Source organism: Mucilaginibacter rubeus (assembly GCF_014643835.1).
Taxonomy (GTDB): domain Bacteria; phylum Bacteroidota; class Bacteroidia; order Sphingobacteriales; family Sphingobacteriaceae; genus Mucilaginibacter; species Mucilaginibacter rubeus.
Window position 1 is genome coordinate 1384116 of record NZ_BMKD01000001.1, and the last position, 57671, is coordinate 1441786.

A 57671-nucleotide genomic window follows, 5' to 3' on the forward strand; every position below is an offset into this window, starting at 1 on the left:
TGCAGGAATTAAGTTCAATGTTTTTCCCGTCCTCACAAATGAAAGCCGGTCTGAGGTCATTGCTACCTAATGTGAGTTTTATATTATCGAGTTTTAACCAGTCAACATGCCTGGCCCATATGCCATAAGCAGGAACAAGCGGACCAAATGTTTTTACTTCGGGATATTTATCGATGGCTTCCGGAACAACCTGCCGGGCGTTTTCTTCGCTGCCGCCACCGGCCAGATTTATCTCGATGTTTTTTAAAGTGAGCCCTTTAATATTATGCCCGGGAATCCCTGTTATCAGAATGCCTGACGGCGGCATGAGCTGTGCATTATCTGCTGCCTTTGCCTTAACATTTTGAATGGTTACATTTTCAAGTGTTCCTATTGGTTGCTGTGTATCCTGATCTTTGCGGAATACGCTTAACCTTGCCCCCAAACGGATCAGGATAGGCGTTTTCACTTCCACCATGGTAATATCAGCTATTTCAATATTCCTGATATTCGCCCCATCTACAGAAAGCAGCTTGATACCTCCGTTAGCCGTGTCATAAATATAACACTCTGAAATCCTGATATTTTCAAATGGCGCCATCGATTCTGTACCGATCTTGATGGCACCCTGCCCGCTTTTTAAGCGCAAGCCCGAAATCACAATATTTTTACAGGCCATTTTGCTTGATGTTGTTTTGAAACACAAGGCATCATCGCCGCTTACCACATCGCAATTTTTGATAGTTACATCCTGGCAGCCGTCTATATCCATGCCGTCGTTATGGGCAACTCCCCTGCTTTCAATTTTTACGTTTTGAATATTTACCTGCCTGCATTGAAAGTAGTGGGAGGTCCAGGCAGCTGAGTAATTTAAAGTAACGCCACTTATTGAAACATTTTGGCAACGTACAACCCGCAATAAAAAAGGGCGTCGTCCCCAGCGTTGTGATTCGGCACGGGTATCGGTTAAGATCTGCTGTGCTTTTAGCTTTGCTCCCTGCCCATCAATAATTCCTTCGCCTTCAATGCTGATGTTCTTTTTGTCGACGGCTACAACCAGCGCCCAGCCTACGCTTATCCCAAGCCCTTCAACAAAGGGATCAAGGTTTTTATAATCATTAACATCGGTACTTCCTAATAAAACAGCCCCCTTATTCAAATGCAGGGTAATATTATTATTCAATGCAATTGTGCCGGTTAAAAAAACACCCGATGGAACAACCACCTTGCCGCCGCCACTTTTATGGCACGCATCAATGGCATTTTGAATTGCCATTGTATTTAGTGTAGTACCATTACCGGTAGCACCAAAAGCGGTAATATCCACCTCGGCAGCGAACAACCTAAAATCAGATGTCAAAACGATAAAAGCTATACAAAACAACAACCTCATTACCCTGCACATATCTATTTTTTCTTTTCGGCTTTAATCATTTCAGTTCCGGCCAGTAATAACGCGCCTAAACCATGGGTATCGTTCAATTCGGTTGGGCGGGTATAATAAAATTTGATGTCAGTATCCATATTGGTGCCGATACAAACATCCTGTAGCTGGCCATCAGCAGTTATTTTTGAGGCTAAGCCTTTCCATCCTTCACGGGCAATGGCTATATATTTTTCATTTATCCAGCCCTGGTTTACTGCCCTTGCTACCGCATAAGTGTACATAGCGGTAACTGATGTTTCGAGGTATGAATCAGGCTTATCCAATAGCTGATGCCACAACCCGGTTTGATCCTGGTAACGGGCATAACCCACTATTTGCCTCAACAGCAATTTGATCAGTTCGGCACGTTTGGGATGGTTTGCAGGTAAATTGTTTAACAGCTCAACCTGTGCCATAGCTATCCATCCGTTACTGCGGCCCCAATGTCCTACCCCATTGGTTTGATCATCGCTGTAATAATTATGAAAAAACAAACCGGTGGCAGGATCATAAAGGTATTTGTTGAAATTCTCCACCTGTTTGATAGCATCATCAAAGTATTTATTATCGCCGGTAAGTTTGCCCATACGTGCCAAAAACGGAATGCTCATGAACATATCGTCGGCCCAAAGCGTGCCAAAGCGGGGCTGCGGGCGGGCAAGTGTACCATCGGGCAAGCGCATTTGTTTAGTTAGGATATAGGCAGCAGACCTTTCCAGATAGGCCTCATAATCCTTCCTTTGTGCAAGGGCATCCACATCAAACAAACCAGCCGACATTGCGCCACAAGCATCGAGATTAGTAATATTGAATACAGAACCGTATTCTACCTTACCTGCTTTTGCTTTGTAAAGCGTTTCGAAATAACTAAGGTTATCAAAAATAAAAGCAAAATTATGCTGTGAATAGTCTGAATATTTTTTGTCGCCAAGCACATCCGCAGTTTGCATCATGCCTATAGTTAAAACACCATTTACATATGCCCATTTGTTGTATTTATTATCAACCTTGACATCTATGGATGAAGCCAATCCCTTGGTAGAATTATATTTTTCGTTTGTTTTAGCATTAACAAACTGAAAGGAAGTTTCCTTAATAATGTTATCGGCAACACGGCGCACAATATTTTCAGTATTAACGTCCTGCCCAAACGCTGCCGAAGCATAGGCAATAAGCAACAAGTATAAAAATGATTTCATTTTAGCTGTTTTTAATTTGATTGTTATATATTTTTAATAGCTGCCTTCTTTATATTCTTCGCGCGGACCGCCTTAACCTGAGCTGCTGTAATTGCCCCGCCTTTATTACCAAAACTTTTCCGCACATAAGTCAACACATCTGCTATTTCCCGGTCCTTCAAAAAATCATGAGCGGGCATCACATTTGAATATGATTCTCCATCAATATCAATGTTCTCCGAAAACCCGTTAAGTACCACTTTAATTAATTGTGTATGATCACCTGTTACATAGGATGTTTTGATTAATGGCGGGTTCATATTTGGAACCCCTCCGCCATCGGCCTGGTGGCAGGTTAAGCAATGATTTATATAGATAGCTTTGCCATTCGCCATAGAAACAGCCAAACCTGCAACCGGCTTCGCTTTTGACTTTGCCCTGTTTTTAACCTGTGCCATTAGCTGGAAACAGCTAAAAGCAAAAAGAAGGGTCAATAAATATTTAGCCATTTGTTTATTATTTTTTAAGATAGATAATACGGTATATGGTACCTTTTGAATCATCTGTAACATATAATGAACCATCCGCACCCTGGGCAAGTCCGCAAGGACGATGGTCTGCGCGCCCGGCCGCAGTTTTCTCTGGCGAGCCTGAAAAGCCATCAGCAAATACTTCCCAGGCACCATCAGGTTTACCATTTTTAAATGGCTGAAAAACAACGAAGTACCCGGCCTGCGGTTCAGGTGCCCTGTTCCAGGAGCCATGAAAAGCGATAAAAGCACCGTTTTTATATTTCGCCGGGAATTGGTTTCCGGTATAAAACAACAAACCATTAGGGGCCATATGGCCGGGATAGGCGACGGCAGGGTCAAGAAACTTAGCATCGGCCTCTTTTTTTCCGTCGCCGCCATATTCCGGGGCCAGGATCTTTTTATGTTGGATCTGATCGTAATACATGTATGGCCAGCCTGCGTTATCGCCTTTTTTAAGGGCATACATACACTCGGCAGGTAACTCGGCTGATTGTTTGGTGGTATACAGTTCGGGCCATGAGCTATTCAGGTTATCCCTGCCATGCTGCATTACAAAAAGCTGATTATTCTGCTGATTCCAGTCCATACCTACCATATTTCTTAAGCCGGTAGCATACCGTACACCATCGCCATAGGTTTGATTTAATTTATCAGTTTTAAACTGCCATACCCCTCCCATCGAATCCAGTATCGGGCATCCCGCTATGCCGGGTGAATGCAGGCCGCGGTCCTTTTCCTGGCAGGAGTTGAACCAGGCGCCTATGTTTACATAAATATTGCCGTCGTTATCCAGCGCAAATGATTTGGTTTCATGCTGACGGCCTGCCTTTAACCCGGTAATTATTTTTTCGGGCTGATCGGGGTTGATCACTTCATTTTTATCATTCACCTTATACCTGAACACCTCGGTATTTGATGATGCATACAGGTACCCGTTCTTTAAATAAACCTCGGTGCCGCCATAAGTACCGAAACCTGATTTAAGTTCGGCCTTACCATTGGGCGCTTCATGCAACACCAAAATCCCCTTCCCTTCCTTATTCGGTTTAGCCAGCTTTACATAAATATCGCCCTGTGGCGTAACTACTAAATGCCGGGCCCTTGCACCGGTTTCGGCAACTTTCAGGGCACCGAAACCGGCAGGTAATTTTAAACCTCCATTATCAGTATCGGGTACCACTTCTGATCCTGGCTTCAGGGCATAAAGCATTAGGCTTACCGGCAGGATCGTAAGAATCATTACCCATTTAAATAGTGTACTTTTCATGCTGTTTATTTGATTATAATTCTTTTTTATTCGCGTTAGCCAGCTTAGTGTCATTCACCGGACGGCTGTTATAAATGTTAAAATCCTTTACCTCGTTTAAAACAAACGTTGACGAGCCCGCTGCTTTCTGTGCCTTAACATGTTGAAAATCTGCACCTGAAACATGATCAAGAATAAACGCGGGGCGGAAATCATCTGCGATATAGCTAACTTCCACATCGTTCATTTTTAAATCTTTAACATTGCGGATAAAGAAGCCGTAAGAAGGCATAGTGCCAAAGCGATAGGGTTCTGGATATTCTTTTTCTAAACCGGGTACCTCACGCATGGATTGCTCTTTGGTGCCCCCGCCTTTATAATAGATCCTGATATTACTCAACCGCAGGTCTTCTATATCATGCCCTGGGATCCCGCTTATAATTGCCCCATGCTTATTATCGGCATTATAGCATACCACATTACTAATGATCACGCGCCTGAGCGCCCCTACAGGCGCACTTTCCGGCCCGCGCATGCGTGCACCAAGCCTTACAAAAATTGGCGCGTTAACAATATCACGCATGGTTATATTGGAGATGGTAACATCCTCTAAAAGTGCACCATCAACAGTTTCAAGAGCCAGGCCACGGCAGTAATCAAACACGCAGTTGGAGATGGTAACATTCTTAAAACCACCGTTTGATTCGGTACCTATTTTTATGCGGCCGGTGGGATTACCGTCAGAATATTTTTTTTCATTGCGGGTAAAAGTGCCGGCCAAAAATGAACCTTCATCGTAGCCACTCACCTGGCAGTTGGTAATAGTAACATTTTCGGTAGCCCTGGCAAATCCAAGCCCATAGGTACTTTTAAGACAGATACCATCGTCATAAGGCGAGTTGATACTGCAGTTTGAGATACGTACGTTGCGGCAGCAGTCAATATCCATACCGTCGCGGTTAGTATCCATCTTAACATTATCAATAGTAAAATTGTCGATCCCCGTTGCGAGGATCCCAAACCAGCCGCCATGCAGAATCGAAATATCCCTGATAATTACGTTACGGCACAAATAAAGACTGATCGTTTTGTTCGGGCGCTTATCATCTTCACCCTTATTGCTCCGCACCAGGTCTTTACCCCAAATGGTACCGGGACCCAGTATTGAAATATCATGCAGGTTTTCGCCCCAGATCAGGCTGTTATGCCAGTGCCTGTGTCCAAAGTCCTGGTAGTTATTATCTATTTTAGCTTCTGGCTCATCATAACCTGAACCGGCTTCAATAGGCGCTGCAATTATGGTAGCCCCCTGATCGATATATAGGCTGATGCCACTTTTAAGATGCATAGAACCGCTTAAATAATTCCCTGCCGGAAAATAAACTGTTCCGCCGCCAGCCGCTGCTGCAGCCTCAATTGCTTTATTGATATTTTGAGTATCAATTGATTTACCGTCGCCCTTCGCCCCATATAACTTTACATTATATGGGGATGTTTCAGGCGATGTACTATCATTTGCCTGAGCTTGAATGAAGCAGAATGGCAAAAGAAAAATCAAAAGAATACGAAGTATAGTATAGTGGTTTTTCATAGTATTTTTTGTCGCTTTACGTTATGTACGCCTTACCTACTTCCGGTTTACCAACCCGGATTTTGCGGATATGGAGTACCTGTAATTGTTGCATCGATTTGTGTTTGCGGGATTGGGCGAAGCACATGAAATGGTTTAATATTAGCTTTGCCATCCGTATTATGCAGTTTTACCCTTTCCAGCAGCTTCCCTGTCCTTGCAAGGTCAAGCCAGCGTACAAGTTCACCGCACAATTCTCTTGAGCGCTCATCCAAAATGAAATCCAGCGAAAGTTTATCTACAGTGATATCCATTGCTGCTGCGTTGCCTGAAGGGTAAGCAGCCCTTTCACGAATGGCATTAATATATGGCACTGCGTCACCGGCACGGCCATCCATAAATAATGCTTCGGCAGCAATTAAATACGTTTCGGCCAGGCGATATATGATTATCGGCCTGCTTGAGGGCGAATTTTGATCGGGCCGTTTAGTATCAAAATACTTAATCATAGCTGGCGACAACGCAATGCTGTATTTGGCAGGCGGAATAACCTGGTAACGATAACCGGCAATCTGTGCCGAAGTCATAGCTTTACCAGGCATCCAGATAGCGGTGTCACCTACTGTAAATTTAGGTGCTCCGGGCTGAGCACCAACAGGCGCACCGGCTGGCAACGGATTAGACCACGTAGGTATTGAAGCTGCATTGTTGCATAACCACATGGTTTGAAACGTTTTATTATAACGCTGATCATTAACCCTTTCGCTAAATACAGTATCAGTAAGCCAATGTGTAGGCACCACTCGGATATATGGGCGCCCGTAAAGGGTACTGCGCTGCATGCCGGGCTGCACTTCATACTTAGGTACAAATAAGTGGCACAGCAAGTTATCAGGGCCACTGTTGTTTTGGGTAGCGGAACCGTTGTAGGCCAATGTAGTAGTGTGTTGTACAGTCCAAAGTATTTCACTGTTAGTTTCATTGCCCTCAGCAAATACTTTCCCGAAATCCTGCTGCAATTTAATACCTCCGGCCGGTGCAACGTTTGTTATAAGATCGATTGCTGTTGCATAGGCATTTTTATAGTCATCTGCCTGTTTAGCCGATGAGCCCGCCCTTGTTAAATATACTTTTGCAAGCATGTGCATTGCGGCAGCTTTTGTAGCTCTGCCGGGTTGCACTCCATTGGTTAAAGGGCTTGCAGGAAGAACCGCTATCGCATCTTTCAGGTCCTGAACAATGAAGTTATATACATCGGCCATTTTGTCCCTATTAGCCGAAGTAGTAGGTACTGACTGAAATGTTTTATTTAAGGTAACGTCGCCCCAAAACTGAACTAATATAAAGTAATAATTTGCCCGTAAAAACTTGGCCTCACCAACCATGCTCGCTGCCGTTGTAGCGTCAATATCAGCAGGAACATTACCGATCAAGCCATTACATGTGTTAATATAAGTGTAGCAGTTTTTCCAGATGGTAGCAACGGTACCATCTGCAGTATTAAAGTTGCTGTTATATTTTACCAGGCCGTTGTTTCCATCGTTACCGGCAATAAATTCGTCGGTGCCGGGTACGGTTAATTCAAAATAGGTATCCGGCCCCCAAATGGTTCTGAAACCTGCATAGGCTGCAGTGAGACCTGCCTGAAAGCCCTGGCTTGTTGTAAAAAAAGCAGGGGTAAGCGTTGATTTCGGGTCTTCTATCAGTGTTTTTTTACAAGCTGTAGTTGCAAGACCTAAAAACAAACAGGTGTATAAATATATAGATATCCTTTTCATCTTATTTAAATTTAAAGTGTCATGTTAATACCGAATGTAAATGACTTTGTAGGAGGCGTATCAACGTTTAAGCTTCCGGCTGTTTCCGGGTCCAAACCATGATAAGTATTACGATACGGAGAAAAAAGAATAAATGGATTTTGCGCCGTAGCATATATTCTTAGCGACCGTGCACTGATACGCCTGGTTATCGATTCGGGCATATTATAGCCTAAGGTCAGGCTCCTGATTTTTAAAAAGGTACCGTCAAAATAACTTAAAGTGGATGAATAAGGCGTATTGGTTGAAGCAGAATTGGGTTTAGGATAGTAATTCTGATGATTGGTTGGTGTCCAGTAATCCTCATTCAGGTTATTATAATTACCCTGGAAGGTGTTAATGAAACTTCCGCTCTGGAACATTTTGGAAGTGATTAGTCCCCCCACCCTATAAGCGGCCACTACCGTAAAATCAAATCCTTTATACCCTATGCGGTTGGTAAAACCGCCGGTATAAGTTGGCTGATCTGACCCAAGTACAATCCTGTCGGCGGCGCTGATCTTTCCATCTTTATTTACATCCTCTACCCTGATAGTGCCAATCACAGAACCTGTACCGGTGGTTGTAAGACCTAAGCTTTTAGCCTGGGCAGTATCGGCAGCTGTATTTTGCCAGATGCCAATTTTTTTATAATCAAATATGGCATTGATAGGCTGCCCCACAAACAAACCGTTTGTGATATCCTGGGTAACCCCGCTCGCTAATTTGGTTACTTTACCCCTGTTAAATGCGATGTTAAAATTGGTGCTCCAGCTAACGCTGTTCCTGCCGTTACCGGGTAAATTGATGGTGCTTATGCTTACTTCAATCCCTTTATTTTGCGTTTGGCCCACATTAGTTAAAATACTGTTTGGTATACCCGAGGTTGGCGGCAATGATAATGGTAACAGTAACGACCTGGTATACTGATGGTAGGCTTCAACCGTACCCGCAACCCGTCCCTGGAAAAGTCCGAAATCAACGCCCGCATTTAATGTAGAAGTATACTCCCATGTTAGATTTGGATTAGGAACATTGGTTGGATAAGCACCTGTAAGGTTGGTAGAACCAAAGTTATAGTTAACAGATGATAAAGCGCCCAAAGTTTGGTAAGGATTGATAGCTGTATTACCAACTGTACCATAGCTCGCTCTTAATTTAAGGTTTGACAGTACGTTTGAGTTCATCAAAAACGGCTCCTTGGTAACATTCCATGCAAGTGCTGCCGATGGGAATACATGATATTTATTACCCGGCGCCAGGCGCGATGACCCGTCTGAACGCATGGTTAAGGTAAGCAGGTATTTATTGGCATAACCATAGTTTACCCTAGCCATGTACGAGATGATATCCCACTTAGAATATGATCCGGAGCCGCTTAAATTTGCGCCGTACTGTGGATTAAAATACTGGATACCATCCGACAGGATATTGTTGTAGCTAAATGAATTTGACTGCGACTGGCTTTCCTGTAAACTGTAAAGGCCTGTAAAATTCACATGGTGCTTTTGCGCAAATACTTTATCGTAAGTCAATATATTTTCAAGCGTATAATTATAGCTGTAAGTACTTTGGTTATTTGCTGTTGATGCGCCACCCAGGTTATTGGTAGTAGCGCTGGCGTAGTAGTTGCCGTAAATATCAGGCCTTATTTCAGCGCCGCCGTTAAACCTGTATTTTAATCCGGGTGCAAGGGTTGCTTCGAGGTAGGCCGTTGTAAAAGTTCCGAATCTTTTTCGTGTTTCAACAGCTGCGCCAGGAACAAAATTTGCAAGCGGGTTCCATACCTGGTTAGCGCTTCCGGCTGTAAAGCCTACTAATTTACCTGTGGCATCATCATATGGAGTTGAAAGCGGGCTGGCCCTTAAAGCCTGACCAAGCGGGTTAGCATTTTCACCATTGGTGTAGCTTAGGGTATTCAGGCTGCTTAAACCAACCCTTACATATTTACCCAGTTGCTGATCAACACTCAGCTTAACAGAATAACGAACAAATGACTGACCGAAATAGATGCCTGTTTCATTATAGTACCCACCAGATATAGCATATTGGGTAAGCTCATTACCGCCTGCAACACCTAATTGATGGTCTGTTACAAAACCATTTTTATAGATCAGCTTTTGCCAGTCGGTACTACGACCACTTTTTATCGAAGCCACCTCTTGCGGGGCAAAAGAGCCATCGGTTAAAAATGCAGGATCATCAATGCCGGTATATTTGCCGGGATTACCATTATATAGGCCCCATTTTTTGAGGTCTTCAAACTGAGGGCCGTTCATAATGTTATACTGCCCCAGCGGCTTATTGAAACCAGCATAAGCACTATAAGTTATTGCTGTACCACCCTTTTTACCACGGCGTGTAGAAACCAATAAAACACCATTTGCACCTCTTGAACCATAAATAGCAGTAGAAGAAGCATCTTTTAATACTTCTAATGAAGTTATGTCATCAGGATTGATGTCATTCAAACTTCCGTTAAAGGGGATCCCATCAACTACGATAAGTGGTGAGTTTGAGGCATTTATAGATCTGTTTCCACGGATTAAAATAGAGGGGGACGCACCAGGGTGGCTGTTACCACCGCTTTTCTGGATATCCACACCAGCGGCCTGCCCCTGTAAAGCCTGGCCAAGGTTAGCGGCCGGAACATCACGCAACGATTGCTCACTAACTGAAACGATTGAACCTGTTACGTCGGACTTTTTCTGAACCCCATAGCCAACCACAATAACATCACTTAACGACTTCAGATCGCCCGTCATGGTTACGTTGATGCTTGTTTGATTGTTTACGGCAACCTTTTGCGTTTTGTATCCAACGGAAGAAAATATCAGCGTAGCATTGGCAGGCACCTTAATGGTATACTCACCCTTGGGGTCGGTGATCACCCCTCTTCCACCGCCTTCTATACTCACCGAAACACCCGGCAGGGCGCCATTTGAATCGGTTACTTTACCTGTTACTGTAATATCGGCAGCTTCAATATTTTGCTCATTGGTTTTGTTGGTTAGTACACTTGGTTTGGCGGAAGCTGATTTATCGTAAATTACAATTCCGGTATTTATCTCTTTAAATGACAAACGGGTTTTAGCGAATAAATAATTCAGGATTTTACCCAACGCTTCATCTTTGAATTTACGCGGTGCAATTTTGTAACCGCTTAGTTCAACCGGGTTATAAGAAAATTTAATATTGGTTTGCTTTTCGAGCTTATCAATTGAGCTTTGTAACGTTTCATTACCAAATACGATTTTCACGGGGGAATCCGAGATCTGGCTCGTTGCATGTTTGGCAAGCAAAACATGGCAAAATACCAGTGAGCTGACCATAACAATCGTCGATACCTTCATGAAAAAATTAAAAAATTTAGTTGATTTTTTTTTCATCTTTACGAGGTTTTTATTCTAAAAAACTATATGAATTATTGGATTAGCTTGGAACCTGCCAATAATTTATATCTGCACTCTCTGCCAATGCCCCTGCAGCCCGGCTTCGGGGGTACTGGCTTTTTGGGTTTAACTGTTTTCGTTTTTTGCCAGATAAACCTCCTTTCCTTTCAAAACATAATCTAAATGGTGGATGGTTTTAATGATGTCAAGAACATAGGATAGTGTATTATTATTTGAAAAATGAATAGTTGTTATCAAATGATCATTCTCTTTATGACTATAGTTAATGTGAACACCATAAGTGTTTTCCAGCCGCATTACCAGTTCATTAAATGAAACACCGTACAAATTGACCTCGCTTGATTTCCAGGCTGCTACCTTTTCGGCATCAATTGTCCTGATTTGGTGGGTGGCCTTTTCCTGGTTGTAAACCATTTCTTTATCTGGTGTAAGTAAACCAAAGCTTTCAGTTTTGTTACCGACAGCAACAAGCCCCCTGGTAACTGTTAGCCTTATGTCACTGATGTTTTTGTAAAACTTTATATTGAATGCAGTACCTAATACCTGGACGTGCAAGTGGCCATAATGAACAATAAAAGGTGAAGTGCTATCGTGCTTTACATCAAAGTAAGCTTCGCCGTTAATAAGCTGTACCTCTCTCGTTTTTCCAAAGCGTTCGGGGAATTTTATGGTTGAACCCGAGTTTAACCATACGGTTGATCCATCGGGAAGGGTTATTGTTTTGAGATTGCCTTTTTTTGCGGTTACGGCCATCATAGCTGCTTTATCTTTAACCGATAATTTAAAGTAAAAAAGCACTGAACTACACATCAAAACCAATGAGGCGGCAATGGCATATTTGGCGGCCGATGTTTTTATAAAATGCCATTTCCCATAAATTTCTTTATGGATGTTATGAAGCATTTCCTTCTCTATAGCCCGCATAGTTTTTTCGTCCTGAAGATGATCATCTCCGGGCCCAAAACCTGGACCGGGCTTGCGCCATTTTATCATTATGAATGTTTTTTAAGTTTATCTCAACCGCTTATAGCAGTCTTTTTGGCTTTGTACTATATATACAAGGTCAGTTGGTTTTGGTACCAGATGTATTTTGCATTTTTTATTAAATGCTGCTATTCATGATCAATAGAAAACAACCATGTTATTAAAGGACATTTCAAAAGATCCCCAGCTTTGTCCGTAATATTTTTAATGCGTTGGAGAGTTGATTCTTGACCGTACGAGGGGTAATATTAAGGGTTTCCGAAATTTCATTGACGGATAAGTTTTGCTGCCGCGATAAAATAAAAACCTCCTGCATTTTTTTGGGCAATTCCCTGATCCCTCCTTCAATCGTTGCTGAAAGTTCTTTTGCTATTAAGCTATCCTCGTGGTTATATTGATCTGTATCTTCCAGGTACAGCAAGCTATCCATGCCTCTTTTTCTGACCGAATCCTTTTTATGAAAATTGATGATGCTGTTTCTTAAACTTCTGAAAAGATAAGAGGCATTATACCTTTCTGGCTGCAGGCTATACCTGCAATTCCATAAACTAATAAAAACAGTTTGCACAAGGTCTTTTGCATCGTCCGATGAACCCGTTGAACGATAAGCACTATGATACAAAGCCCTCCAATTACGTTTATAAAACTCATCAAAGGCATTTATATCTCCGGCCTTAATTAACATGATTAATTCAATTTCTGAAAGCATTACTTAAAACTCAAAGTGACTTAAATTATTGATGTGTATAATCGGTTTAGGATTATAAAACCGGAATTCAATCCGGATAAACTGGTTTCCTTTATTTCTTTGCCGGTATTTGATTTATCAGCCATTTGCTCAGATCATCGGCCGCTTTATCGTTATCAAAATCCATGGCTGCGGGTAGCCGTCCGTTGGTATATTCGTTATACAGCCAGGGATCGCCGACAGCAATTACTGTACCTGCCCCGTATTTGGCCATACCTATAATTACACGGGAGCTATCAGTTAATAATGGCGCCGCCGGGGGCGATAATTTTAGTGTGGAAATATCTTTGAGATAAATTTTTTTTGCCGTTTTAAATAAGGGATCATTTGCCGGAATTGTGATAGCGCCCATTTCAAACTGAGTACCAATAACGTGCTTGTACAAATCATCATTAAAGTGAATTCCAAATTTTTCGGCCAGCTTGTTGAGGTGTGGCAATTCGGCGTTTGCACTGTCATTCGCCATTAATACCAGTATCCCACCGCGTTTAACCCAGTCGGTAATAGCTTTAATATGCCTGGCTTCAATATAATTAGGGTTAGCCGTTTCCTTTTTTGTATCAGGGTCAACTATTATATAAATATCTGTCCCAGTCAAATTTTGAGCGTCCGGTTCACTTTCAAGGCTCTTAAGAAGGGCTCCATTCTTTTTAAAAACATATCCCCAAATAGAGTAACCGCTGCTCCTCTGATCCTCCCAGGTATAATGATACCGTTCTAAAGTACCTGCGGAATTCTTACGGTATTCATTATTAAAAAAATAGTCTAAAGTAACGGTCTTAGTCTGCGCCATTATAGTAGGCCTTCCCAGTAAATTAAATACCAGTAGTATAATGTATCCTTTAATCCTTCTCATATAATTTTGTATCGGCTTTTATTGAATGCTATTATTTGTTAAACCTCGCCACATATCCGCCGCCCACACCTAAACTTAATGACAGTACATCGGTTGGCTTTGCAACGGAGCGCTCTATTTTCAATGTTGCAGAACTCTCCGGATTATCATGAATATCGGTGCATTTAGCAGGCGAGCTGAGGAAGCTAAGCGGTATTTTTATGTTTCTGGGCTGAGTTCCGTTCATGACGGCCAAAAACCAGGTATTGCCTTTTCGCCGGGCAAAAACTGCCAGCTCACCAATGGCCGATGACGGCAACACAATCGTTTCGTCCCATGTCGAAGGGATACTTTTGATAATGTCAGCGCCGGGATTTGCCAGCAGATTTTTAGGATTGGCAGCATAGGTTAATAGAGGTGCACTTAAAATAACCGCGCTGGCTATCTGATTAGTCCAGGTAGTATTTTTACGGCGGTCGCCAAAATGTACCGGTGTATATTCTGCCGGGCCTGCTAAAAAACGGGTAAATGGCAGCGTTGTGCTGTGTGTTGCCCTGTCTTCCAGCTTGCTTGATTCCATACCTTTAACAGCTTCCCGGGTAAGCTCATTGGGCCAGGTACGCGATTGCCCGGTAGGCTTATTTGATCCGTGAAAGTCGACCAGTAAATGCAGCTGTGCAGTCTCTGTTAAAATTGCCTGATATAAATCAACTGTCTCTTTTGCTTCATTATCAAAAAAGTCAATCTTTAAACCCGCTATTCCCAGATCATGGCAACGCTTAAAACGCGCGTGCCTGATGCTTGAATCGCGCAAATCCTTAGAGTGCATCCAAACCCAGATACTCACCCCCTTTTGCTGCGAATAATTAACCAGGTCCCTGATCTCGTCGTCACTCCATTTTTCCCAAAACCCTTCCAGTATATTGTGCTCAAAACCTAACCCGGCTGCCAGACTCGAATACTCTTTCATGCCGGCCACCGATTTGTCGGCAGCGCCATCCAAATATTGCCATACTGCCCGTCCCGGCTTTACCCACGAAGTATTGACTCCTTCAGGAAAATATTTTTTATCGGGCGGAGGGCATAAATCGTGTACGGCATCACAATTAACCATTGCATTTAGATCCGCACCGATCATGATCACACGCCAGGGTGTGGTGATGGTTCCGCTAATTGCCGCAGGCTTTAAAACCCTATCAATATCTTCTTTACTATATCTTAGCTCATAAGGATGAGATATGGGATGATGATGAGCTAATTGCAATATCAATTGACTTTGCCCATTAGCCAGCAAGGCCATCCCGGAGTAGTTTTTAAGGTCGGCCTCGGTAATAGAAGCATATCCTGCGTTATCGGGTAACTTAATTGTGGCAGGCGGAGCTATCCATTGACCATTTTTTACAGAGTCAATTAGTTTATGGGTATGCACGCCTTCATAATGCCCGTTAAGGTCATGATACCAAATGGTGCTGCCGGCGGGAATATTAAACGCGGTGGCTTCATCTGGTACGTGGATAACACCTTTATCTCCGGGTATTGTAAAGCTAAAAGCAGCCGCGTCGTTAAATACCCTTACATCAAGTACAAAAGCGGTTTCGCCATGTAATAACTTAATTTTTGCACCGTTAAAATGATTAACAGCTTTTGAATGCACGCCATACCATGGATAGGTTTCATTTATGCTGTAAGTTGTGCTTCCTGTAATAGTGGCCCGGTTGGTTAATGCCGTTTGATCAATACTGACCGACATGGCTGATGTATTGACAACCGGCTGGCTCTTATAAGTGACTGCATAAAATATGGTTCCCTGTTTGTTGAATACTTCCATTCGGACCTGCTTATCCGGGCTGTAAATAACTACATTAACGGCAGCAAACAAGCGTGATGAACAAGCCATCAAAGAGAGCGCTATACTTATAGCCACTCTCATTTTTTTAATAATTTTCATCGTTTACAGCTTGATTAATAGCCCGGTGTTTGTTTAAATGCGGTGTTGCCCACTGCTTTGGCAATATCAATTTCTGTTTGCGGAACCGGCCAGATAGTATCCTTCAGCGGAAACGTTCGCTGTGTTGCGTTCGGGTCTTTGATGGTTGGTATAATTACCCTATCCAAAGCCCATCTTTTTAAATCAAAATATCGTTGTCCTTCAAGTGCCAGCTCAATCCGCCTTTCATGGCGGATCCTTATGCGCATATCATCCTGCAAAAGTCCGGCGGGTATTGGCGGCATATTTACTCCAGGGCGGGTACGAACTGCGTTAATTGCAGCATACACACTGGCATCAGGGCCGGAAACCTCGTTCTGTGCCTCGGCATACATCAGCAAAACATCTGCATAGCGTAAATAAACCCAGTCCTGATCGCTTTGTGTGCCTATAACTGTTGCACGGGTGGAATCAACTCCCTTTTTGTTAAGGAAACCGGCAGAAGCGCCAATAGCCGCCGGGACAAAAGGGATCCCTCCTTTATACAACACGCCGGGCGTTAATATTGTAGCCAATAACCTTGGATCGCGGTTAGCATATGGTGTTGCGGAATTATATAAAGGCGATGTACTGATTGGTTGCCCGTCGGTACATTCATAATCATTAACCAGGTAACTTAAAGGCTGGAAACTTGAGCTGTAGGTATATAAATAATCTGCCGGGCTAAAAGCCGTGGGAACCTGGTAACGCCCCGAGAACATGATCTCGGGGTTGCCGTTTTGTCCCGGTTTTAAAAATAAATTCCTGTACCCGCCGGTATAAATACGAAACTTGCCGTCGGTTATAATGGTATTAGCGGTAGCAGCAGCCTGCTGGTACTGATGCCTGGCCAGGTATACTTTTACCATATAGCCCATAGCAGTGCCCTTAACGACATGGCCGGAATAAGCAGTATTGGGTAAATTATTTGCGGCAAAGGTAAGGTCGTTTAAAATGGTATCAATCACCACAGATTTTGGTGCCCTTCCCATCTGGGTATTCGCCGGATCTATGGTGATCTGATGAAGCGATAAAACAACATCGCCATACAATTGGGTAAGCGTAAAATACCAGTACGCCCTTACAAATCTTACCTCGGCCAAATATTGGTTTAAAGTTGCAGATGGCAGATTGATTTTACGCACGTTATCTAAAAAAGTATTACATGCCTGGATAGCCCTGTAGGCAGTTGAATATGCGTCTGTTTGCAGGCCGCCAACAGTCGGCGTTATGGCTCCCTGCGCTATATTTGAATAGGCACTGCTGTACGCGTTATCACTAAGGCTATCCCAATAAGGCGTACCAGCGCCAAAGCCCTGCCCGGTATTTCCGGACGCGGTATAGTTAAAACCCTGGATAAAAAAGCTATAGATCCCCGCTAAAGCAAGGTCGGCATCATTTTGTGTTTTCCAGTAAACGGAGCTGGCAATATCTGCCGGAGGGTTCTGATTTAAAAGGTCTTTTTTACAGCTACTCACCATTAAAACGGCTGTCAAAAAAAGCATCAAATATTTTATCGTTGTTTTCATGATCGTTTCAAATAATAAATGTTAAAATGTAGCCCTTACCCCAAAGGAGTAAACCTGGTTTTGGGGGTGTGTAACATACCTTGTGTTGGAAACTATCCTTTCGGGATCAAGACCGGGAAACTTGGTGAATGTAACCAGGTTATCTCCGGCAAAATAGATCCGCAGGCCCGACATAAATAGATGCTTAACCCAATCTTTAGGTAAATTATAACCAAGCTGCACGTTTTTCAACCTTAAAAAAGAAGCATCTCTTAAATAATATGTGGAAGCTGTGTTGGCATTACTGCTGATGTTTCCCTGGCCCAAAACATAAACCATAGGCATGGTTGTACTTGGGTTAGATGCTGTCCAGGCGTTTAACCACTCTTTGGGCGGAGGAGATCCCTGGTTAAATGGTTGTATCCCCCAACCGTTAACATATAATTTTTGCCCATACGAGCCGTAAAAGAACACCGTAAGATCAAAATTATTCCAGTTAACACTTGTGTTAAAAGCGTAATTAAATTTAGGATAGGCACCCGGCACTATTACTCGGTCGCTGTCATCAACCTTTCCGTCGCCATTAGTATCCGCATACTTCATATAACCCGGCTGCGGATTATATTGCTGCGTTGGCGAGGCTGCTATTTCTGCTGCCGATTGAAAAATCCCCACATACTTAAGCATATAAAAGCTGCCATAAGGTTGTCCCTCCTGATTAATGGTATTTGTTCCTGTACTTATGGCCGGAGCCCCATAGGAAACTAAAGTGTTTTTATTGGCCTGAATGTTTCCGCCGAATGAAAATCCAACATTACCAAAGCGGTCGTTATATTCAAAAGACGCTTCGATACCGGTATTTTTCATTTTACCATAGTTTATAACGGGTGCATTAAGGCCAAAGTAAAGCGGCGTAAGTGTGGTGGCCGTTTCGAGAATGCCCGATGTTAATTTATCATACCAATCGAACGAGAAGCTGAGTTTGTTGTTCAACACCGTAATATCAGTACCGATATCAAATACCCTTGTAGTTTCCCATTTGATATTGGGGTTGGTTAATGAATTATTGATAACGCCACTTGTTACGGTGGAGCCTACAAATGGATAAGCATAGCTTGTTTTATTATTATAATAGCTTTTGAAATTATAGGTTTCCTGGTATGGATAGTTGCCGATATTCTGGTTCCCCAAATTACCTAATGACGCGCGTAGCTTTAAATTATTTAACCAGCTTACATTTTGCAGGAATTTTTCTTTGGTGGCGGCCCAACCTAACGATACCGATGGGAAAAATGCCCACCTGTTGTTTGCCGGAAAACGGGAAGATGCATCATACCGGGCATTGGCCTCCAACAGGTATTTCTCCTGGTAATCATAATTTAAACGCCCGTAGTACGAATGCAAGGAGTAAATATTGCTTGTGCCGTTGGTAAGCTGCGAAGCAATGGGCCCGGCATCAACCTCCTGTAATGTATTGGATGCAAATGGTAAATTACGGAGCCCTTCCAGGTTTTGCGACTTGTTATATTCAACCTGCGTGCCGGCCAGTAATTTAAAGTTATGATTGTTATTAATTGATCGTGAATAGGTAAACTGTGTATAAGCAACCGGGTAAAATGAATTATTATCGGTTACATCAATGCCTTGTCCATTTACATCCAGGGTACGTTCAGGTGCATCGCCGGGCTTTGCAAACCAGTTGTATTGATTAATTACCGGCTTAAAATCGATAGTTTTATTGTAATCGAAGTTAAAGCCGCCGTTAGTTCGCCATTCCAGGCCTTTTAACAAATGAATGTTTAAATAAAAACTGCTTTGTAAATAATAATCGTTTTGTTTGTTGATGGCGTTTTTGGCAATTGCAATTGGGTTTTTGTTGGGTGTTTGAACACTGGGGAATACTGAATTAGTATACCTGCCGCTGCCATCGGGTAATATGGGGCCATACATAGGCTGTTGTGACAGAGCAGATAAAAACTGATCCTGACTCCCCCTTGAGGTATAACCTCTCTCGCTGCTGTTTAAAGTAATGGCTGAACCAAATGTTGCCCACTTGTTCAATTTTGAAGTGAGGTTGAGTTGAATATTGTATTTTTTATAGTAATATCCCAGCATAACATCAGGCTGATCAACATAGCCTAAACCAACGTTATAAGTGGTGCCATTGCTACCTCCGGTGATACCCAGATGATGAGTTTGCACCTTAACTGTATTAAAAATGGCATCTAACCAGTTATAATCGGGATATAATGTATGATCTGTTGGGTTAGTATAAAGTGCGATTTGCGCATCGCTATATTTATTGGGATAATTTGAATTGGTTGCGGCCTGGTTCCAGAGTGTCATGTACTGGGCCGAATTGTAGATCATGTTGTTGGGCAATGCAGAAGCTCTTGTGATACCAAGATTATAATCATAAGAGAGCTGCATTTTGCCCTCCTTGCCTTGCTTGGTGGTTATTAATATAACTCCGTTTGCAGCACGCGTACCATATATTGATGCCGAAGCTGCATCTTTTAGTACAGTTACCGATTCAATATTTTGCGGATCGAGGGCTGTAATACTCCCCGGCAAACCATCAACAATGATGAATGGCGAATTGCCTGCGCTGCTGAAAGTACCCGTACCCCTTATGCGTAAAGAAGTTCCTTCGTTACCGGCTTCGCCCGAACCTTGTACAACGGATAAGCCGGGTAGTTTTCCCTGTAGTAATTGAGTGGGATCTGTAGCCACTCGTTTATTCAGTTCCGATCCCGTTACAGTAACAACGGCACCTGTCAAATCAACTTTCTTTTGGGTTCCATAACCTACAACTATCACTTCACTAAGCCTGTTTGAAGCTTCTTTCATCGTGATATTGATCGCCCTCTTATCGCCTACTACTACTTCCTGTGTTTCAAAGCTCACATAGGAGAAAACTAATACCGCCTGCCCATCGGGCACTTTTATGGTATACTCACCTTGCGCGCCTGTAATGCTTCCTACCGTAGCCCCTTTTACCTTTACATTAACACCAGGCAGCGGCTGTCCTTTTTCGTCAATTACCTTACCATGAATGTCAATGCTTTCCTTTACTTCCGCTGCTAACTCATCCTCCTTTTTTTTTATAATAATAGTTCCCTGAATAATGGTGTAAGTAATAGGTTTATTGCGAAAACACTCATTTAGTGTCTCTTCAACCGTTGCATGTTCAAGATTGATATTTATTGTCCCGGCAAGGGTTGTTTCGGGGTTCACATTTATCAGTATTACATGATAGCCGCTTTGTTTTTCAATATATTTGAGAATTTTTTTGACAGATACATTTTTTTCATGAAGTGTAACTGTTTGACTAAAGCTTTTGGCACTAACGCTGCTAAAAACAGTAATCATTATAATGGCAATCAGTTTCATAACCAATAAAACTTTAGTTATAGCAGGCCGCATGCCCGCTACAGACTTAGAAATGAATTTCATACTTTTGTACGGTTTGGGTTAGACGTTGAATTTCAATTATGCTTTCCAGGGATAATTGGTTTACCCAGATACTACCGGGCAGTGTTACGAGCACTCCCGGTTACTATCTTCGTTTTTCGTAAAATCGTATTTATAAACATCTGTGGCTATAAATACGAGCGGAGTGAATTCCTTTTAGGGAGAGATAAGTATTTGTTTTCTCATCATTTTTAATTTAGGTGAACAATTGGTTGTAGTGGTTATATATTAAGCGCTAATCTTCTCACACATTAGCCCTGTCGTTACTTTGCTACAATTACCGTTTTACCCTTAATAGTGAAGTTTAACCCGGCGTATTTTAATATATTGGTAAAGCCTGAAAAATCAACCTTGCGCGATAGCTGACCGGAGAACTGCAGATCTGGCACCTTCCCTTTGTACACCACTTCAATATCATACCATCGGGATACCTGTTGCATAACGTCTTTGATATCGGCCTTAGTAAACATGAATAGTCCGTTTTTCCAGGCTACCTCTTCTTCAACATTAATGTTGCTCGTGATTTTTTGCTGGCCCTGACCATTAATTATTACCTGCTGCCCCGGTTTAATCTCATTTATCATAGCAGATGACTGTACGCTAACTGCTCCTTCTAAAAGCGTAGTTTTGTAAAGCTCTTCATCGTTATAAGCTTTCACATTAAAGTGAGTTCCAAGCACCTTTACTTCTGCTTTGTCAGTTTTCACTATGAAAGGCATTCTGGCATTTTTAGCTACTTCAAAATACGCCTCCCCACTTAAGTAAACTTTGCGTTCGCTGCCCGAAAATGAAGTTGGGTAACGTAATGAAGAAGAAGAGTTCATCCAGATCTTTGAACCATCGGCTAATACCAGTTGGTACTCACCTCCGCGTGGAACGACAATGGTGTTATATATTACCTGCTGTCCGGCATTTGCTTTTCCGGCATGTTTGTAAGCTAATATTTCGTTTTTGTTAGATACTGCAGTTCCATCATCCTCGTTGATAGATACCTGTGTATGATTTTTAAGCGCTAACTTTTGGCCATTGCCTAAAATTAAGATAGCTTTGTTACTGCCGGGTTTGATCATGGTGGCTTGAGCTATCTGCGATTTATCATTCCCTTTTACCCGGTTTTCATTCCGAAGATATAATAAAATTGAGATACTTAAGGTCAAGATGACTATGGCTGCATACTTCAATAACGATGTATAATTAAAACGGCGAACTGACTCTGATTCCGGTTCAGGTAATTTCCGCAGCAGCTCATTCCATGCTTTATCGTTATCAATGTTATCCCAGAAAGCCAGCTTTTTTTCAAGGAAGCCGGCATCTGTCAGCTTTTCAAATTGCACTTTGTTTTCGGCACTTTCATTAACCCATTCTTTTAACCATAGGTATTCTTCCTGCGAAATATCACCGTTTAAAAGTTTGCCGATTAGTTCAGCTACGTAAAAGTCCCGCTCGTTTTTTTCCATTTAATAACATACAAACAACTAAAGGAAGCAAACGGGTGACAATGGTATGATCTTTTTTATTTTTTTATGGGGGCAGAAAATGCCCGGGAATGGAGTTATAGAGAAGAAGGGACTTAAACTTTATGTATAAGTAATAACAAAGCGGTTGGAGAATGCTTTAAAATTTCGCGAAGGATACGCAGGCTCCGTACTTTTTGTGTTTTTACCGTATTGATAGAAATATTTAAATAATCGGCAGTCTCCTGGTTACTTAAGCCTTCAAAATAGCTAAGGTATATTACTTTACGATAGCTTTGTGGTAATTGCTGCACAGCCTGCTGAACTTCCTCTAATACTTCGGCTTCAATAAGGCGGTAAATTATGTTTGGTTCGTCAAGGCTTTCAGTTTGACGACTTTCAAATTTTCCAACAACCTTTTGGTGCTTATAACTGTTGATGCAGCTGTTTTTGGTAGTTAAGTATAAAAAGGCCTTTATTGAATTTAAACTATCAAAACTTAAACGACGTTCCCATAGCTTTACAAAGGCATCCTGCACAAGATCTTCAGCAGCATCTTCATTAACAATTCCTGCAGCAAAAAAACACACCCGCTTATAAAACATATTAAAAATATGATTGAAAGCTTCCTTATCCCCATTTTGAAATGCCACCATTGAAATTGCTTCAGGCATAAACATCAAACTTTAAGTTTACTAAAATTAAACACAGTAAATAACACTGTAACTACCTTTGTGTATCGAATACACTTTATAACAGACCGATTTATTGTTTTTAGACGTCTAACCTATCGAAAAAAAAACGAAGCCCAAACGTTATTTATCTTATTAATACCCTTATCAATGTCAAACTGTAACAACCATATTGTAAAAGTCACGATTACGCACTGTCGGGCTATAATTGGTAAAACTAAAGTAGAGATAAAATTTAATAGTAAAATGATAATTTACTACAAAGTACGCAAACGTTTGCGCTACTGTTATTACGGGTGTTGCATTAACTTGTACGTACCCTGTTTAACCAACAGGCAACAGCTTAGTGTTACGAAATGTTTCTAATTTGAGGCGTTTATTTCGATTATCATACTGCTTAAGGGTATTAATTTCCCGGGAGTTAAACTAAGCCCTACCTTCATCAGGTAGTCCCCGCTAAATGTACCGCCGTTTTCGGCAAGGTTTGATTTGACGCCAGGCATCAGGTTTATCTCTTCTACCCGGTATAATTTGTGGCTGTCCAACCCTTGCAAACGCACCCGGTTAAACACTTCTTTATAACGTGCGTTAAGGTTATAATTAAACACTACAGATTTTGATTTTTCATCATTTACATACATTGCCACCATACGGTTCTCCTCGTACGGCGAAATAAGGCGGTACAGATCGCCAAACCAAATGATATTGCTCAGGCGATTATAGTTTTTAACTGCCTGTTTGCTAAACTCCAGTTCGTCATCTGTCATTTTACTAACCTTAATGTCATAGCCCAACTTATCCATCATGGCAACATCTGTTTTAAATTTTATGGATTGTTTGCCCCATGAAGTAACATGGCTTGATATGGTTAAAGAAGGGAAAAAGTTACTATATCCCCATTGTATATAAACTCGCTCTAATGGGTCCGTATTGTCGCTAGGCCAAAACTCCGTGAAGTATTTTAAAGCCCCATAATCTGTGCGACCGCCGCCGCCGGCACACAACATAATTGGAAAATGCGGGTATTTTTGGCGCAAGCGGTCAAGGATTTTATACAAGCTTAAAGTATAATCAACATATAACGCAGATTGCTTGTCTTTTAAATATGGAGACCATGCATTGGTCATGTTGCGGTTGCAATCCCATTTAATATAAGCCAGACCTGGATTTTTGGTTAGCATATCATCCACAACATGGTACACATAATCTGCCACTTTAGGATTGGTAAGATCGAGTACCAATTGATTCCGCTGATAATTTTCGTCGCGGTTTGGTAATTTCAAGATCCAGTCGGGATGCTGCTCATATAATTCGCTTTTGGGATTCACCATTTCGGGTTCAAGCCAGATCCCGAACTTCAGGTCTTTAGCTTCGGCTTGTTTTACGAGATAAGCGATGCCGTTGGGTAATTTTGATTTATCTTCCTGCCAATCGCCCAAGCCGGCTTTGTCATTATTTCGGGGATATTTGTTCCCGAACCATCCGTCATCCAATAAAAACAGGTCGACACCCAGCTTTTTGGCATCATCAAATAAATTAACCAGTTCTTTTTCATCAAAATTAACGTGTGTAGCCTCCCAATTATTGAGCAAAGTAAGACGTGGTTTATTACCATCAAGTACACCATAATTGCGGGCCCATCTATGTAAATTACGACTGGCCTGCCCCTTTCCGCTGGCCGAATAAGTAAAAATAAAGGCCGGAGTTGTAAAAGTTTCACCGTTCTTTAGTTCATATGCCGATGCATAAGTGTTAATTCCCGGTATAATCCTTAAGGCATTACGCTCGTCTATCTCAAAATGAAACTTAAAATTACCTGTCCAGGCCAGCGTTCCGGCTATCAGTTCGCCGGTTGTTTCATCTGCCGGTTTATTCATCGCAAGAAAAAACGCGGGAGTTTGATACATATCAGCCCTTGTACCTAATTTACTGTCAATCTCCTTTACGCCACTGGTCAGTTTGCTTTCCTGCATTCTCATTTCAGATGCCCAATCGCCATGGAATTGAGTAAGCCAATAATCCTTAGCTTCCAGATGAAGCATACACGAGGCATAATCTTCAAGGGTTATTGTTCCTTTTTCATTGTTCTTGATTTCTGTCCATGCTTTTATAATATCCTCCCTGTTAAAGGCCTGGTAATGCAAAACTACATGTACAGGATATTTAGGGTCCTTTAACTGAATGGATGTTTCGCTGACGTTGTTGTCAATGCTTTTTGTAGTATGGCTAACGTACCTCAACTCAAGCGAAGGATTACGATCATTATGGATTAAACGGATGGCAGGCTGCAGCAAATCTTCCATTCCCCCTGTAATATAGGCTTCATGTTTCCCGGCAGGAATCAGGGCGGTTTCTTCGTTATTTAAAAGCCGTTTACCAAGGTATGACTGATAGATCCTGTTATTTGCGCCTATTGTAAGCACCATGTTTACATTATTTGTACTTATCAATATTGCTTTACCAGTTTGCGCGTTTACAATTGCCGAACGGCAAAAAAGAACTAAAAAAAAAATCCGTATAAAATTATTCATATTATAAGTTTGACTTTAATCCTGGTATCAACTCTTTGATAATTTAAAAAGCCATACATGCATAAGCTTAAAGTGCTCTAAAAACTACGTGTTAAAAAACTGTCAGTTTTGTTCCCCGATAGAAATGTCGGCAAACATTACATCTTCGTCCCTAATGTAAGCAGGGCTTTTCAAGCTCCGGTATACGCCCCATTTCGGCCTGCAAAATGAAGTCTCTTTTCGCCACAGGTCAATATTGGTATTGACATAGCTGAGCAGTACCTTATTATCTGCAATCCGTTTGATCTCAACATTGTAAGTTCCAACGCTATCATAATGAAGCGTCTCTGTTACTTCAACCCAGTTGCCTTTAAAATCGACCAGGTTAACGCCGGCTAAAACCCCTTGCGAAGTTCCTTTTGCCGAACCTGTATGAATTATTTCAAACTTATCAGGCTCACCAAACCGGGGTGTAAAAGTTATAATGGGAGCTCCGGCATCTCCATCACCCGCTTTTATCTGGTGGATATGCGTAAACGTTGGCTGCGCTTTAAAACCGCTGTCTATTTTAAACTTCCATTTGTAAATAACCGTTTCACCCCGCTCTCCCTTTAATTTAGCTGCGGATGGGCCATATGTTTTGATTTCTACCCGCACCCTGTCGTAATTCCGGCAGCGATCATTATCTTCTTTAGCATGGCTGTGAAAAACAAAAACATATTCACCTAAATGCTTATCAAACGCTTCTGTAATATGTTTAACATGATGGGCACAATCAGAAACTTCACAGGCATCGCCACCCAATACACGAGATATTTGCTGATATGCATCGTCACTTCCGTCTGCTTTTAAAACAACCTGTGCTTTAAGCAGGTTGCTCGTAAATAGCAATCCGATAATCAAAGATTTTTTTAAAAACATAGTTGATCCTTGTTTCAATTGTTAATCAAGCGCACCTGTTTTCATTGTACCGGTTGGGTTAGCAGCCTGCCTGCTTATCTCCCCTTTTACTTCTACCTTTATTACGGTAGCAATGCTATCCCTGGCTTTATCGGGGACATTTATAATCAGGCCTTCACTTGATAGCGCAGCTTTTAATGCTGTATTCCCGGCCAGCATTTTAGCGCTTAAAACTTCATTTTTGAGACCGGGAATAACCAGCTTTCCGCCGGAAGGCCAGTTAAACACAGAGAAATACAAGGTGGTATTTTTGACGTTTGGTTTAAGGGTACATCTGCCCCAGCTTAAGGGCTGAAGTGGACTTGACTGGGTAGCGTATATTGCTTCGCTGTTTACCTTCATCCATTCACCCATCTTTCTCAAGGTGGTTATACTTTCCTGCGGAAATTCGCCTTCGGCATTGGGGCCAATATTTAACAGGTAATTACCCCCTTTTGATGCAATATCAATGAGGTTGTGAATTAACGTTTCAGGAGTTTTCCATTTATGATCATAGCTTTTATACCCCCAGGTACCATTCATAGTCATGCAGGTTTCCCAATCTTTTCCATCAACCTCGCTCAGGTTGGGTATTTTTTGCTCTGGTGTTTTGTAATCACCCGCGAAGTTTGGACGCTTAAGCCGGTCGTTAGTGATAATGTTGGGCTGTAATTTTAACAGGTCATGCAATTTTTGGGCAAACTCATCAGTCATGTTTGTAGGTGTATCCCACCAAAATACGGCGATATCACCATAATTGGTTAACAGCTCTTTTACCTGCGGAACAGCAACCCGATCAATATAATCAGCCATTGTTGCCGAAGTTTGAGCAGGATCCCAATGGCCATTATGTTCAAGGGTATAAGCATCAATCTTGGCTGAGTCGGGGTTCGGCCAACCTTCGCTGCTTAATTTACGCGCTGCCGCACCACCCGGGTTATTCCAGTCTTGTGCTTGCGAATAGTAAAACCCTAATTTAATGCCATACTTTTTGCACGCCGCCGCTAAGGGCTTTAAAACATCCTTACCATAAGAGGTGGCATCTGCAATATTCCATTTGCTGGCATTTGATTTAAACATGGCAAAGCCGTCGTGGTGTTTAGCTGTAATTACAATATACTTCATACCGGCTTCCTTGGCCAGTTTTACCCAGGCATCCGGGTTGTATTTTACGGGGTTAAATTTTTTTGCAAACTGCTGGTACTCGGCTATCGGAATCTTGCCCCTGTTCATGATCCACTCACCACCGTGCCCTATCTCGTATCCTTTATACATACCGGCCAGCCCGGCATAATCGCCCCAATGTATAAACATGCCGAAACGAGCCTCCCGCCACCATTTCATACGTTCATTGCGGGACAGCTCTTTTTGTGCAAAAACATTATGCGCAACAAAAATGAACAGCCAACAAGCTATAAAAAGTTTTTTCATAAGGATTTAATTTTAGCGGTTATAATCGCAATGATTTATAATAATGTTCGTATTAAAGCAATATGTATGCATAAGTAACTATATTGCTTTACGATATAATACAAGTACCATGAGGTTTGGTACCAGAACGCTACGTAATAATTTCAGGTTGATCTCATAATAGCATTTGTATCATGACCACTCACCGTTCAAAGCTGCCGCTTACAATTGTATTGTCAATTATATTGAACCGTAAGCCGGATTGGCCTGGCTTACGGTTTTTCAGTTTTCCTACAGAATTTATTAGTTAATTTACGCTCATGCTCAAAAGAATCGCGGCTTTTTGGACGATCGGGTATTTGCTCTTTGGCAGCATTGCTTTGCCATTGGGTGATTTCTCGCTGCTTAACGAATTGCCGCGTATGTATCAGGCTTATGAAAAGGTGGTCACACCGGACGAAAAAGGTGTGCTGGATTTCATCGGAGATTATCTGCTAAACGGTAAAGACCTGTTAAACCATAACCAGCATGATCAGCCATCAAAACCCGGTGCGCTGCAATTCCAGGGCACGCCATCCTTTGCGGCCATTATTCAACCGGTTAGCCCGTTTTTGGCTGAACCTGTATCACTAGATTTCATCACCCCAGCTTCGTTACATCATAGCTCCGGTGCTTTGAGCTATTACCATCCTTCTTTATTTCGTCCGCCTTTAGCGTAAGAAAACCCTCATTTTCTTAATCATCAATTTTTACGTTTTAAGCTATTTCATGCGCTATTTACTTTTAGGCGCTGTGCTGCTGGCTTCAGTGGCCGCACGTGCACAGCATACTTTATCTATTTTGGTCAAAGATGACCAAACCAAACAGTCCATAGCCGGTGTTACGGCTTATATCAACGAATTAAAAAGAGGCGCTGCTGCGGATAGCAGCGGGCACATTCAGTTCAACCTGCCCACCGGCAAATACGAGATCAAATTCAGTATGGTGGGTTATCTGCCGCAGGAAAAAACTTTCGTGTTGCCACTCAAAAATATTGAGCCCGTTATAGAAGTTTACCTGGAGCCGATGGCAGGTGAATTGGCAGAGGTGGTGGTGCAAACCAACCGCACCAATCAGAACCGCAGTGATGTGCCCACCCGTATCGAAGCATTGCCTGCTGAGGAACTGGACGAAAAAAGCACCATGCGCCCCGGCGATATCAAAATGCTGCTAGGGGAGATCACGGGTGTACACGTACAAGCGGCTTCGGCGGTAAGCGGCACAGCGAGTTTTCGCATCCAGGGGCTGGATAGCCGTTATACGCAGCTATTGCAGGATGGATTGCCAATGTACGATGGCTTTTCGGGTGGGTTAAGCCTGGTGCAGGTTTCGCCGCTTAACCTGAAGCAGGCCGAGATTATTAAAGGTTCGGCATCGACACTTTATGGTGGTGGGGCTATTGCCGGTTTAGTTAACCTGATCACCAAAACGCCAGCGGCTAAACCCGAATTGACCTTATTGCTTAACCAGAATTCAGCCAGAGGCACCGATGCCAGTGGTTTTTACAGCCAGCAATGGACACACGCAGGAACAACAATTTTTAGTTCTTATAACTATAATGGTGCTTACGATCCGGCTAATACAGGGCTTTCCGCGGTGCCTAAAACCAATCGCTTCACGCTTGCGCCAAAAGTATTCTTAAAGCCAGGCAACCGCGACCAACTTTGGTTTGGTGTTAACCTCATGCACGAAGATCGTTTAGGTGGCGATATGCAGGTCATCAACGGCCATGCCGATAATCAGCACCAATATTTCGAGCGTAACCTAAGCGACCGTCTTTCCACGCAGTTTTCCTACACGCATAAGCTTGACTCGAACAACCAACTGAACTTTAAAAATACGATTGGCTACTTTTACAGGACAATCGGTGAGCCGCAGTTTCTATTTAAGGGCGATCAATTATCATCTTATACCGAAGCTAACTATGTCCGTAATGGCAAAATTGCAAGCTGGGTAGCCGGTGCGGATGTTTGGACAGATCATTTGTCGCAACCAAACGGAAGTGTAGATTTAAGCTATAGCCGCAACACTTACGGAATTTTTGCTCAAAATACCTTCAAACCCACAAAATGGTTAGCTGTAGAAAGTGGCATTCGGCTTGACGAAAACTCGCCGTCATCTGCAAGCTCAAACGGGTTATTCCTGTTGCCACGCGTTAACACGCTATTTACGCTCGATGAACATTGGAGTAGCCGCGTAGGCGGCGGCCTGGGCTATAAGATGCCGGATATTTTTAATGACGATGCCGAAGAACAGGGCTATCGGTATTTGCAGCCATTAAATATTGGCGCAACCAAAGCCGAACGTTCGGCCGGTGCCAACGCAGATGTAAATTATAAAGGCGCAGTAGGCGATGCTTTTTTGCAGGTTAATCACCTATTCTTCCTCACCAAAGTGAATGACCCATTAGTATTACAAAACAATGCATTTATAAACGCCCCGGGTTACCTGATCAGCAAAGGGGCCGAAACCAATATTAAGCTGCTGATGGATGAGTTAGGGATTTACCTTGGTTATACCTATACAGATGTACAACGCCATTTTAACGGGTTAAGCAGTGCTCAGACATTAACACCCAAACACCAGTTAAACGCAGACCTGACCTACGAAGTGGAAAACAGTTTCAGGGCAGGCGTTGAGGGATTTTATACAGGTTCACAAATATTGGACAGTGGTACAACAGGTCGTGATTATTGGACTTTTGGACTACTTGTGCAAAAGATGTGGAAGCATTTTTTTATTTTCATTAACGCCGAGAATCTTACTGATCAACGACAAAGTAAATGGGGAACGATTTATACCGGATCCGTTTCTAATCCCGTGTTCAAAAATATTTACGCGCCGTTGGACGGCAGAGTTATTAATGCCGGAGTTATAATAAAGCTGCTTAACAATAAATAAAAACCGCCTTACTTTCTAATGCGACTTTATACCCCGTAATAGGGCTGCCCCCTTTGGTAAGGCTACCCTAATAAACTTAACTAACCGCATGAAAATTTGCAGTGAGAATAGGAATGCCTTTGTATTTTTCCATTAGACGGGCTGCCCGTTAAAGTTCGGACATATTTCGGGTAACTAAAACGACACGTAACCGCAATTACTTAACCGAAACGATGTGGAATTCAGATCCCTTTCCACTCATAGCTTTTACTTTCCAGCCCTATTAAATCAATAACCCGGTTTACTACTGTCATAGCCAGCTCTTCTATAGTTTGGGGCTTGCTGTAATATGATGGAATCGCCGGACATATGATCCCACCTGCTTCTGTAACAGTCGCCATGTTTCGTATATGGATCAGGTTGAACGGCGTGTCACGGGCTACCAATACCAGTTTACGGCGCTCTTTAAGGATCACGTCGGCCGCACGGGTGATCAGGTCGTCAGAGATTCCTCCTGCTATCCTTCCAAGCGTCCCCATAGAGCATGGAACAATTATCATGGTATCAAACTTTGCCGAACCCGAAGCGAAGGGTGCCATGAAATCATTTTTAGCGTAAAATTTAAAAGGGAACCGGCTGTATTCTTCGTTGTCGAGTTCAAACTTCCAAACATCTTTGGCATTATCTGACATAACAACGCCCACTTCGGCAATTTGATCCTGTAATTGGGTTAGTTTTTTTAGCAGCAGACTGGCATATATTGAACCACTGGCACCCGTAATAGCAACAACTATCTTTTTCTTCATAATTACTCCTTCAACAACCCAAACACACAAAAAGTTAGGGGCACAAAAAAGGGTCGAATAACTTGTACCCGACCCTACATCTACCTATGAAAAACATGCCCTTGAGAGGGCACTACAAATATAATAACACTTTTTAAATTATTAAACAATTTGTTAAAATAATTTTAACCTGTTTATTGAATATTTTTTTCGATTAAAGTTTGGATAATTCCATCAACCATACCTACCCTGGGTACATATATATTTTTGATGTTAGCATTTTTCATTACCGTAAGGTAAATTTCACAGGCTGGAATAATTACATCGGCCCTATCCTGGTTTAGGCCAAGCACGTTGATCCTGTCTTTTAATGAAAACGAGCTCAGGTAGGTATATAATGATCTTAGTTTAGCAAAAGTTAGCGGCATATCTTCTTTTTCTTCGGATAGCCTGAACAGTTTATTAATGTTGCCGCCGGTACCTATGCCTGATAATTGCTTAAAGTTACGGGTATTGTCGCGCACAAAATCCTTCATTTCGTTCCAGGTTTCTTCAGTGTCCTGATTATCCAGAATGCGGATGGTGCCAATGTTAAACGAACGCGAAACGATCAGCTCCCCTGCCGAAAACAGCGAAAGCTCTGTACTGCCGCCGCCTACATCAATATAAAGGTAGTTTTTGCTTTTATCAATATTTTGCTCGGCATGACTGGCATAAATGATACTGGCTTCTTTAGATCCATGTACAATTTCAATATCGATATTAGCCTCATCCTTAATCAGCTTCACAACATCTTCCCCGTTTTTAGCTTCGCGCATGGCCGAAGTTGCACAGGCTAAATAATCGGTAACCTTATATACATCCATCAGGTTACGAAAAGCAACCATTGATTTAACCAGCTCTGTCGTTTTTTTCTCAGATATATGCTGCTGTATAAAAGCATCGTCTCCCAAACGCAACGGAACACGGATCAGGGTATTTTTTTTGAACGACACCGATCCGGTGTTTTGAATTATGTCGGCAATTAACAGCCTCACGGCGTTTGAACCTATATCAATGGCGGCGTATCTCAATGTTATTTCGTTTTATTTTTTAAATAATTATATATTTCAATTTGCGCCCGGTGGCTTTCGGGCGAGTTTGTTTTGTGGTATTTGTTGGTGTTCTGGCTGTTGATCTCACGGGCTTTGGTGTTATCCTCAAGCTGGATATCAATAATATCCCTTATCTCCTGCTGTAGTTTTTCATCATATATCGGGAAGCCAACTTCAACGCGATTGTCGATATTTCGGGTCATGAAATCGGCCGATGTAAGGTAGATGAGCTCCTTGCCGCCATTGCAATAAATATGCACCCGCGCGTGCTCAAGATATTTATCTACAATACTAATCACCTCTATATTTTCGCTATAGCCTTTCACCCCGGCAATTAAGCAGCACATCCCCCTGATGATCATCTTAATTTTCACGCCTGCATTACTCGCCTGGTAAAGCTTGCTGATCATTTCCTCATCGGCCAGGCTGTTCATCTTCAGGATCATATACGCCTGCTTGCCGGCTTTCGCGTTTTTGATCTCGTTATCTATCAGCCTGTAAATTGCAGGCCTTGAGTCAATTGGCGACACGATCAGGCTTTTGAGCCCCTTAGGCAATAATCCCTTATTAATTGCTTTAAAAACATTTACCAGGTCATCGGTGATTCTTTTGTTAGCTGTAAAAAGGGTATGATCGGCATAGATCTGCGCTGTTTTTTCATTAAAATTACCAGTTGAAAGGCAGGCATAATAAGCCAGCTTACCTTTTTCGGTACGGCTAACCAAACATATTTTTGAGTGCACCTTGTAACCGGGCACACCGTACAATACTGTTACGCCCTCCTCTTCAAGCCTGTTACTCCAGTGAATATTGTTTTGCTCATCAAAGCGGGCCCTTAACTCTACAAGGCAGTTTACCTTTTTGCCGTTTTTAGCGGCATTGATCAAAGCATGGACCACTCTTGAGTTTTCGGCCAAACGATATACAGCAATGCTAATCTCTTTTACCTTAGGGTCTATAGCGGCCTCGCGCAAAAAATGGATCACGTAATCATACGATTGATAAGGTGTACTTACCAGGTAATCCTTTTTGGCGATGAGCCCTATAAGGCTTTTACCGAATGAAAGGTCGGCCACAGGGAGTGCTATATATTTGCTATACTCAAGCTCCGGCCCACCAACGTTGGGGAACGCAATAAAGTTCTTGAAATTATGGTACCTGTTACCCGGGATAAGACTTTCGCCATGCAGGCCCATTTTGCCTACCAGGTATTTCAGCATATCCATAGGCATCTCTGAGTCATACAACAAACGCATCGGTTTACCTTTTTTTCGCTTTTGAAGGCTCTTGGCCAGTGAATCGACAAATTTTTCACTCACCTCTTTATCCAGGTCAAGCTCCGCGTCGCGGGTAAGCTGGATGGAGTAAGCCTCAATACTATCATGTTCAAAAATGAAAAAGATATCCTCCAAACTGTACCTGATAATATCATCAAGCAAAATAATGAACTTCAGGTTATTGGTATCGGGCAGTTTAACAAAACGCGAAAGGTTATCCGGGAACTCAATAAGGGCAAACCTCGTTTTTTTATTGGTGGTAAGCTTTACAAAAAAGTAAACGGCCCTATCCCTAAGCTCAGGCAGCGGTAAGGTATCATTGAGCATGATCGGCACCAATGTAGCCAGCAGCTTTTCCCTGAAATAATTTTTAACGAAGGTACCACGGGTTACGTTAAGCTGTTTATCATTAAGGATAAAGATCTTTTCTTCGGCCAGTTGTTTAACAATGATGTTTTCGTACAGGTTATTGAATTTACGTTCCTGCCTTACTACAATATTCTTGATCTGGTTAAGGATCTTTTTAGGGTTATAACCAAGTATCTCTTTCGATTTTTCATTAAGTGCAGCTAAACGGCTTAGTGTGGCAACCCTCACCCTGTAAAACTCGTCGAGGTTAGATGAAAATATAGCTAAGAACCTAATCCGGTCTATCAGGGGAACGGTCGGGTCGGCCGCTTCCTGCAAAACCCTATCGTTAAAATATAGCCAGCTTATTTCTCTGTTAATTAAGGGAACCTGTTTATCCATAAAAATTTCTCGCTTTACAGCCAGATGTTACAAATCTGCTTATTTATTTGTTAACTTAATATTAACTCATGAGGAATTAACCTGTTTTCATTCATCATTATTTATTGCAGAAATTAAACAATTTGTTGCAATATTGCGCTGTATGTTAACAATACATTAGTTTTGCAAAACATTTATAACCAACACACTACTTATGCCAACATTTGATATAGTTAGTAAAATAGACGGGCAAACGCTTGATAACGCGATAAATACCGCCAAAAAAGAGATCCTGAACCGTTACGACTTTAACGATTCAAAAAGCACTATTGACCTTGATAAAAAAACAAACCAGGTTACCATAGTTACTGAAAACGATATGCGCCTTAAAGCCATACAAGACAGCATCATAAGCCGGATGGTTAAACAACATCTTGATCCCAAAGCGCTGGATTTTGGCAAAGAGCAATATGCATCGGGCAACATGATCCGCAAGGAAATCAAGATCAGGGAAGGTATAGATAAGGAAGCTGCTAAAAAGATAGTAAAGAAAATTAAAGATAGCGGCCTTAAAGTGCAAGCCTCCATCATGGACGATCAGGTGCGGGTGCAAGGAAAAAAGATTGACGACCTGCAATCTGTTATCAGCCTTTGCCGCGCGGAGGATTTTGGCCAGCCATTGCAATATATTAATATGAGAGACTAATAGAAATCTCTGATATTAATGTAAAAAATCCTATTAAAACAAAAGGAGCCATGCATTTTGCTACGGCTCCTTTTGTTTTATCTGAAAGCGCTATTAGCCCGCAACTTCAACTTCTTCTTTATTAACTTCATTAGGCCGGCCATTTTTGAAAGCTTTACGCGGCGATAAACCAAGCAATTCAAACATAGCCATATCGGTATCAAATGATGGGTTTGGCGTGGTAAGCAGCTTTTCGCCGGCAAAAATTGAATTAGCTCCTGCCATAAAACAGAAAGCCTGTTCAACCGTACTCATCTCCGTACGACCGGCAGATAAACGCACTACGGTTTTAGGCATAATGATCCTTGTTGTAGCCACCATCCTAACCATGTCCCAAACAGAAACACGGGGCTGATCGGCTAACGGAGTTCCTGCTACCGGAACTAAAGCATTAATAGGCACTGATTCGGGGTGTTTGGGCAGGTTCGACAATGTTTTGAGCATGGATACCCTGTCCTCCACCGTTTCACCCAGGCCAATGATGCCGCCGCTGCATACAGTGATCTTCGCTTTGCGCACATGTTCAAGCGTTTTAAGACGCTCATCATAGGTACGGGTGGTGATGATCCGTTTGTAATCTTCTTCGGATGTATCAAGATTATGATTGTAGGCATATAAACCGGCATCGGCCAAACGTTGCGCCTGGCTTTCTGTAAGCATGCCAAGGGTACAGCACACTTCCATATCAAGGCTGTTCACCGCTTTAACCATATCAATTACCTTATCAAAATCGCGGTTATCGCGAACCTCACGCCATGCTGCACCCATGCATAAACGTGATGCGCCACCGGCTTTTGCCTTTTCGGCAGCAGCGATTACTTCATCTTTCGGCATTATGGCATGTACATTTACACCTGTATTATAACGGGCAGCTTGCGGGCAGTAAGCACAATCTTCAGAACATCCACCTGTTTTTATCGATATCAATGAACTGATCTGCACTTCTGCATAATCTTTATTCTCGCGGTGGATCGTAGCGGCCTTGTATACAAGATCAAGCAATGGTGTGTGGTATATATCGGCTATTTCTTCTTTAGTCCAGTTATGTCTAACTTCTGTCATCAGTTTCAGATTAAATTCGTCCCAACAATGTTATTAAGTTATTGTAAACACGCAAATATTCAAAGATTATTTATAAATATAACATTTTGACAGCCCTCAAAAAGAAACTTACTATATAACAAGGTTTTAAATATTTGGCAGCTTAGCCCTTCCGGGGTTCGTGTCCACGCTAACTGCTTATAAATTGCCGTGGGACAGGGACAACCGGCGGATATACTACTTCAATAAAAACTTGGTAGCTAACCACAGCGGTAGTAAAAACCCTATACAATCGGTAAAAGTGGTGATGATGATGGATGATGCTACTGCGGGGTCAATCCCTACCCTTTTCAATATCAATGGAATGGAAGCGCCTGTTAAGCCTGCTATGATCAGGTTGCCTGTCATGGCTAAAAACAACACCAGGCCAAGCAGCGGATTGGCATCGTAAAAGAATGCTACTATAAACACGATGAGCCCATTGGCCGCGCCGTTGATCAGGCCTACTAAAAACTCTTTTAATACGGTGTTATAGGCTTGTTTATCGGAAAGATCACTTAATGAAATACGCCTAACAGTTACCGCCAATGCCTGTGTTGCGGCATTGCCACCCATACCTGCTATAATGGTCATATAAGCCGAGATAATGGAAAGCTTGGCAACTGTCGAATCAAATGTTCGGATAATGGATGCAGCAAGGAATGCTGTGCCCAGGTTGATCACCAGCCATGGCAAACGGCTTTTTACTGCCTCCAGCCAGTTACCGCTCAATTCTTCATCTTCAGATACACCGGAGATCTTCAGGATGTCCTCGGTGTTTTCCTCTTCCATTACGTCGATAATATCATCCACCGTAACGCGTCCGAGCAGTTTCATGTGATCATCAACAACCGGGATACTGGTAAGGTTATATTGCTTAATGAGACGGGCTACCTCTTCCTGGTCAAGCTCGGCTTTTACGTAAACAAAATCGGTAGTTACCAAATCGCTGATGCTGGCATCGGCGCGGGCCTTGATGACTGTTTTAATGGAGAGGATCCCTTTCAGTATGTCGTCATTATCAACTACGCAGATGGTATAAAACTCTTCCATCTCTTCCGACTGGCGAATGATCTCATCAAGCGCATCCTTTTTATCCATGTTGATGTTTACCTTGATGATCTCAGAGTTCATCAAACCACCGGCAGTATCCTCGGCATAGTTCATCAAAGCCCGGATGCTGCTGGCATCTTCATGATCGAGGTCTTCTAAGATCTCTTCCTGGTGTTCTTCGTCAAGCTGGGAAATGATGTCGGTAGCATCATCATAGTCAAGCTCTTCAACTATCTCGGTACGTTTTTCGGGATCGAGGTTTACAAGCAGTTCGGCAGGGCCATGCTCTTCGTCCATTTCCGATAAAACTTCCGAAGCGACGTCGGCCGGGAGGATATTGATGATCCTTTCTTTTTCTTCCTGCTGAAGTTTTTCAAATAATATAGCAATCTCCGAGGCGTGATATTCCTTCAGAACATTCTCTAACTCAGCATCATCGGCTTCGAGCGCTGTTTTAATGCGGAGCAGGTCGGTTTTATCTAATTCAAAAGATTGCATACCCGACTAAATTAAAACAATTAGACCACAATTAAGGAATTAAATGGACACAAAAAGAGTGCCTAAAGTGGCTATCGTAATGGAATCGTTAGATGCTGTGGTTGTATTTAACCTGCGAGCCGCTCACCTTGCTTAATTTAAAAAGCGCCGGCTCAACCTGCGTTTTTCGGATAGAAAGCTGGATACTGCAATCATTGTCAAATTGCTGATTAAGTACGCCAAGCCCCTCTTCCTTAATGATCCGCATCACATCATTCATTTGCAAATAATCAAATGAGATAGTGTATACGTCATTTACTGTTTTTGAAATGATAACCGAGTGGTTTAATGCATCCTCTGTGGCTGCTTTATAAGCATTAATCAAACCCGGAACCCCTAATAAGGTGCCGCCGAAATATCGGACCACTACAACCAGGAGATTGGTAAGATCTTTTGACAGCAGTGTATTCAGGATTGGTCTGCCTGCAGTACCTGAAGGCTCACCGTCATCATTAACCCTGAACACCGAGCGGTCGATGGTTAAACGCATAGCCCAGCAATGGTGATTGGCTTTGGGATGTTCTGATTTTAGTCGGGCAACTATTGCCTTGATGTCATTTTCAGAACTGATGGGATAAGCATAGGCCAGGAACTTGCTGCCGCGGTCGCGAAAAACACCTTCGGCAGGGTTTTCTATGGTTTTATAAGTATCGTCAAAAAGCATTCAAAAATATTACCGGTGCAGGAAGCCCAATGTTTGCGGGAAATAAATAATGATAATAGCCAGCACCGCTATAGCTATGCCGATTTTATTAAGCAGGCTCAGCTTCTCTTTAAATACAAAGATGCCAACCAGCGTACCAACCACAATAACGCCAATATTTACCGACGAAAACACTGCCGAAGGGCTGTTCGCCAGCGCCTGGTGCGCCTTTAAGTAAAAAAGGATATTGCCAAAATTGGCTATCCCTAATACCCAGCCTATGAGGATATGCGGCAATGAAAATTTCATTTTTTTTGTGGATACCTGGTAAATCAAACCAGCAAGGGTTAATATAAACGCAATAATAAAGATGACAAAAATGGCTGTGGTAAAAGGTACATTATTGACCTTGGTAAGCTGTTTTAGCAATACATCAATTACGCCAAAACCGAGGAAAACAATTAACAGGTAAATCCATGAGCCCTTTTCAACTTTGTTACCTGCCGATTTTTGCCAGGGTATAGAGCAGATGATAGCAATGAAAGCCAGTATAATGCCGATGGCTTTTACCATACCGGTGGCTTCGCCAAATAAAACAAATGCTGCCAGTATGGGGATAAACAGGGATAAGCGTTGTGCCACGTCTGTACGAACGATACCGGCCTTGCGCACCGACGTTGCCATGATTACAAATATTGCCGGGAACAGAATCCCCAAAGCCACGTAATTATAAACAGGCCCGTTTTGAATAATACTCAGCTGTGGTTTAAAAAAGAACCAGGTAAGCAAAATAGCCATAGAGTAGTTCCAGGTAATGGCCTGGTAAACGTCCACATGGTAGCGTTTTGCCAGTTTCAGCAAAATGGAAACGATAACACTACAGCAAATACTTAAAAAAACGAACAGCATTTATATAACCGGCTTATTGTATAACAAATGGAGGCGATCGGCGCCTACAGGATATTCATCGGCAAGTATACTTGTTATTTGCGGTGCTTTTATACCTTTCCCTAAAACTTTATTACCGGTAAATACCCTGGCTTCGTCCCAAAGGCCGGCTTCAATAAATGATTCAAGTGTTTTAGCACCGCCTTCAATAATAACAGATTGGATATCCTGAAGGTATAATTGGTACAAAATGTATTGCGGCACAAAGCGTTCAAAATCTTCAAGTGCTATATACCTGTTTTTACCGTCAACATCAAACTTAACCTCGTTAAATATCAACGTTTCTGCAGATTGATCAAATATGTTCAACCCTTTATTCAATTCCAGCCGGCGGTCAATCACCACACGCTTAGGCGACGGGCCATCCCAGTAACGGGTGTTTAATTGTGGGTTGTCACTTAATACCGTGTTTTTGCCAACCAGTATAGCATCTTCTTCACTGCGCCATTTGTGTACCAGTTTGCGCGATTCGGGCCCCGTGATCCAAAACTGCCTGCCATCTGCCGGAGCAAAAAAGCCATCCTGTGTTTGTGCCCACTTTAATATAATATATGGCCTGTGCTTTTGTACCTTGGTAAAAAAGCGACGGTTAAGCCATTGACATTCCTGTTCTAATACGCCGGTTATTACTTGAATGCCGGCAGCCTGCAATTTTTCAATACCTTTTCCGTCGACCTGAGCAAATGGGTCGCGGCAACCAACAATCACTTCAGGGATTTGATGTTTGATGATCAGATCGGCGCAGGGCGGCGTTTTACCATAATGCGCACAAGGCTCTAATGAAACATATATAATCGAGTTTTTCAGCAGTTGGGCGTAGTTATCAAACCTTTGCGTAACCTGTTCAATAGCGTTAACTTCGGCATGGGCCTGGCCGTATTTCTGATGATAGCCCTCTCCTATTATTTTGCCATCGTGAACTACTACCGCGCCAACCATAGGGTTCGGACTAACGTATCCTGCACCCAATTGAGCAAGCTCCAAACAACGGCGCATATATTTTTCATGTTCAAGCATGCTGCAAAAGTAGCTTTTATGTTACTTTGTTGCATGATTACAATTAAGGATGTTTTTGAAGATTACAGGCAGCAGATAAATGGCATTTATGATGCTGTTGAAACCGAAGCTATTACGCTGTTTGTTATTGCCGAAGTTACCGGTTTATCAAGGGCATCTGTTAAGGCATTCCCCGAAAGAGCGTTAACTGCTGAACAGTCGGAACGGGCGAAAAACATCCTTGCCGAACTAAAAACAGGCAAACCTATTCAATACATCTTTGGTGTCACCGAGTTTTTTGGCTTGCGATTTAAAGTAAACCCATATGTGCTGATCCCACGCCCGGAAACTGAGGAACTGGTGGAATGGATTTTAGAAGGCGAAAGGTTAAAGGCAAAAGGTGAAAGGTTTTCTGTGCTGGATATAGGTACCGGTAGTGGGTGTATCGCCATCAGCCTGAAAAAGAATTTGGCAAATGCGGATGTTTCTGCGATAGATATATCCGAAGGAGCTTTGGAAACCGCCAAGGAAAATGCTTTGTTAAATGAAGTTGAGGTTAATTTTATTCTGGCTGATATTTTAAATATTGAGCATAATAAAGAAGAGGCTCAATATAATATCATTGTAAGCAACCCTCCTTATGTTACGCTTGATGATAAAAAGCAGATGCATAGTAATGTTACAGATTTTGAGCCACATACTGCTTTGTTTGTACCCCAACATGATCCGCTGATATTTTACCGGGCCATAGCCGATTTTTCACTTTGTAATTTGATTGCCGGCGGCTTGCTTTTCTTCGAGATCAATGAAAATTTAGGCAATGAAACTGTTGAGCTATTAACTGGTAAGGGATTTAAAAACATTGAGTTAAGAAAAGACATGAGCGGTAGGGACAGGATGGTGAAAGCGCAGCTTTAAAAGGTTACAACTTATCGCTTATCACGCCCTCAAACTTGTAATAGTTACTGTAAAACAGCCAGTAAGCAATACCAAAGTTTAAAGGAACCAACACCCAAAGCAGCTTGAACATAATGATCCAGAACAATACAATAAATAACCCCAGGATCCATTGCAGGTACTTATCCATATTAAGGCCAAACCAGTAAAGCAGGCAATGAAACAGCATCGCGGTGCTTAAGCCAACAAGCAGCAGTTCAACAGCCATCAACGGGCTAAACCTGCTGAACAGCCAGATACTTTCGGGGATGAGCAAAAGAAAATAAACGCCTATAAAATTCAGAAACAGCTGCGGCTTGCTATAGGGCAAATTGCGGGAAAAGCCAAGGCCGTTCTCTTCAAATTTCCTTTCCTCAAATATCAATACAATATGTGCCGTTATAACAGCAAGGATTGCTATACCAGCAACACGGACATCAGTTTTAACATCAGCAAACACGTAAAACACCCCGGTGATGATAAGCCAGGAAAGCGCCTTGGTAATGAGGTATGGAACCCTGCGCTTATCTAACAGGTGGTAAATGTAAAGGCTGAAATAAGGTTTGCGCCATTTGCTGCTTAGTTTTAATAATATGGATCGATCACTGCCGTCAACAAGCCTGTTAACTTGCTTTGTATAAACAACTGCACTTAAATAAGTTAAGGCGATTAAATATAGTAAAATGCAAACCGGAAATAAATAATAATGATTGGAAAAACCCACACCCACAGCAATAAGTGCGTACAATATTACCGGCGATGATATAGCAGCCTGTACGCAAAACCAGCTTTTTATTTGCTCCCCTTTGCTCAGGGCATTGCTGCTATAAAATAAAAAATGTTGGCCGGAGGCAAAGATTTGCCCGGATACGTAATGCCAGCTTTTAACTGCATAAATAAACCAGCTTATAAACACCAGGATCATTACAACCGAACTGCTGTCCATAGCCAGCATCAGTGCTTTATGATAGCCTATTAAATATTGGGGAGGCACTACGCCAACCATTGCCAAAAATATAAATAACAAAATCCCGGCATGCACCCGGAAAAAACCGTTTGCAAAAATCTTTAACAATACCTTGGTTAGCGATTTCATCAGCTGATAAACTTTAAAGCTTGATCTTCGACGAGAAGTTCACCTGATACGGGTAATGAGCCATCCTCAAGTATTTGGTGCGATGACAGTAAAAAGCCAGTTCCCTCCTGCTCATACCTTTCCCTTATCCAACTATTTAATGTTGCCAACGAAGCCGTATCAATAGTGATCAAAGGCTCATCAAGCAGGATTAATTTGGGCTTGCCCAAAAAGGCAAGTAGCAGGGAAAGCTTTTTCATCATGCCACTGCTGTAAGTGCCAACCGGGCGGTCAATGAAGCTTTGCATGCCCATGCTTTTAATATACTGCTCCTCCTGTCGCGCCGGCGCGCTTTTAGCAGCGATAAACAGGGCGATCATTTCTGAACCTGTTAAAAAATCGGGAAATACGGGTTCGGCCTCGGCAAAGTTTACCAGCTTGCGGTAGGCCACCGGTTGCTTTTTTATGCTGATGCTTTCATCAAGCAAGATATCGCCATGAAACGCTAATATCCCGGCAATAGATTTTAGCAGGGTGCTTTTACCGGAACCATTTACCCCTTTTATCCAGTAAATACCGTGCTTCAATTGCAGGTTCTCAATTTTTAAGGCCGGATAATTACCGTATGATTTTGTAAAGTTTTGAAATTGCAACATCGTTGGTTTGATAACAAAATGAACCTGTTGTTACACAAAAAAGAGAGGCCTGAATGTGCCTCTCTCACAATAAAATTAAAATAAATCCGAAACCGAAAATCTCAATTCCGAAATTATAGCGCTGCTCCTTCAATTAGGGCGCTGTAAAACTCACCTACATCCATACCTGCCGCACGTACCTGTTGCGGAATCAAACTGGCGGCAGACTGACCTGGTGTGGTGTTGATCTCAATAAAATAAAAATCATTACTGCCTTCAAGCAAAATAAAGTCGATCCTGGCCATGCCGCGGCAGTTGAGGCGGGTATACACCTCGGTAACTATGCCGGCAATTTCTTTAACCTTTTCAGCCGAAAGGTCGGCGGGAGTTATTTCTTGTGTTACACCAGAAGTATATTTCGCCTCGTAATCAAAAAAATCTTTTGAGGTTATAATTTCTGTAGCAGGCAATACCTTTATTTTACCGTGCAGGCGTGCTATACCAATGCTGAACTCGCGGCCTTTAATAAATTCTTCTACTAACACCTGGGCATCTTCCTGAAATGCCCTGTTCAATGCTTCCGGCAGGCCGGCTATGTTTTGAACCTTGCTCATACCCACGCTGCTGCCACCATTATTAGGTTTAACAAACAACGGAAATTTCAAATTAGCTGCTATTGTGGCAACGTCATGCACATCGCGCTCAAATAAACGCATGGAATGTGCGGTATGCAAGCCATGGATCCCGTGCACGATAGCTTTGGTATAAGCCTTGTTCATGGTAATGGCCGATGTTGTAGCGTCGCAGGTATTATAAGGGATGCCAAGCATATCAAAATAGCCCTGCAGCTTTCCATCCTCGCCGGGGCTGCCATGAATGGTGATGAAGGCAAAGTCGAACTTTATTTTTTCCTGGTTAAGGGTGATGGTAAAATCATTCTTGTCAACATCGACTGTCGCGTCATCTGCTTCAAAAAACCACCTGTCGCGGGTAATTAATATAGTATAAACTTTATAGTTGCTGTTTGACGCCAGGTTAGCTGCGATATTTTTTGCGCTGTTAAGGGATACTTCATATTCGCCGGTAAAACCTCCGGCCAAAAGGGCAATATTTTTAAGACTCATTTTATTTCGGATTTCGGATGTTCGATTTCGAATTTATTTCCAGGAGCAACGAAAGCGACCTGATTTCGAAGTCGAAATTAGAATAAATATCATTGCAAATAATACTAAAGTTTAAATTTTGAGTTTAAAACTCCCAAAATTCTGCAATAATTAATTCCGAAATCGAACATCCGAAATCCGACATCCTAACACCCATATCCAAAATAATTCCTATGTTTGATACTTAATTAAAAGGTTTACCCTTACGTATACTGATGAGCAAATTTGGGGCTTACTTAAAATCAAAATCATTCCGGAATAACTTATTAATGGCTATTGTAACCGTGATAGCCGTTGTTTTAATAGCTTTTTTTAGCCTTGGTTATTATACCCGTCATGGTTCGGGCATACCCGTACCAAAGCTTAAAGGCCTTTCCATTGATAAAGCTATGGATATTTTAAAAGAGCAGGGATTCGGCTATAAAATAGATTCTGTGTATGTACAGGACGTGGCCCCCGGTACTATCGTTGAACAAGACCCAGATCCCGGGACCAACGTTAAAGAAAGCCGGGTAATTTACCTTACCATGGTAACCCTGCAGGCGCCAAACGTAGCCTTGCCCGATCTTGAACAAAGCAATTATCGCGAAGCGATAGCTACCATATCAAATTATGGCTTAAAACTGGGCGATACAACGTACCGTTCGGATATTGCCCGCGACCGGATCCTGGAGGTACGTTTTGGCGGACAAGTGATAAAACCAGGTACCAAGATCCCCAAAGGCTCAAGGATAGATTTGGTTTTGGGCGATGGTGAGGGTGCAAGCGAAGTGGAAATACCCGAACTGGTAAATCTTGACCTTGATGCCGCCCGATTTGCTATAAAAGGCGCCGGCTTAACTGTTGGGATCATTACTTACCAGGGTACTATTACCGATTCGACTAATGTTGTTGTTGTTTCGCAATACCCGATGAAGACCGATTCATTAAGCAAAACAAGTATTGGCACGCGTATAAATCTTACTGTTTCACAAGGTACCAAAACCGATGCAGCTCCACCGGCAAATTAAAGCTTCCGAACTGATTGAGCGTTTAAGCAAAGGTGAAAGCCTTAACCTGCTCGACGTGCGCGAGGTTATTGAATTCCATACTTATAATATAGGCGGTGATAATATCCCCCTTTCAAATTTGGAGAATGCGCTTAACAGTTTACCCTACAACAAAACAGATGAGATAATCGTTATGTGCAAAATTGGTTTAAGGAGCGAAACTGCACAAAACATATTGAAGCGGTATGGCTATAACAACGTTCGTAACTTGAGCGGCGGATTAGTTGCCATTCAAAGATTAAAATAAATACAACAAACACCATCTATTCAATATCATGACCGCGGAAAAACAAGGATCAGGCATACTGAAAAAATTTATCATAGCGCTGGTAATCATTATCGTTGTGCTTTTAGGCTTTACAGGTTTCAATTATTACCTCAAATACTTTGGACCTAACGTTACGGATAAACAGGAGTACTTATACATTCACACCGGCGCAACATTTGGCGATGTTTTTAAAACAATACAAGATGAGGGCATTGTGAAAGATACTGCTTCATTTGGCTGGGCTGCCCGTAATATGAATTATATTACCCGTGTAAAACCAGGTAAATATCGCCTGCATGAAGGCATGGGGAACCGCAAGCTCATCAATATGCTGGCCTCAGGTACACAAGAGCCTGTTAAAGTTGAATTTCACGGATTGCGACTTAAAGAACAGTTTGCGGGATTTATCTCGAAAAAGATTGAACCGGATTCAATGGCGATTATTCGGCTGCTTGATTCGGCGAGTTTTGTAAGTAAATATGGTTTTACTACCGATAACGTTTATACCGTGATCATGCCCGACTCATACCAGATGTACTGGAATACGAGCCCGGAAAAGTTCTTTAAACGAATGTACGACCACTATCAGGCTTTTTGGACACCTGAACGTAAACAACTGGCTGCTGCAATAAACTTAACCCCTCAGGAAGTATCTGTCCTGGCATCAATAGTTGATGCTGAAGCGCTGCATGATGATGAAATGCCCGCCGTAGCAGGTTTATACCTTAATCGTCTTAAAAAAGGAATGAAACTGGAGGCCGACCCTACCGTGATCTTCGCGCTGAACGATTTTACTATAAAACGTGTGCTTACCCGCTACCTTTCATATAACTCGCCATATAATACTTACCTGCATACAGGTTTACCTCCGGGGCCTATCATGATGCCATCGGTTAATGCGGTGAAAGCAGTGTTAAACTATCAAAAGAGCGACTATATTTATATGTGCGCCAAAGCTGATTTTTCCGGCTACCATGCCTTTGCCACCAACGTGGCGGACCATTTGGTTAATGCGCATAAATTTCAGCAAGCCCTTAATGATCGTAACATCCGAAGGTAATGTTTGAGCACACTACTAAAATACGGGTGCGCTATGGCGAAACCGACCAGATGGGCTATATGTATTACGGTAACTACGCCGAATTTTATGAAGTAGGCCGCGTGGAGATGCTTCGCAGTCTTGGCCTTACTTATAAAGGCATGGAAGAATCGGGCATTATGATGCCTGTGCTCGAGCTTCATTGCAAATACCTGAAGCCGGCTTTATATGACGAGGAAATCAGCATCAGGGTGATCATGGATAAGCTGCCAGGCATCCGCATCCATTTCAGGTACGAACTTACAAACCCAAAAGGTGAACTTATTAATACCGGCGAAACGCTGCTCGTATTCATTAACATGAAAAACAGTCGCCCATGCCTGCCACCGCAGGATTTTACCGATAGATTAATGCCCTTTTTTAAGTAAATTTGGTGTAAATGAAATGGCTGCACCGCTTTTTAATCCGGTTTACGTTTTACAGGTACATCATCGAGTGGACGAAGTCTGTCATTATTCCGGGTTTCAGGCCATTGCCTCTTTATACAGTTATAGACTTTTTTGTAAAAGAGATCACCAATAACTCGCTTATTAACCGGGCATATGCTTTAGCCTATAGCTTTATGCTCGCCGTTTTTCCGGCTACTATTTTTTTGTTCACGCTTATCCCCTACGTGCCCATAAAACATTTTAAAGGCAACCTTATGATGGTGCTGGCCTCTGTAATGCCTACAAATGCCTATATGGCGTTCAGAGAAACCCTTTTCGATATCGTAAGTAATCAAAACGGCAAGCTCCTTTCCTTCGGTTTCCTGACAACCTTGTATTTTGCTACGAATGGCGTTATCAATCTCATGAAAGCCTTTAATAAATCCTCATTAATTGAGGATAAACGGAGCTGGCTTAAAAGGCGCCTGGTAGCCACAGGAATTACTGTAGCTATAAGCTTCGCGTTATTACTGGCCATTTCCATACTCATCCTTGGTCAATCCATTATCCGGTTCATCCAATCGCATGTGGCGTCTGAAAATCATTTTTGGGTTTACCCTGTGATGCTGTTCAGATGGGTGATTATTGTGGTGATCATTTTTGTAACCATAGGGTGCTTATACCGTTACGCTCCTGCACATAAAAAGAAATGGAATTTTATTAATCCTGGCTCCATACTGGCTACAGCACTGGCAGTTTTAACCTCACTGGGCTTTTCCTATTATATCAACAATTTCTCGTCGTACAATAAAGTTTACGGCTCGATAGGTACGCTCATCGTTGTGATGATCTGGATGTATATAAACTCATTAATTTTGATAATCGGGTTCGAATTAAACGCGTCCGTAGAGCTTTCCAAGCGTACAATTCGCATTGTAAAACCCAGATTTAACACTTTTCGGGCAAAAAAAACCGACCAGTCAAAAAATTAACTTATTATTAATCAATAGTTTATATAGATTATTTAATTAAATAAAAAAAAGTGAAATTCAAATTTGGCAATTCGCCCCGGATTTGTACTTTTGTCCCCGGAGAGTTGGCAGAGTGGTCGATTGCGGCAGTCTTGAAAACTGTTGAACTGTGAAAGGTTCCTGGGGTTCGAATCCCTAACTCTCCGCCAAGTATCTAAGCCCTGAAATAGCTGATTTCGGGGCTTTTTCTTATACTAGAATAGCCACTCTTACCTGAACAAAATGGTTGATGTGACCAAAGTAAGTGCATCCGTTTGGGTTTGAAAAGACAGCCAATGCATTTGGAAAGCTTCCTGTTTACCGCACCGCTATAATCACACGTTGATAGCTGGTAAGAGACAGTGTGCCGTTATCCGTTGCCTGAAAAACAATGTGAATTGTTTGGCCAGAAACAGCGTCTTTAGGTACCCTGATTTGTGTTTGCCTGGCTTCGGGGTTTAATATCGACACTTTTCCCTGATAAGTTCCTTGTTGAAATTGCACCAGCTAACAGAAACCAGATTTCCGTCAGGATCAGAAACGGCTCCGTACAGTCTGATCGTTTCGCCGGCTGTTGCCCTGACATTTAATGGACCTTCTATTTTGGCAACTGGCTCGTGATTTGCCAGTGCATATATTGGCGTTACCGACCGTTTAATCCGGGCAGCAAAATCCCGCTGAGCGGCAGGAAAAAAGTCAGGGTACGTATTATTTCGATCTTTCGGCACAGCGAGTGAAGCTGCCATAGCCTGGGATGACGTATCACTATTCTGGAAGAAGGCGTTTTTACCTTTAGGATCAATAAATCCGGTGCCGCCCCAGCCTCCATAAGTACCTTTTTCTTATGCACGTAATCCATTGTCAAGCATGTTCATAAACGTTGGGTCGTCGCCCTCCCCTAACCATGAACCTTTTTCCTGAACAGGCATCCATACAATATAACCCATTTTCTTCAACTCGTCGTTAGTATGTCCGCTGAGACCAAAATAGTCCATGATGTCGCCTTTTACCATTTATTTTCCATCGCCCATACTCTGTACAGGGCTCCCAATGGCCCCCTGTCTGATATATTTTCCTTCATCCAGGATACTGTCATATAAACGGAATCCTATGAAGTCGCATTTAGCTGAGCGCCATATCCATAGTTCGGTCCGCCTTTAAACTCACGGTATTCAAAAACCCTTCGCTGTAACAACGCCATTTTGAACGGTGATCTCGGTTTCGGAGCCATAACCAAAAACTGAACCGTTATTAGCGGTATAGTATATGAATTTTTACTTTCAGTCTTAAAGTTTTGCCATACTTTATAGCTTTTGTCATAAGCGGTATCATTGGCATCTTTTTTACAGGCAGATAGCCCAATAATAACAAACAGGAAGATAAAGCACGTTTTCATGCGGTTTGGTTTTTAAACCTATTCGGCAAAAAATATAAAAACGCTACAGCTAATAACAAATATTCTTGTTTATTTTGGGCGATATCATAATACAATACCATGAAAACTGAAACTATAGCGATACATGCCGGCAACCATGTTGATGAAGCAACAAGGGCCGTTATACAACCCATTATTATGTCAACCACTTTTGAGCGCGGTGAGGACGGCGGTTTTCCGGCAGGTTATATTTACAGTCGCTCATCGAACCCCAATCGTCACGCACTGGAGCATGTGCTGGCAAAGTTAGAGGGAGGTGTTGAAGCAGCTTGCTTTTCATCAGGTAATGCGGCCGGGATGTCGGTATTTCAATCATTGGAGCCGGGCACCCATATAATTGCGCCGGATGATATGTATCATGGCTTACGTAATCAGCTTAAAACCCTTTTTGCCGGGATCCTTACCTTCGATTTTATTGATGTAAACGATACCGGGGTTTTACAACAGCACATCAAGCCCGAAACAGGTTTGATCTGGATTGAAACACCTTCAAACCCCCTGCTTAAAATAACCGATATTAAAAAGGTGGTTGCTATTGCCAAAGCAAAGGGCATTAAAGTTTTGTGCGATAATACATTTGCCACCCCTATGTGCCAGCGACCACTTGAGCTGGGCGCGGATATGGTTATGCACTCAGCCACCAAATATTTTGGCGGACATAGCGACCTGATGGGCGGCGTGTTGATCACGGCCGAAAAGAATGATTGGTGGACAAAAATCCGCCAGGTGCAGGAAATGGGTGGCGCAATCCCCTCGCCTATGGATTGTTATTACTTGGTACGCAGTATTAAAACTTTACCATACCGTGTAAAAGGCCACGTACAAAACGCGCAAATGCTTGCCGAATATCTTGAACAGCACCCTCATGTTGAACAGGTAATGTACCCCGGTTTGCCCTCGCACCCGCAGCATGAGATAGCTAAAGATCAGATGCTGGCTTTTGGTGGCATGTTATCTTTTACTATTAAGGGCGATGAGAACGACACGCATAACATCATCAATAAACTTAAACTATTTATCAAAGCTACCAGCCTTGGTGGTGTTGAAAGCCTAATAGAACACCGCGCTACTGTTGAAGGGCCGGATACCAAAACACCACGAAACCTGCTAAGGGTTTCGGTTGGGCTGGAACATATTGATGATTTGATTGCCGATATGAAGCAGGCTTTGGCTTAGGCCTTTTAAGGTAAAAGGATAAAGGTTAAAGGCGAAAGGTAGCTGCATTTGTCTAAGCTTAAAATTGTTCTCGAATGAACCTTTTGCCTTTGGCCTTTTACCTTTAACCTTAAAAAGAAATAAAATTTGGTATATTACCTCACAATCCCTTATATTCGCAACATTATTTGGTAGTGATACCAACGTCGATCAATCCTCCGCACATAGTTCGGGTTTTGATTTATAAAGAAGCGGCGAGAGATCAGGCTCAATGACCCGCTGGCAACCCTTCAATGTTGAAGAAGGTGCCAATTCCTGTCCCGGCAAATAACACCGGGGAATATAAATTTATAACCATGAAAAGTTTAATTAAATTTACGCAACGCAACACTTTTTACACCTTAAACGGTAACGTACAACATATTAGCTCCCCTATTAGCTGTATTTGTATGTGTTGCTGCTGTTGATGCTTAGCACGCTCCTATCTTTCATTTTCTGAAAAGCGTGTGTTAAACCGGTTGTTTTTAAACCGGCTTTCCAAATTCATCTAAACATTCAAAATCTAAATTAAACACATTAAAAAATTACAACTATGTCTGCCTTAAAATTCGAAACCTTACAATTACATGCCGGCCAGGAAGTTGATCCAACAACAGGTTCACGTGCTGTGCCCATTTATCAAACTACTTCATACGTATTTAACAGTGCCGAACATGGTGCAAACCTGTTTGCGCTGAAAGAGTTTGGTAATATCTATACCCGCATCATGAACCCTACTACCGATGTGTTTGAAAAACGCATCGCAGCGTTAGAGGGCGGTGTGGCGGCACTGGCGACAGCGTCGGGCCAGGCATCACAATTTATAGCATTAAATAACATCCTGCAGGCTGGTGATAACTTCGTTACTTCACCTTTCCTATATGGTGGTACTTATAACCAGTTTAAAGTAGCTTTCAAACGCCTGGGTATCGAAGTACGCTTTGCCAAAGATGATACAGCAGCCAATATCGAAGCGCTTATTGATGTCAAAACAAAAGCCATCTTTTTGGAAACAATAGGTAACCCGGGTTTTACCATTGCCGATTTTGAAAAGGTGAGCGAAGTTGCCAAAAGGCATGACCTTCCGCTAATTGTTGATAATACTTTTGGTGCCGGTGGTTACCTCTTCCGTCCCATTGAACATGGCGCTAATGTGGTTGTGGAGTCAACAACCAAATGGATTGGCGGGCATGGTACCAGTATTGGCGGTGTTATTATCGATGCAGGCAATTACAACTGGGGTAACGGCAAATTCCCGCAATTTACCGAACCATCTGAAGGTTACCACGGACTGATATTTAACGATGTATTTGGCATTGGCGGTCCGTTTGGCAATATCCAGTTTATTATTCGTGCCCGTGTGGAAGGCTTGAGAGATTTCGGCCCGTCGCAGGCTCCATTTAATTCATGGCTGAACATTCAGGGACTGGAAACACTTTCGTTACGCGTGCAACGTCATGTTGATAATGCCCTGCAACTGGCTAAATGGTTGGAGCAGCAACCTCAGGTGGCAAGCGTAAATTACCCGGGACTGGAATCATCGCCATATCATGAGCTGGCTAAAAAATATTTAAAGAATGGTTTCGGTGGCGTATTGTCATTCGAGATTAAGGGAAGCAAAGAACAGGCCAGCCGCTTGATCAATAACCTTAAACTGGTGAGCCATTTAGCCAATGTTGGCGACGCAAAAACACTCATCATTCAGCCATCGGCAACCACGCATCAGCAATTGTCTGATGAAGAGCAATTAGCTGCCGGTGTTACACCTGCTTCATTGCGCGTGGCTGTTGGTATTGAACATATTGACGATATTAAAGCTGATTTTGAGCAGGCTTTTGCAAAAATTAAGCAAGGTGAGGGTGAGTTAGTTTAATAATGTATAGTTTTTTTAAGTGATATAGTAAACGTTATTGCAGGTTGCAGCCGGAAATACCGGTTGCACCTGAAATAACAAAACAACAGAATGAACGCAGAGATATTTAAATACACTGATACTTTTGAATTTGAATCGGGCCGTACAATTGAAGGTTTAGAAATAGGTTTTCACACTTATGGCCGGTTAAATAAGGAAAAAAATAACATTGTTTGGGTTTGCCATGCGCTTACTGCCAACAGCGATGTATTTGACTGGTGGAAAGGGCTTATTGGCGAGGGGTATTTTTTTAACCCGGAAGAGCATTTTATAGTTTGCGCCAATATTTTGGGTTCTCCTTACGGCACTACAAGTCCGTTGAGCATTAACCCGGTTACCGGCCAGCCATATTATCTTTCATATCCCCAGTTTACTACAAGGGATATGGTTAAAGCGCACCAGTTGCTTGCCCAGCATTTAAACATTAATAATATCAGTGTATTAATTGGAGGTTCATTAGGCGGCCAGCAGGCTATGGAATGGGCTATTATTGAACCGGAGCGCATCAAAAATCTTATTCTGATAGCAACTAATGCCAAGCATTCACCATGGGGCATTGCCTTTAACGAGTCGCAACGTTTGGCTATCACTACCGACCGCACCTTTTACAGCAATACGCCCGAAGGCGGTCAGAAAGGCTTAAAAGCTGCGCGCAGTATCGCGCTTTTAAGTTATCGTACTTATAAAACTTACGGCATTACCCAGCAGGAAGAAGCCGACGATGTGCAGGACAATTTCCGCTCTTCATCGTACCAAAATTACCAGGGGCAAAAGCTGGTGAACCGCTTTAACGCCTATAGTTATTGGTACCTGACCAAAGTGATGGACTCACACAATGTGGGCCGGGGCCGTCACGGTGTAGATAAAGCGTTGAGCCTCATCAAGGCAAAAACATTAGTTATCGGCATCTCGTCGGATGTTTTATTCCCTGTTGAAGAACAGCAATACCTGTTCAGGCATATCCCAAAAGCTGCCTTTTCCGAGCTGGATTCGTTTTATGGGCACGATGGATTTTTAATTGAAACAGAAGCATTAACAAAAATATTCACATCATTTTTTAAAACCGATGTGAAAGGAAAAATTATAGAACTGCAACGTACAGCGTAATGAGTAAAAAGTTAAATATCGGCCTCTTCGGATTTGGAGTTGTTGGCCAGGGGTTATATGATATCATCAAAACAAAGCATTTAAATATCGAGATAGTAAAATTTGCTATTAAAGACCCTAATAAAAAACGTTCTTTACCGGCACATTTATTTACTACCGACAAAGAAGAACTGCTTAATAACCCGGAGATCAATACCATTGTTGAACTGATCAATGATACCGAAGCTGCTTTTGAAATTGTTTCAAGAGCATTAAAATCAGGCAAAAATGTAGTATCTGCAAGTAAAAAAATGATCGCCCTGCATTTGGACGAACTGATCGAAATTCAGCATCAATACGGCACATCATTATTATATGAAGGCGCTGTTTGCGGTAGTATCCCTATTATCCGCAATTTGGAAGAATATTATGATAATGAACTACTGCATTCAATCAGCGGTATTTTCAATGGCTCATCAAACTATATCCTTTCAAAAGGCTTTATTGAAGGGCTCGATTATGATAGCGCATTGAAACAAGCCCAGGACCTGGGTTTTGCCGAAACCGACCCAACCAGTGATGTTGGTGGTTTTGACGCCAAATACAAGCTGGTTATTGCCGCAGCGCACGCTTATGGTGTAGTTGTACAGCCCGATGAGGTATTTAACCTGGGCATTCAGAACCTTGCAGCTGCCGATTTGCAATATGCCCGCGAAAAGAACCTCAAAATTAAACTGGTGCCGGTAGCCAAAGAACTTGACGACCGCAACGTTGCCCTGTTTGTATTACCTAAGTTTGTAAACGACAAAGAGTTTTTATACAACGTTGAGTATGAATATAATGGCGTAACTGTACAAGCTGCCTTTGCCGATCAGCAATTCTTTTTCGGGAAAGGCGCGGGCGGCCATCCTACCGGTTCGGCTGTACTGTCGGATATTGCGGCGCTGCGCTATAACTACCAGTACGAATACAAAAAAGCTAAAGAGAAAACAGACCTTAATTTTACCAATAACATTGAATTAACCATTTACCTGCGTTATGATGACGAGGAACTGGTTGAAGCGCTGAACTTTGAGCATATCAATGAGCGCTACTATTCAGGTAATTATAAATTTGTGATAGGAAAAATCAATTTGCAAAATCTGATCGCTAATCAACATCGTATATCTGAGAGTAAGGCTTTCGTAGCCTTTGCCGATCAGCTTACGGGGGTCAGCTTAGCATCGGTAACTAAACAAGCGGCCGAAGTGTTTTAATATACTCTCCGGTTGTTATTAATAGAAAAAGGCTTCTCAAATTGGGAAGCCTTTTTCTATTTAATTATTTTTCTACAGCTTATTTAGCTGGTTCCGTAGCTTCTTTAGCCGAGTTCAGGAACACGAACTGGTTATCAAACATATCTATTTTAATAACGCTGTCTTTATCAACTGTACCCGCCAGGATCTGTTTACTCAACTCGTTCAGGATCTTTTTCTGGATAACGCGTTTTAACGGGCGTGCACCAAATTGAGGATCATAACCTAACTGGGCCAACCAATCTAAGGCTTCATCGGATGCTTCGATAGTTACACCCATTTCGGCAAGGGTTTGCTGTACCTGTTTAAACTGCAGCTTAACGATATCATGAATTTCATCGCGGTTAAGCGGGGTAAACATGATGATTTCATCTATCCTGTTCAAAAACTCCGGACGGATAGTTGCCCTTAACAAATTGAACAGCTCGTTTTTGGTTTTTGCCACCAGTTCATCGCGGTTTTCGTCCTCCAGGTTTTGGAAGTTTTCCTGGATGATGTTTGAACCAATGTTGGAGGTCATGATGATGATAGTATTCTTAAAATTCACCACACGGCCTTTATTATCAGTTAAGCGGCCATCATCCAGCACCTGCAGCAGGATGTTAAATACATCAGGATGGGCTTTTTCAATTTCATCCAGCAGTACCACGCTGTAAGGCTTGCGACGAACAGCCTCGGTTAACTGTCCGCCTTCATCATACCCAACATAGCCCGGAGGCGCTCCTATCAGCCTTGAAACAGCATGGCGTTCCTGGTATTCACTCATATCTATCCTCACAAGCGCGCCTTCATCATTAAACAGGTATTCGGCCAGGGCCTTAGCCAGCTCGGTTTTACCAACACCGGTTGTACCTAAAAATATGAACGACCCTATTGGCCTGCGTTTATCCTGCAAACCTGCGCGGCTGCGGCGGATAGCATCACTTATTGCCTCAATAGCTTCTTCCTGCCCGGCTACACGTTTGTGGAGCTCATCTTCAAGATTAAGCAGTTTTTCACGCTCGCTCTGGATCATCTTGCTTACCGGGATGCCTGTCCAGCGGCTTACTACACCGGCAATATCATCGGCGGTAACCTCTTCCTTCAGCATGCGGCTGTCGCTTTGATTTTCAAGCAGGGCAGCTTTCAGCTTTTCAACTTCGGCCTGGGCTTCAACTATAGTACCGTAGCGTAATTCGGCTACCTTACCATAATCGCCCGCACGTTCAGCCTGTTCGGCTTCCAGTTTATAGTTTTCAATCAGCTCAACCTTAGTATTAATACCGTCAACAAGGTCTTTTTCGCCTTTCCATTTGGCACGTAATGAATCACGCTGTTGTGACAGATTGGCTATTTCCTCACTTAGTTCGGCAACCTTACGATCGTCTTTTTCACGTTTGATAGCTTCGCGCTCAATTTCAAGCTGCATGATGCGGCGTTCCAGTTCGTCAACCACTTCCGGTACCGAATCCATTTCAAGGCGAAGTTTTGAAGCGGCTTCATCCATCAGGTCGATAGCTTTATCCGGTAAAAACCTGTCGGAAATATAGCGTTGTGACATTTCGACAGAGGCGATGATCGCTTCGTCTTTGATCCTCACTTTGTGGTGGGTTTCATAACGTTCTTTCAGTCCACGTAAAATAGAGATGGCATCAGCAGCATCAGGTTCTTCTACCATTACTTTCTGGAAACGGCGTTCCAAAGCTTTATCTTTTTCAAGGTACTTTTGGTATTCGTTAAGGGTTGTAGCACCAATTGAACGAAGCTCACCACGGGCCAGGGCCGGTTTCAGGATATTGGCCGCATCCATAGCGCCTTCTCCCCCGCCTGCACCTACCAGCGTATGGATCTCATCTATAAAAAGGATGATTTCCCCGTCGCTTTGGGTAACCTCCTTTACAACTGCTTTCAACCGTTCTTCAAACTCTCCCTTATATTTGGCGCCTGCAATGAGTGCACCCATATCCAACGAGTATACCACTTTGGTTTTCAGGCTCTCAGGTACATCACCTTTGATGATCCTGAAAGCTATTCCTTCGGCAATGGCAGTTTTACCAACGCCGGGCTCGCCAACCAAAATCGGGTTGTTTTTGGTACGGCGTGACAGAATCTGGATAACCCGGCGAATTTCATCGTCGCGGCCAATAACCGGATCCAGCTTGCCCGAACCTGCATATTCGTTCAAATTGCGGGCATACTTGTTAAGGGCGTTATAGGTAGCTTCAGCGTTTTGATCAGTTACTTTGCTATCGCCGCGGAGTTCAACAATGGCTTTTTTTAGGTCTTTTTCATTAACACCCGAATCTTTCAGGATGCTGCTTACCGCACCACCGGCGGCTAAAATGCCTAACAGCACATGCTCAACAGATACAAATTCGTCTTTAAATTCTTTTAAATATCCCGACGCTTTTTGCAAAGCAGAATTTGCTTCGGACGAAAGGTATACGTTGCTGCCGCTTACCTTGGGGAACGATGCAATCTGCGCATCTAACGTATCATTTAACCTGTTCAGGTTAACATTTAATTTCTTTAATAAGTAGGTAATTACGTTTTCATCAACCAGCAATAAGCCTTTAAGCAGATGCGCGGTCTCAATTGCTTGCTGTTGGTTACCAACAGCAATTTCAGATGCCTTTTGTACGGCTTCCTGAGCTTTTATGGTAAAGTTGTTAAAATTCATAGTACTCATTGTTGATCAAT

General features: G+C 42.5%; 46 protein-coding genes, 1 tRNA gene and 1 riboswitch (1 of these 48 only partly in view). Of the genes, 14 read left to right on the forward strand and 33 right to left on the reverse strand.

The genetic code is table 11. The features are described 5' to 3' along the window. The 18 genes from IEX80_RS05640 to IEX80_RS05725 all read right to left on the reverse strand — a co-directional run. Positions 1 to 1339 carry the 5' portion of a glycoside hydrolase family 28 protein gene (locus tag IEX80_RS05640; protein WP_229701525.1) on the reverse strand. Its footprint begins 221 nt before the window's first position, so the window shows 1339 of its 1560 coding nt (coding positions 1-1339); it begins with the start codon at positions 1337 to 1339; the stop codon falls past the left edge of the window. Positions 1340 to 1386: 47 nt separating this feature from the next. Next, the gene (locus IEX80_RS05645) at positions 1387 to 2604 is read right to left on the reverse strand and encodes a glycoside hydrolase family 88/105 protein (RefSeq protein WP_188832278.1); all 1218 of its coding nucleotides are present in this window, start codon (positions 2602 to 2604) and stop codon (positions 1387 to 1389) included. 23 nt (positions 2605 to 2627) lie between these two features. Then, a complete protein-coding gene (locus IEX80_RS05650) occupies positions 2628 to 3092 on the reverse strand; it encodes a c-type cytochrome (protein WP_188832279.1) in 465 nt (154 codons plus the stop codon). 7 nt (positions 3093 to 3099) lie between these two features. Beyond that, on the reverse strand, positions 3100 to 4383 hold the full coding sequence (locus tag IEX80_RS05655; RefSeq protein WP_188832280.1) for a PQQ-dependent sugar dehydrogenase: 1284 nt from the start codon (positions 4381 to 4383) through the stop codon (positions 3100 to 3102). A gap of 13 nt (positions 4384 to 4396) precedes the next feature. After that, positions 4397 to 5953, reverse strand: coding sequence for a rhamnogalacturonidase (locus IEX80_RS05660; protein ID WP_188832281.1), 1557 nt, complete (start codon positions 5951 to 5953; stop codon positions 4397 to 4399). A gap of 47 nt (positions 5954 to 6000) precedes the next feature. Continuing rightward, positions 6001 to 7710, reverse strand: coding sequence for a RagB/SusD family nutrient uptake outer membrane protein (locus tag IEX80_RS05665; RefSeq protein ID WP_188832282.1), 1710 nt, complete (start codon positions 7708 to 7710; stop codon positions 6001 to 6003). Between the two features lie 11 nt (positions 7711 to 7721). Next, complete coding sequence (locus IEX80_RS05670) at positions 7722 to 11117, reverse strand: SusC/RagA family TonB-linked outer membrane protein (protein WP_229701526.1); 3396 nt, start codon at positions 11115 to 11117, stop codon at positions 7722 to 7724. 129 nt (positions 11118 to 11246) lie between these two features. Beyond that, entirely contained in the window at positions 11247 to 12134 is an 888-nt protein-coding gene (locus tag IEX80_RS05675) for a FecR family protein (protein WP_188832283.1), read from the reverse strand. A gap of 163 nt (positions 12135 to 12297) precedes the next feature. After that, a complete protein-coding gene (locus IEX80_RS05680; protein ID WP_175489949.1) occupies positions 12298 to 12810 on the reverse strand; it encodes an RNA polymerase sigma factor in 513 nt (170 codons plus the stop codon). Between the two features lie 115 nt (positions 12811 to 12925). Continuing rightward, positions 12926 to 13729 (reverse strand): DUF4350 domain-containing protein, encoded by an 804-nt coding sequence (locus IEX80_RS05685; protein WP_229701527.1) that lies wholly within the window; start codon positions 13727 to 13729, stop codon positions 12926 to 12928. A 31-nt stretch (positions 13730 to 13760) separates the two neighbouring features. Continuing rightward, the gene (locus IEX80_RS05690) at positions 13761 to 15656 is read right to left on the reverse strand and encodes a glycoside hydrolase family 97 protein (protein WP_229701528.1); all 1896 of its coding nucleotides are present in this window, start codon (positions 15654 to 15656) and stop codon (positions 13761 to 13763) included. Positions 15657 to 15670: 14 nt separating this feature from the next. Continuing rightward, the gene (locus IEX80_RS05695) at positions 15671 to 17203 is read right to left on the reverse strand and encodes a RagB/SusD family nutrient uptake outer membrane protein (protein ID WP_188832284.1); all 1533 of its coding nucleotides are present in this window, start codon (positions 17201 to 17203) and stop codon (positions 15671 to 15673) included. A gap of 21 nt (positions 17204 to 17224) precedes the next feature. After that, positions 17225 to 20638, reverse strand: coding sequence for a TonB-dependent receptor (locus IEX80_RS05700; RefSeq protein WP_229701529.1), 3414 nt, complete (start codon positions 20636 to 20638; stop codon positions 17225 to 17227). Positions 20639 to 20919: 281 nt separating this feature from the next. After that, a complete protein-coding gene (locus IEX80_RS05705; protein ID WP_188832285.1) occupies positions 20920 to 22113 on the reverse strand; it encodes a FecR family protein in 1194 nt (397 codons plus the stop codon). 113 nt (positions 22114 to 22226) lie between these two features. Beyond that, the gene (locus IEX80_RS05710) at positions 22227 to 22784 is read right to left on the reverse strand and encodes an RNA polymerase sigma-70 factor (protein WP_175489950.1); all 558 of its coding nucleotides are present in this window, start codon (positions 22782 to 22784) and stop codon (positions 22227 to 22229) included. Between the two features lie 380 nt (positions 22785 to 23164). Next, a complete protein-coding gene (locus tag IEX80_RS05715; RefSeq protein WP_188832286.1) occupies positions 23165 to 25333 on the reverse strand; it encodes an alpha-galactosidase in 2169 nt (722 codons plus the stop codon). A gap of 102 nt (positions 25334 to 25435) precedes the next feature. Then, positions 25436 to 26233, reverse strand: coding sequence for a hypothetical protein (locus IEX80_RS05720; RefSeq protein ID WP_188832287.1), 798 nt, complete (start codon positions 26231 to 26233; stop codon positions 25436 to 25438). A gap of 21 nt (positions 26234 to 26254) precedes the next feature. Continuing rightward, a complete protein-coding gene (locus tag IEX80_RS05725) occupies positions 26255 to 27682 on the reverse strand; it encodes an alpha-L-fucosidase (protein WP_188832288.1) in 1428 nt (475 codons plus the stop codon). A gap of 299 nt (positions 27683 to 27981) precedes the next feature. On the opposite strand from IEX80_RS05725, the gene IEX80_RS05730 reads away from it, so the two are divergent. Beyond that, the gene (locus tag IEX80_RS05730; RefSeq protein WP_188832289.1) at positions 27982 to 28380 is read left to right on the forward strand and encodes a hypothetical protein; all 399 of its coding nucleotides are present in this window, start codon (positions 27982 to 27984) and stop codon (positions 28378 to 28380) included. A 49-nt stretch (positions 28381 to 28429) separates the two neighbouring features. Next, entirely contained in the window at positions 28430 to 30601 is a 2172-nt protein-coding gene (locus tag IEX80_RS05735; RefSeq protein ID WP_188832290.1) for a TonB-dependent receptor, read from the forward strand. 221 nt (positions 30602 to 30822) lie between these two features. Here IEX80_RS05735 and IEX80_RS05740 read toward each other — a convergent pair whose 3' ends face one another. The 3 genes from IEX80_RS05740 to ppk1 form a co-directional block, all read right to left on the reverse strand. After that, positions 30823 to 31386 carry a UbiX family flavin prenyltransferase gene (locus tag IEX80_RS05740; RefSeq protein ID WP_175489951.1) on the reverse strand — a complete coding sequence of 188 codons (564 nt, stop codon included), beginning with the start codon at positions 31384 to 31386 and terminating at the stop codon, positions 30823 to 30825. A 173-nt stretch (positions 31387 to 31559) separates the two neighbouring features. Continuing rightward, positions 31560 to 32438, reverse strand: coding sequence for a Ppx/GppA phosphatase family protein (locus IEX80_RS05745; protein ID WP_090525907.1), 879 nt, complete (start codon positions 32436 to 32438; stop codon positions 31560 to 31562). 2 nt (positions 32439 to 32440) lie between these two features. Next, entirely contained in the window at positions 32441 to 34486 is a 2046-nt protein-coding gene (gene ppk1 / locus IEX80_RS05750) for a polyphosphate kinase 1 (protein WP_090525908.1), read from the reverse strand. Positions 34487 to 34679: 193 nt separating this feature from the next. On the opposite strand from ppk1, the gene IEX80_RS05755 reads away from it, so the two are divergent. Next, complete coding sequence (locus IEX80_RS05755; RefSeq protein WP_090525909.1) at positions 34680 to 35171, forward strand: YajQ family cyclic di-GMP-binding protein; 492 nt, start codon at positions 34680 to 34682, stop codon at positions 35169 to 35171. A gap of 93 nt (positions 35172 to 35264) precedes the next feature. Here IEX80_RS05755 and bioB read toward each other — a convergent pair whose 3' ends face one another. The 5 genes from bioB to ribD all read right to left on the reverse strand — a co-directional run bounded on the left by bioB (position 35265) and on the right by ribD (position 40488). Next, complete coding sequence (gene bioB, locus IEX80_RS05760; RefSeq protein ID WP_188832291.1) at positions 35265 to 36272, reverse strand: biotin synthase BioB; 1008 nt, start codon at positions 36270 to 36272, stop codon at positions 35265 to 35267. Between the two features lie 216 nt (positions 36273 to 36488). Beyond that, complete coding sequence (mgtE, locus tag IEX80_RS05765) at positions 36489 to 37841, reverse strand: magnesium transporter (protein ID WP_188832292.1); 1353 nt, start codon at positions 37839 to 37841, stop codon at positions 36489 to 36491. A gap of 88 nt (positions 37842 to 37929) precedes the next feature. Further along, positions 37930 to 38544 (reverse strand): IMPACT family protein, encoded by a 615-nt coding sequence (locus tag IEX80_RS05770; protein WP_188832293.1) that lies wholly within the window; start codon positions 38542 to 38544, stop codon positions 37930 to 37932. Between the two features lie 9 nt (positions 38545 to 38553). Next, positions 38554 to 39432: an EamA family transporter gene (locus IEX80_RS05775; RefSeq protein ID WP_188832294.1), complete on the reverse strand. Its 879-nt coding sequence runs from the start codon at positions 39430 to 39432 to the stop codon at positions 38554 to 38556. Beyond that, positions 39433 to 40488, reverse strand: a complete 1056-nt coding sequence (gene ribD, locus IEX80_RS05780; RefSeq protein WP_188832295.1) for a bifunctional diaminohydroxyphosphoribosylaminopyrimidine deaminase/5-amino-6-(5-phosphoribosylamino)uracil reductase RibD — start codon at positions 40486 to 40488, stop codon at positions 39433 to 39435. It lies immediately after the preceding gene. A gap of 33 nt (positions 40489 to 40521) precedes the next feature. On the opposite strand from ribD, the gene prmC reads away from it, so the two are divergent. Beyond that, positions 40522 to 41385, forward strand: a complete 864-nt coding sequence (prmC, locus tag IEX80_RS05785; protein WP_229701530.1) for a peptide chain release factor N(5)-glutamine methyltransferase — start codon at positions 40522 to 40524, stop codon at positions 41383 to 41385. Between the two features lie 4 nt (positions 41386 to 41389). Here prmC and IEX80_RS05790 read toward each other — a convergent pair whose 3' ends face one another. From IEX80_RS05790 to IEX80_RS05800, 3 genes are all read right to left on the reverse strand, one after another. Beyond that, a complete protein-coding gene (locus IEX80_RS05790) occupies positions 41390 to 42499 on the reverse strand; it encodes a hypothetical protein (RefSeq protein WP_188832296.1) in 1110 nt (369 codons plus the stop codon). Then, positions 42499 to 43134: an ABC transporter ATP-binding protein gene (locus IEX80_RS05795; protein WP_188832297.1), complete on the reverse strand. Its 636-nt coding sequence runs from the start codon at positions 43132 to 43134 to the stop codon at positions 42499 to 42501. The genes IEX80_RS05790 and IEX80_RS05795 overlap by 1 nt, the downstream gene beginning before the upstream one ends. 113 nt (positions 43135 to 43247) lie before the next feature. Next, positions 43248 to 44237 carry a D-alanine--D-alanine ligase gene (locus IEX80_RS05800; RefSeq protein WP_090525918.1) on the reverse strand — a complete coding sequence of 330 codons (990 nt, stop codon included), beginning with the start codon at positions 44235 to 44237 and terminating at the stop codon, positions 43248 to 43250. A 254-nt stretch (positions 44238 to 44491) separates the two neighbouring features. On the opposite strand from IEX80_RS05800, the gene IEX80_RS05805 reads away from it, so the two are divergent. The 6 genes from IEX80_RS05805 (at position 44492) to IEX80_RS05830 (ending at position 48240) form a co-directional block, all read left to right on the forward strand. Beyond that, positions 44492 to 45286, forward strand: coding sequence for a PASTA domain-containing protein (locus tag IEX80_RS05805; protein WP_090525919.1), 795 nt, complete (start codon positions 44492 to 44494; stop codon positions 45284 to 45286). Continuing rightward, positions 45264 to 45572: a rhodanese-like domain-containing protein gene (locus IEX80_RS05810; RefSeq protein WP_188832298.1), complete on the forward strand. Its 309-nt coding sequence runs from the start codon at positions 45264 to 45266 to the stop codon at positions 45570 to 45572. Before IEX80_RS05805 ends, IEX80_RS05810 begins: the two co-directional genes overlap by 23 nt. A 28-nt stretch (positions 45573 to 45600) precedes the next feature. Then, positions 45601 to 46653, forward strand: a complete 1053-nt coding sequence (mltG, locus tag IEX80_RS05815; RefSeq protein WP_090525921.1) for an endolytic transglycosylase MltG — start codon at positions 45601 to 45603, stop codon at positions 46651 to 46653. Further along, entirely contained in the window at positions 46653 to 47060 is a 408-nt protein-coding gene (locus tag IEX80_RS05820) for an acyl-CoA thioesterase (protein WP_090525922.1), read from the forward strand. Before mltG ends, IEX80_RS05820 begins: the two co-directional genes overlap by 1 nt. An 11-nt stretch (positions 47061 to 47071) precedes the next feature. Continuing rightward, complete coding sequence (locus tag IEX80_RS05825) at positions 47072 to 48052, forward strand: YihY/virulence factor BrkB family protein (RefSeq protein WP_090525923.1); 981 nt, start codon at positions 47072 to 47074, stop codon at positions 48050 to 48052. 98 nt (positions 48053 to 48150) lie between these two features. Further along, positions 48151 to 48240 (forward strand) — tRNA-Ser (locus IEX80_RS05830). 148 nt (positions 48241 to 48388) lie between these two features. Here IEX80_RS05830 and IEX80_RS05835 read toward each other — a convergent pair. The 3 genes from IEX80_RS05835 to IEX80_RS05845 all read right to left on the reverse strand — a co-directional run bounded on the left by IEX80_RS05835 (position 48389) and on the right by IEX80_RS05845 (position 49466). Continuing rightward, positions 48389 to 48574, reverse strand: a complete 186-nt coding sequence (locus tag IEX80_RS05835; RefSeq protein ID WP_188832299.1) for a hypothetical protein — start codon at positions 48572 to 48574, stop codon at positions 48389 to 48391. Positions 48575 to 48912: 338 nt separating this feature from the next. Continuing rightward, positions 48913 to 49083: a DUF1593 domain-containing protein gene (locus tag IEX80_RS05840; RefSeq protein WP_229701531.1), complete on the reverse strand. Its 171-nt coding sequence runs from the start codon at positions 49081 to 49083 to the stop codon at positions 48913 to 48915. A 95-nt stretch (positions 49084 to 49178) separates the two neighbouring features. After that, positions 49179 to 49466 (reverse strand): hypothetical protein, encoded by a 288-nt coding sequence (locus IEX80_RS05845; protein WP_188832300.1) that lies wholly within the window; start codon positions 49464 to 49466, stop codon positions 49179 to 49181. Positions 49467 to 49565: 99 nt separating this feature from the next. On the opposite strand from IEX80_RS05845, the gene IEX80_RS05850 reads away from it, so the two are divergent. From IEX80_RS05850 to IEX80_RS05865, 4 genes are all read left to right on the forward strand, one after another. After that, the gene (locus IEX80_RS05850) at positions 49566 to 50681 is read left to right on the forward strand and encodes a trans-sulfuration enzyme family protein (protein WP_188832301.1); all 1116 of its coding nucleotides are present in this window, start codon (positions 49566 to 49568) and stop codon (positions 50679 to 50681) included. Between the two features lie 217 nt (positions 50682 to 50898). Then, positions 50899 to 51009, forward strand: a riboswitch (SAM riboswitch). Between the two features lie 243 nt (positions 51010 to 51252). Beyond that, positions 51253 to 52572 (forward strand): O-acetylhomoserine aminocarboxypropyltransferase/cysteine synthase family protein, encoded by a 1320-nt coding sequence (locus IEX80_RS05855; protein ID WP_188832302.1) that lies wholly within the window; start codon positions 51253 to 51255, stop codon positions 52570 to 52572. Positions 52573 to 52662: 90 nt separating this feature from the next. Further along, positions 52663 to 53718, forward strand: a complete 1056-nt coding sequence (locus IEX80_RS05860; RefSeq protein WP_090525928.1) for a homoserine O-acetyltransferase family protein — start codon at positions 52663 to 52665, stop codon at positions 53716 to 53718. Continuing rightward, the gene (locus IEX80_RS05865) at positions 53718 to 54953 is read left to right on the forward strand and encodes a homoserine dehydrogenase (protein ID WP_188832303.1); all 1236 of its coding nucleotides are present in this window, start codon (positions 53718 to 53720) and stop codon (positions 54951 to 54953) included. The genes IEX80_RS05860 and IEX80_RS05865 overlap by 1 nt, the downstream gene beginning before the upstream one ends. Before the next feature lie 79 nt (positions 54954 to 55032). On the opposite strand, the gene clpB is transcribed toward IEX80_RS05865, so the two are convergent. After that, entirely contained in the window at positions 55033 to 57651 is a 2619-nt protein-coding gene (gene clpB, locus IEX80_RS05870; RefSeq protein WP_090525930.1) for an ATP-dependent chaperone ClpB, read from the reverse strand. Positions 57652 to 57671: the final 20 nt, after the last annotated feature.

Excerpts from the sequence above, each read along its gene's own strand:
- mgtE (WP_188832292.1), bottom strand. The coding sequence starts at position 37,841 with ATGCAATCTTTTGAATTAGATAAAACCGACCTGCTCCGCATTAAAACA.
- IEX80_RS05700 (WP_229701529.1), bottom strand. The coding sequence starts at position 20,638 with ATGAAATTCATTTCTAAGTCTGTAGCGGGCATGCGGCCTGCTATAACT.
- IEX80_RS05800 (WP_090525918.1), bottom strand. The coding sequence starts at position 44,237 with ATGAGTCTTAAAAATATTGCCCTTTTGGCCGGAGGTTTTACCGGCGAA.
- IEX80_RS05665 (WP_188832282.1), bottom strand. The coding sequence starts at position 7,710 with ATGAAAAGGATATCTATATATTTATACACCTGTTTGTTTTTAGGTCTT.
- clpB (WP_090525930.1), bottom strand. The coding sequence starts at position 57,651 with ATGAATTTTAACAACTTTACCATAAAAGCTCAGGAAGCCGTACAAAAG.
- IEX80_RS05690 (WP_229701528.1), bottom strand. The coding sequence starts at position 15,656 with ATGAAAATTATTAAAAAAATGAGAGTGGCTATAAGTATAGCGCTCTCT.
- IEX80_RS05680 (WP_175489949.1), bottom strand. The coding sequence starts at position 12,810 with ATGTTAATTAAGGCCGGAGATATAAATGCCTTTGATGAGTTTTATAAA.
- IEX80_RS05660 (WP_188832281.1), bottom strand. The coding sequence starts at position 5,953 with ATGAAAAACCACTATACTATACTTCGTATTCTTTTGATTTTTCTTTTG.
- mltG (WP_090525921.1), top strand. The coding sequence starts at position 45,601 with ATGACCGCGGAAAAACAAGGATCAGGCATACTGAAAAAATTTATCATA.
- IEX80_RS05845 (WP_188832300.1), bottom strand. The coding sequence starts at position 49,466 with ATGAAAACGTGCTTTATCTTCCTGTTTGTTATTATTGGGCTATCTGCC.
- IEX80_RS05710 (WP_175489950.1), bottom strand. The coding sequence starts at position 22,784 with ATGCCTGAAGCAATTTCAATGGTGGCATTTCAAAATGGGGATAAGGAA.
- IEX80_RS05685 (WP_229701527.1), bottom strand. The coding sequence starts at position 13,729 with ATGAGAAGGATTAAAGGATACATTATACTACTGGTATTTAATTTACTG.
- IEX80_RS05790 (WP_188832296.1), bottom strand. The coding sequence starts at position 42,499 with ATGAAATCGCTAACCAAGGTATTGTTAAAGATTTTTGCAAACGGTTTT.
- IEX80_RS05695 (WP_188832284.1), bottom strand. The coding sequence starts at position 17,203 with ATGAAAACAACGATAAAATATTTGATGCTTTTTTTGACAGCCGTTTTA.
- IEX80_RS05650 (WP_188832279.1), bottom strand. The coding sequence starts at position 3,092 with ATGGCTAAATATTTATTGACCCTTCTTTTTGCTTTTAGCTGTTTCCAG.
- IEX80_RS05645 (WP_188832278.1), bottom strand. The coding sequence starts at position 2,604 with ATGAAATCATTTTTATACTTGTTGCTTATTGCCTATGCTTCGGCAGCG.
- IEX80_RS05720 (WP_188832287.1), bottom strand. The coding sequence starts at position 26,233 with ATGTTTTTAAAAAAATCTTTGATTATCGGATTGCTATTTACGAGCAAC.
- IEX80_RS05770 (WP_188832293.1), bottom strand. The coding sequence starts at position 38,544 with ATGCTTTTTGACGATACTTATAAAACCATAGAAAACCCTGCCGAAGGT.
- IEX80_RS05825 (WP_090525923.1), top strand. The coding sequence starts at position 47,072 with ATGAAATGGCTGCACCGCTTTTTAATCCGGTTTACGTTTTACAGGTAC.
- IEX80_RS05795 (WP_188832297.1), bottom strand. The coding sequence starts at position 43,134 with ATGTTGCAATTTCAAAACTTTACAAAATCATACGGTAATTATCCGGCC.
- IEX80_RS05775 (WP_188832294.1), bottom strand. The coding sequence starts at position 39,432 with ATGCTGTTCGTTTTTTTAAGTATTTGCTGTAGTGTTATCGTTTCCATT.
- IEX80_RS05805 (WP_090525919.1), top strand. The coding sequence starts at position 44,492 with ATGAGCAAATTTGGGGCTTACTTAAAATCAAAATCATTCCGGAATAAC.
- IEX80_RS05655 (WP_188832280.1), bottom strand. The coding sequence starts at position 4,383 with ATGAAAAGTACACTATTTAAATGGGTAATGATTCTTACGATCCTGCCG.
- IEX80_RS05855 (WP_188832302.1), top strand. The coding sequence starts at position 51,253 with ATGTCTGCCTTAAAATTCGAAACCTTACAATTACATGCCGGCCAGGAA.
- IEX80_RS05820 (WP_090525922.1), top strand. The coding sequence starts at position 46,653 with ATGTTTGAGCACACTACTAAAATACGGGTGCGCTATGGCGAAACCGAC.
- ppk1 (WP_090525908.1), bottom strand. The coding sequence starts at position 34,486 with ATGGATAAACAGGTTCCCTTAATTAACAGAGAAATAAGCTGGCTATAT.
- IEX80_RS05730 (WP_188832289.1), top strand. The coding sequence starts at position 27,982 with ATGCTCAAAAGAATCGCGGCTTTTTGGACGATCGGGTATTTGCTCTTT.
- IEX80_RS05735 (WP_188832290.1), top strand. The coding sequence starts at position 28,430 with ATGCGCTATTTACTTTTAGGCGCTGTGCTGCTGGCTTCAGTGGCCGCA.
- IEX80_RS05840 (WP_229701531.1), bottom strand. The coding sequence starts at position 49,083 with ATGGTAAAAGGCGACATCATGGACTATTTTGGTCTCAGCGGACATACT.
- prmC (WP_229701530.1), top strand. The coding sequence starts at position 40,522 with ATGATTACAATTAAGGATGTTTTTGAAGATTACAGGCAGCAGATAAAT.
- IEX80_RS05715 (WP_188832286.1), bottom strand. The coding sequence starts at position 25,333 with ATGAATAATTTTATACGGATTTTTTTTTTAGTTCTTTTTTGCCGTTCG.
- IEX80_RS05850 (WP_188832301.1), top strand. The coding sequence starts at position 49,566 with ATGAAAACTGAAACTATAGCGATACATGCCGGCAACCATGTTGATGAA.
- IEX80_RS05755 (WP_090525909.1), top strand. The coding sequence starts at position 34,680 with ATGCCAACATTTGATATAGTTAGTAAAATAGACGGGCAAACGCTTGAT.
- IEX80_RS05860 (WP_090525928.1), top strand. The coding sequence starts at position 52,663 with ATGAACGCAGAGATATTTAAATACACTGATACTTTTGAATTTGAATCG.
- IEX80_RS05705 (WP_188832285.1), bottom strand. The coding sequence starts at position 22,113 with ATGGAAAAAAACGAGCGGGACTTTTACGTAGCTGAACTAATCGGCAAA.
- IEX80_RS05675 (WP_188832283.1), bottom strand. The coding sequence starts at position 12,134 with ATGATAAAATGGCGCAAGCCCGGTCCAGGTTTTGGGCCCGGAGATGAT.
- IEX80_RS05865 (WP_188832303.1), top strand. The coding sequence starts at position 53,718 with ATGAGTAAAAAGTTAAATATCGGCCTCTTCGGATTTGGAGTTGTTGGC.
- bioB (WP_188832291.1), bottom strand. The coding sequence starts at position 36,272 with ATGACAGAAGTTAGACATAACTGGACTAAAGAAGAAATAGCCGATATA.
- IEX80_RS05740 (WP_175489951.1), bottom strand. The coding sequence starts at position 31,386 with ATGAAGAAAAAGATAGTTGTTGCTATTACGGGTGCCAGTGGTTCAATA.
- IEX80_RS05810 (WP_188832298.1), top strand. The coding sequence starts at position 45,264 with ATGCAGCTCCACCGGCAAATTAAAGCTTCCGAACTGATTGAGCGTTTA.
- ribD (WP_188832295.1), bottom strand. The coding sequence starts at position 40,488 with ATGCTTGAACATGAAAAATATATGCGCCGTTGTTTGGAGCTTGCTCAA.
- IEX80_RS05725 (WP_188832288.1), bottom strand. The coding sequence starts at position 27,682 with ATGAAAAAACTTTTTATAGCTTGTTGGCTGTTCATTTTTGTTGCGCAT.
- IEX80_RS05670 (WP_229701526.1), bottom strand. The coding sequence starts at position 11,117 with ATGAAAAAAAAATCAACTAAATTTTTTAATTTTTTCATGAAGGTATCG.